The organism is Candidatus Methanoliparum sp. LAM-1, from assembly GCF_020885915.1.
Lineage (GTDB): Archaea > Halobacteriota > Methanoliparia > Methanoliparales > Methanoliparaceae > Methanoliparum > Methanoliparum thermophilum.
Genome location: NZ_AP025251.1, coordinates 57,672 through 112,530 on the forward strand (window position 1 = coordinate 57,672; position 54,859 = coordinate 112,530).

The 54,859-nt window shown below is 35.9% G+C and carries 71 protein-coding genes and 3 tRNA genes (2 of these 74 only partly in view); 61 read left to right on the plus strand and 13 right to left on the minus strand.

Features of this window, described 5'->3' with window-relative positions:
- The 3 genes in view from gatB to proS are tightly spaced (at most 10 nt apart) and all read right to left on the minus strand, a layout consistent with a single transcriptional unit that may run on beyond the window.
- Nucleotides 1-1,167, minus strand: the 5' portion of a protein-coding gene (gene gatB, locus LPC15_RS00290) for an Asp-tRNA(Asn)/Glu-tRNA(Gln) amidotransferase subunit GatB (protein ID WP_229234716.1). Its footprint begins 336 nt before the window's first position; 1,167 of the gene's 1,503 nt are visible here — the first part of the coding sequence; its start codon is at nt 1,165-1,167; its stop codon lies off the left edge, out of view.
- A complete protein-coding gene (gatA, locus tag LPC15_RS00295) occupies nt 1,167-2,624 on the minus strand; it encodes an Asp-tRNA(Asn)/Glu-tRNA(Gln) amidotransferase subunit GatA (protein ID WP_229234717.1) in 1,458 nt (485 codons plus the stop codon). The genes gatB and gatA overlap by 1 nt, the downstream gene beginning before the upstream one ends.
- A 10-nt stretch (nt 2,625-2,634) precedes the next feature.
- Nucleotides 2,635-4,050 (minus strand): proline--tRNA ligase, encoded by a 1,416-nt coding sequence (gene proS / locus LPC15_RS00300; protein ID WP_229234718.1) that lies wholly within the window; start codon nt 4,048-4,050, stop codon nt 2,635-2,637.
- Nucleotides 4,051-4,165: 115 nt separating this feature from the next.
- Here proS and LPC15_RS00305 point away from each other — a divergent pair, with 115 nt between their 5' ends.
- The 41 genes from LPC15_RS00305 to LPC15_RS00505 all read left to right on the plus strand — a co-directional run bounded on the left by LPC15_RS00305 (nt 4,166) and on the right by LPC15_RS00505 (nt 25,818).
- On the plus strand, nt 4,166-4,912 hold the full coding sequence (locus LPC15_RS00305) for a hypothetical protein (protein ID WP_229234719.1): 747 nt from the start codon (nt 4,166-4,168) through the stop codon (nt 4,910-4,912).
- A 262-nt stretch (nt 4,913-5,174) separates the two neighbouring features.
- On the plus strand, nt 5,175-6,179 hold the full coding sequence (locus LPC15_RS00310) for a 50S ribosomal protein L3 (protein ID WP_229234720.1): 1,005 nt from the start codon (nt 5,175-5,177) through the stop codon (nt 6,177-6,179).
- 9 nt (nt 6,180-6,188) lie between these two features.
- The gene (gene rpl4p, locus LPC15_RS00315; RefSeq protein WP_420709517.1) at nt 6,189-6,947 is read left to right on the plus strand and encodes a 50S ribosomal protein L4; all 759 of its coding nucleotides are present in this window, start codon (nt 6,189-6,191) and stop codon (nt 6,945-6,947) included.
- 2 nt (nt 6,948-6,949) lie between these two features.
- Entirely contained in the window at nt 6,950-7,198 is a 249-nt protein-coding gene (locus LPC15_RS00320; RefSeq protein ID WP_229234722.1) for a 50S ribosomal protein L23, read from the plus strand.
- Nucleotides 7,199-7,203: 5 nt separating this feature from the next.
- Nucleotides 7,204-7,914 (plus strand): 50S ribosomal protein L2, encoded by a 711-nt coding sequence (locus LPC15_RS00325; RefSeq protein ID WP_229234723.1) that lies wholly within the window; start codon nt 7,204-7,206, stop codon nt 7,912-7,914.
- Nucleotides 7,915-7,917: 3 nt separating this feature from the next.
- Nucleotides 7,918-8,325: a 30S ribosomal protein S19 gene (locus tag LPC15_RS00330; protein ID WP_229234724.1), complete on the plus strand. Its 408-nt coding sequence runs from the start codon at nt 7,918-7,920 to the stop codon at nt 8,323-8,325.
- A 10-nt stretch (nt 8,326-8,335) separates the two neighbouring features.
- A complete protein-coding gene (locus LPC15_RS00335; protein ID WP_229234725.1) occupies nt 8,336-8,809 on the plus strand; it encodes a 50S ribosomal protein L22 in 474 nt (157 codons plus the stop codon).
- Nucleotides 8,810-9,445 (plus strand): 30S ribosomal protein S3, encoded by a 636-nt coding sequence (locus tag LPC15_RS00340; RefSeq protein WP_229234726.1) that lies wholly within the window; start codon nt 8,810-8,812, stop codon nt 9,443-9,445.
- Entirely contained in the window at nt 9,432-9,668 is a 237-nt protein-coding gene (rpmC, locus tag LPC15_RS00345) for a 50S ribosomal protein L29 (RefSeq protein WP_229234727.1), read from the plus strand. The genes LPC15_RS00340 and rpmC overlap by 14 nt, the downstream gene beginning before the upstream one ends.
- 115 nt (nt 9,669-9,783) lie before the next feature.
- A complete protein-coding gene (gene rnp1 / locus LPC15_RS00350) occupies nt 9,784-10,104 on the plus strand; it encodes a ribonuclease P protein component 1 (RefSeq protein ID WP_229234728.1) in 321 nt (106 codons plus the stop codon).
- Nucleotides 10,085-10,399, plus strand: a complete 315-nt coding sequence (locus LPC15_RS00355) for a 30S ribosomal protein S17 (protein ID WP_229234729.1) — start codon at nt 10,085-10,087, stop codon at nt 10,397-10,399. The genes rnp1 and LPC15_RS00355 overlap by 20 nt, the downstream gene beginning before the upstream one ends.
- 30 nt (nt 10,400-10,429) lie before the next feature.
- Nucleotides 10,430-10,828, plus strand: a complete 399-nt coding sequence (locus tag LPC15_RS00360; protein ID WP_229234730.1) for a 50S ribosomal protein L14 — start codon at nt 10,430-10,432, stop codon at nt 10,826-10,828.
- Between the two features lie 11 nt (nt 10,829-10,839).
- Nucleotides 10,840-11,211, plus strand: a complete 372-nt coding sequence (gene rplX, locus LPC15_RS00365; RefSeq protein WP_229234731.1) for a 50S ribosomal protein L24 — start codon at nt 10,840-10,842, stop codon at nt 11,209-11,211.
- 1 nt (nt 11,212) lies between these two features.
- Nucleotides 11,213-11,911 (plus strand): 30S ribosomal protein S4e, encoded by a 699-nt coding sequence (locus LPC15_RS00370; protein WP_229234732.1) that lies wholly within the window; start codon nt 11,213-11,215, stop codon nt 11,909-11,911.
- Nucleotides 11,908-12,423 (plus strand): 50S ribosomal protein L5, encoded by a 516-nt coding sequence (locus LPC15_RS00375; protein WP_229234733.1) that lies wholly within the window; start codon nt 11,908-11,910, stop codon nt 12,421-12,423. Before LPC15_RS00370 ends, LPC15_RS00375 begins: the two co-directional genes overlap by 4 nt.
- Before the next feature lies 1 nt (nt 12,424).
- Nucleotides 12,425-12,589, plus strand: a complete 165-nt coding sequence (locus tag LPC15_RS00380; RefSeq protein WP_229234734.1) for a 30S ribosomal protein S14 — start codon at nt 12,425-12,427, stop codon at nt 12,587-12,589.
- A gap of 7 nt (nt 12,590-12,596) precedes the next feature.
- Nucleotides 12,597-12,986, plus strand: a complete 390-nt coding sequence (locus LPC15_RS00385; RefSeq protein ID WP_229234735.1) for a 30S ribosomal protein S8 — start codon at nt 12,597-12,599, stop codon at nt 12,984-12,986.
- A gap of 16 nt (nt 12,987-13,002) precedes the next feature.
- Nucleotides 13,003-13,530 carry a 50S ribosomal protein L6 gene (locus LPC15_RS00390; protein WP_229234736.1) on the plus strand — a complete coding sequence of 176 codons (528 nt, stop codon included), beginning with the start codon at nt 13,003-13,005 and terminating at the stop codon, nt 13,528-13,530.
- 5 nt (nt 13,531-13,535) lie between these two features.
- Nucleotides 13,536-13,934, plus strand: coding sequence for a 50S ribosomal protein L32e (locus LPC15_RS00395; RefSeq protein ID WP_229234737.1), 399 nt, complete (start codon nt 13,536-13,538; stop codon nt 13,932-13,934).
- Nucleotides 13,931-14,398 carry a 50S ribosomal protein L19e gene (locus LPC15_RS00400; RefSeq protein WP_229234738.1) on the plus strand — a complete coding sequence of 156 codons (468 nt, stop codon included), beginning with the start codon at nt 13,931-13,933 and terminating at the stop codon, nt 14,396-14,398. Before LPC15_RS00395 ends, LPC15_RS00400 begins: the two co-directional genes overlap by 4 nt.
- A gap of 3 nt (nt 14,399-14,401) precedes the next feature.
- Nucleotides 14,402-14,905: a 50S ribosomal protein L18 gene (locus LPC15_RS00405; protein WP_229234739.1), complete on the plus strand. Its 504-nt coding sequence runs from the start codon at nt 14,402-14,404 to the stop codon at nt 14,903-14,905.
- A gap of 176 nt (nt 14,906-15,081) precedes the next feature.
- Nucleotides 15,082-15,726, plus strand: a complete 645-nt coding sequence (locus LPC15_RS00410; RefSeq protein ID WP_229234740.1) for a 30S ribosomal protein S5 — start codon at nt 15,082-15,084, stop codon at nt 15,724-15,726.
- Nucleotides 15,727-15,753: 27 nt separating this feature from the next.
- On the plus strand, nt 15,754-16,206 hold the full coding sequence (locus tag LPC15_RS00415) for a 50S ribosomal protein L30 (protein WP_420709518.1): 453 nt from the start codon (nt 15,754-15,756) through the stop codon (nt 16,204-16,206).
- 10 nt (nt 16,207-16,216) lie between these two features.
- On the plus strand, nt 16,217-16,660 hold the full coding sequence (locus LPC15_RS00420) for an uL15m family ribosomal protein (RefSeq protein WP_229234742.1): 444 nt from the start codon (nt 16,217-16,219) through the stop codon (nt 16,658-16,660).
- A 108-nt stretch (nt 16,661-16,768) separates the two neighbouring features.
- Nucleotides 16,769-18,262: a preprotein translocase subunit SecY gene (gene secY / locus LPC15_RS00425; protein WP_229234743.1), complete on the plus strand. Its 1,494-nt coding sequence runs from the start codon at nt 16,769-16,771 to the stop codon at nt 18,260-18,262.
- A 6-nt stretch (nt 18,263-18,268) separates the two neighbouring features.
- Nucleotides 18,269-18,946 (plus strand): DUF106 domain-containing protein, encoded by a 678-nt coding sequence (locus LPC15_RS00430; RefSeq protein ID WP_229234744.1) that lies wholly within the window; start codon nt 18,269-18,271, stop codon nt 18,944-18,946.
- Between the two features lie 12 nt (nt 18,947-18,958).
- Nucleotides 18,959-19,525, plus strand: coding sequence for a (d)CMP kinase (gene cmk / locus LPC15_RS00435; protein WP_229234745.1), 567 nt, complete (start codon nt 18,959-18,961; stop codon nt 19,523-19,525).
- Entirely contained in the window at nt 19,479-20,402 is a 924-nt protein-coding gene (locus LPC15_RS00440; protein ID WP_229234746.1) for an RNA-guided pseudouridylation complex pseudouridine synthase subunit Cbf5, read from the plus strand. The genes cmk and LPC15_RS00440 overlap by 47 nt, the downstream gene beginning before the upstream one ends.
- Nucleotides 20,382-20,465: transfer RNA gene (locus LPC15_RS00445), tRNA-Ser, on the plus strand. Before LPC15_RS00440 ends, LPC15_RS00445 begins: the two co-directional genes overlap by 21 nt.
- Before the next feature lie 86 nt (nt 20,466-20,551).
- A complete protein-coding gene (locus tag LPC15_RS00450; RefSeq protein ID WP_229234747.1) occupies nt 20,552-21,004 on the plus strand; it encodes a 30S ribosomal protein S13 in 453 nt (150 codons plus the stop codon).
- 6 nt (nt 21,005-21,010) lie between these two features.
- Entirely contained in the window at nt 21,011-21,529 is a 519-nt protein-coding gene (locus LPC15_RS00455; RefSeq protein ID WP_229234748.1) for a 30S ribosomal protein S4, read from the plus strand.
- Between the two features lie 2 nt (nt 21,530-21,531).
- Nucleotides 21,532-21,921: a 30S ribosomal protein S11 gene (locus tag LPC15_RS00460; protein WP_229234749.1), complete on the plus strand. Its 390-nt coding sequence runs from the start codon at nt 21,532-21,534 to the stop codon at nt 21,919-21,921.
- Nucleotides 21,918-22,724 (plus strand): DNA-directed RNA polymerase subunit D, encoded by an 807-nt coding sequence (locus LPC15_RS00465; RefSeq protein ID WP_229234750.1) that lies wholly within the window; start codon nt 21,918-21,920, stop codon nt 22,722-22,724. Before LPC15_RS00460 ends, LPC15_RS00465 begins: the two co-directional genes overlap by 4 nt.
- Nucleotides 22,686-22,770, plus strand: a tRNA-Leu gene (locus tag LPC15_RS00470). The genes LPC15_RS00465 and LPC15_RS00470 overlap by 39 nt, the downstream gene beginning before the upstream one ends.
- Before the next feature lie 64 nt (nt 22,771-22,834).
- Nucleotides 22,835-23,197, plus strand: a complete 363-nt coding sequence (locus LPC15_RS00475; RefSeq protein WP_229234751.1) for a 50S ribosomal protein L18e — start codon at nt 22,835-22,837, stop codon at nt 23,195-23,197.
- A 9-nt stretch (nt 23,198-23,206) separates the two neighbouring features.
- The gene (locus LPC15_RS00480) at nt 23,207-23,620 is read left to right on the plus strand and encodes a 50S ribosomal protein L13 (RefSeq protein WP_229234752.1); all 414 of its coding nucleotides are present in this window, start codon (nt 23,207-23,209) and stop codon (nt 23,618-23,620) included.
- A 9-nt stretch (nt 23,621-23,629) separates the two neighbouring features.
- Nucleotides 23,630-24,031 carry a 30S ribosomal protein S9 gene (locus tag LPC15_RS00485; RefSeq protein WP_229234753.1) on the plus strand — a complete coding sequence of 134 codons (402 nt, stop codon included), beginning with the start codon at nt 23,630-23,632 and terminating at the stop codon, nt 24,029-24,031.
- Nucleotides 24,032-24,042: 11 nt separating this feature from the next.
- Nucleotides 24,043-24,228: a DNA-directed RNA polymerase subunit N gene (locus LPC15_RS00490; protein ID WP_229234754.1), complete on the plus strand. Its 186-nt coding sequence runs from the start codon at nt 24,043-24,045 to the stop codon at nt 24,226-24,228.
- A 46-nt stretch (nt 24,229-24,274) separates the two neighbouring features.
- Nucleotides 24,275-24,349: transfer RNA gene (locus LPC15_RS00495), tRNA-Pro, on the plus strand.
- A gap of 27 nt (nt 24,350-24,376) precedes the next feature.
- Complete coding sequence (gene rpsB, locus LPC15_RS00500) at nt 24,377-24,994, plus strand: 30S ribosomal protein S2 (protein WP_229234755.1); 618 nt, start codon at nt 24,377-24,379, stop codon at nt 24,992-24,994.
- On the plus strand, nt 24,991-25,818 hold the full coding sequence (locus LPC15_RS00505; protein WP_229234756.1) for an MEMO1 family protein: 828 nt from the start codon (nt 24,991-24,993) through the stop codon (nt 25,816-25,818). The genes rpsB and LPC15_RS00505 overlap by 4 nt, the downstream gene beginning before the upstream one ends.
- A gap of 38 nt (nt 25,819-25,856) precedes the next feature.
- On the opposite strand, the gene LPC15_RS00510 is transcribed toward LPC15_RS00505, so the two are convergent.
- Complete coding sequence (locus LPC15_RS00510; RefSeq protein ID WP_229234757.1) at nt 25,857-26,408, minus strand: NUDIX hydrolase; 552 nt, start codon at nt 26,406-26,408, stop codon at nt 25,857-25,859.
- A gap of 310 nt (nt 26,409-26,718) precedes the next feature.
- On the opposite strand from LPC15_RS00510, the gene LPC15_RS00515 reads away from it, so the two are divergent.
- Nucleotides 26,719-28,206, plus strand: a complete 1,488-nt coding sequence (locus LPC15_RS00515) for an HTH domain-containing protein (RefSeq protein ID WP_229234758.1) — start codon at nt 26,719-26,721, stop codon at nt 28,204-28,206.
- Nucleotides 28,207-28,822: 616 nt separating this feature from the next.
- Here LPC15_RS00515 and LPC15_RS00520 read toward each other — a convergent pair.
- The gene (locus tag LPC15_RS00520) at nt 28,823-29,179 is read right to left on the minus strand and encodes a hypothetical protein (RefSeq protein WP_229234759.1); all 357 of its coding nucleotides are present in this window, start codon (nt 29,177-29,179) and stop codon (nt 28,823-28,825) included.
- The gene (locus tag LPC15_RS00525) at nt 29,148-29,357 is read right to left on the minus strand and encodes a hypothetical protein (RefSeq protein ID WP_229234760.1); all 210 of its coding nucleotides are present in this window, start codon (nt 29,355-29,357) and stop codon (nt 29,148-29,150) included. The genes LPC15_RS00520 and LPC15_RS00525 overlap by 32 nt, the downstream gene beginning before the upstream one ends.
- Nucleotides 29,358-30,138: 781 nt before the next feature.
- Here LPC15_RS00525 and LPC15_RS00530 point away from each other — a divergent pair.
- The 4 genes from LPC15_RS00530 to LPC15_RS00545 are packed head-to-tail and all read left to right on the plus strand — an operon-like array spanning nt 30,139 to nt 37,701.
- Entirely contained in the window at nt 30,139-32,580 is a 2,442-nt protein-coding gene (locus LPC15_RS00530) for a type I restriction-modification system subunit M (protein WP_420709519.1), read from the plus strand.
- Nucleotides 32,573-33,886, plus strand: a complete 1,314-nt coding sequence (locus tag LPC15_RS00535) for a restriction endonuclease subunit S (RefSeq protein ID WP_229234762.1) — start codon at nt 32,573-32,575, stop codon at nt 33,884-33,886. The genes LPC15_RS00530 and LPC15_RS00535 overlap by 8 nt, the downstream gene beginning before the upstream one ends.
- Entirely contained in the window at nt 33,870-37,019 is a 3,150-nt protein-coding gene (locus tag LPC15_RS00540) for a type I restriction endonuclease subunit R (protein ID WP_229234763.1), read from the plus strand. Before LPC15_RS00535 ends, LPC15_RS00540 begins: the two co-directional genes overlap by 17 nt.
- A gap of 4 nt (nt 37,020-37,023) precedes the next feature.
- On the plus strand, nt 37,024-37,701 hold the full coding sequence (locus tag LPC15_RS00545) for a M48 family metallopeptidase (protein ID WP_229234764.1): 678 nt from the start codon (nt 37,024-37,026) through the stop codon (nt 37,699-37,701).
- 271 nt (nt 37,702-37,972) lie between these two features.
- On the opposite strand, the gene LPC15_RS00550 is transcribed toward LPC15_RS00545, so the two are convergent.
- From LPC15_RS00550 to cas6, 4 genes are all read right to left on the minus strand, one after another.
- Entirely contained in the window at nt 37,973-38,140 is a 168-nt protein-coding gene (locus LPC15_RS00550) for a hypothetical protein (RefSeq protein ID WP_229234765.1), read from the minus strand.
- A 2-nt stretch (nt 38,141-38,142) separates the two neighbouring features.
- The gene (locus tag LPC15_RS00555; RefSeq protein WP_229234766.1) at nt 38,143-38,643 is read right to left on the minus strand and encodes a type IV toxin-antitoxin system AbiEi family antitoxin domain-containing protein; all 501 of its coding nucleotides are present in this window, start codon (nt 38,641-38,643) and stop codon (nt 38,143-38,145) included.
- Nucleotides 38,633-38,803 carry a hypothetical protein gene (locus tag LPC15_RS00560; protein ID WP_229234767.1) on the minus strand — a complete coding sequence of 57 codons (171 nt, stop codon included), beginning with the start codon at nt 38,801-38,803 and terminating at the stop codon, nt 38,633-38,635. Before LPC15_RS00560 ends, LPC15_RS00555 begins: the two co-directional genes overlap by 11 nt.
- Nucleotides 38,804-39,363: 560 nt before the next feature.
- Nucleotides 39,364-40,086, minus strand: coding sequence for a CRISPR-associated endoribonuclease Cas6 (cas6, locus tag LPC15_RS00565; RefSeq protein WP_229234768.1), 723 nt, complete (start codon nt 40,084-40,086; stop codon nt 39,364-39,366).
- A 167-nt stretch (nt 40,087-40,253) separates the two neighbouring features.
- On the opposite strand from cas6, the gene LPC15_RS00570 reads away from it, so the two are divergent.
- From LPC15_RS00570 to LPC15_RS00600, 7 genes are all read left to right on the plus strand, one after another.
- Nucleotides 40,254-40,796 (plus strand): O-acetyl-ADP-ribose deacetylase, encoded by a 543-nt coding sequence (locus LPC15_RS00570; protein ID WP_229234769.1) that lies wholly within the window; start codon nt 40,254-40,256, stop codon nt 40,794-40,796.
- A gap of 67 nt (nt 40,797-40,863) precedes the next feature.
- On the plus strand, nt 40,864-41,751 hold the full coding sequence (locus LPC15_RS00575; protein WP_229234770.1) for an MBL fold metallo-hydrolase: 888 nt from the start codon (nt 40,864-40,866) through the stop codon (nt 41,749-41,751).
- Nucleotides 41,752-41,840: 89 nt separating this feature from the next.
- Nucleotides 41,841-42,638: a 2-amino-3,7-dideoxy-D-threo-hept-6-ulosonate synthase gene (locus LPC15_RS00580; RefSeq protein WP_229234771.1), complete on the plus strand. Its 798-nt coding sequence runs from the start codon at nt 41,841-41,843 to the stop codon at nt 42,636-42,638.
- Nucleotides 42,639-42,647: 9 nt separating this feature from the next.
- Nucleotides 42,648-43,766, plus strand: coding sequence for a 3-dehydroquinate synthase II (locus LPC15_RS00585; RefSeq protein ID WP_229234772.1), 1,119 nt, complete (start codon nt 42,648-42,650; stop codon nt 43,764-43,766).
- Between the two features lie 14 nt (nt 43,767-43,780).
- Nucleotides 43,781-44,476, plus strand: coding sequence for a type I 3-dehydroquinate dehydratase (gene aroD / locus LPC15_RS00590; RefSeq protein ID WP_229234773.1), 696 nt, complete (start codon nt 43,781-43,783; stop codon nt 44,474-44,476).
- 11 nt (nt 44,477-44,487) lie between these two features.
- Complete coding sequence (locus LPC15_RS00595; protein ID WP_229234774.1) at nt 44,488-45,237, plus strand: ABC transporter ATP-binding protein; 750 nt, start codon at nt 44,488-44,490, stop codon at nt 45,235-45,237.
- A gap of 138 nt (nt 45,238-45,375) precedes the next feature.
- Entirely contained in the window at nt 45,376-47,325 is a 1,950-nt protein-coding gene (locus LPC15_RS00600) for an AMP-binding protein (RefSeq protein WP_229234775.1), read from the plus strand.
- A 14-nt stretch (nt 47,326-47,339) separates the two neighbouring features.
- Here the strand turns inward: LPC15_RS00600 and LPC15_RS00605 are convergent, their stop codons facing one another.
- Complete coding sequence (locus LPC15_RS00605; RefSeq protein WP_229234776.1) at nt 47,340-47,615, minus strand: acylphosphatase; 276 nt, start codon at nt 47,613-47,615, stop codon at nt 47,340-47,342.
- A gap of 88 nt (nt 47,616-47,703) precedes the next feature.
- Here LPC15_RS00605 and LPC15_RS00610 point away from each other — a divergent pair, with 88 nt between their 5' ends.
- From LPC15_RS00610 to LPC15_RS00620, 3 genes are read left to right on the plus strand one after another with little or no spacing between them, the layout of a single operon-like run.
- On the plus strand, nt 47,704-48,273 hold the full coding sequence (locus tag LPC15_RS00610) for a rubrerythrin family protein (protein WP_229234777.1): 570 nt from the start codon (nt 47,704-47,706) through the stop codon (nt 48,271-48,273).
- A gap of 56 nt (nt 48,274-48,329) precedes the next feature.
- Complete coding sequence (locus tag LPC15_RS00615; protein WP_229234778.1) at nt 48,330-49,178, plus strand: hypothetical protein; 849 nt, start codon at nt 48,330-48,332, stop codon at nt 49,176-49,178.
- Nucleotides 49,179-49,224: 46 nt separating this feature from the next.
- Nucleotides 49,225-49,737 (plus strand): gamma carbonic anhydrase family protein, encoded by a 513-nt coding sequence (locus LPC15_RS00620; protein ID WP_229234779.1) that lies wholly within the window; start codon nt 49,225-49,227, stop codon nt 49,735-49,737.
- A 25-nt stretch (nt 49,738-49,762) separates the two neighbouring features.
- Here the strand turns inward: LPC15_RS00620 and LPC15_RS00625 are convergent, their stop codons facing one another.
- Together LPC15_RS00625 and LPC15_RS00630 are read right to left on the minus strand one after the other, a co-directional pair.
- Entirely contained in the window at nt 49,763-51,118 is a 1,356-nt protein-coding gene (locus tag LPC15_RS00625; protein ID WP_229234780.1) for a DUF92 domain-containing protein, read from the minus strand.
- Nucleotides 51,119-51,679: a TATA-box-binding protein gene (locus tag LPC15_RS00630; RefSeq protein ID WP_229234781.1), complete on the minus strand. Its 561-nt coding sequence runs from the start codon at nt 51,677-51,679 to the stop codon at nt 51,119-51,121.
- A gap of 400 nt (nt 51,680-52,079) precedes the next feature.
- Between LPC15_RS00630 and LPC15_RS00635 the strand changes: the two genes are divergently transcribed.
- The 5 genes from LPC15_RS00635 to mcrD form a co-directional block, all read left to right on the plus strand.
- Nucleotides 52,080-52,403 carry a hypothetical protein gene (locus LPC15_RS00635; protein WP_229234782.1) on the plus strand — a complete coding sequence of 108 codons (324 nt, stop codon included), beginning with the start codon at nt 52,080-52,082 and terminating at the stop codon, nt 52,401-52,403.
- Between the two features lie 30 nt (nt 52,404-52,433).
- Nucleotides 52,434-52,862 (plus strand): tyrosine-protein kinase family protein, encoded by a 429-nt coding sequence (locus tag LPC15_RS00640; RefSeq protein ID WP_267496983.1) that lies wholly within the window; start codon nt 52,434-52,436, stop codon nt 52,860-52,862.
- Between the two features lie 47 nt (nt 52,863-52,909).
- Entirely contained in the window at nt 52,910-53,155 is a 246-nt protein-coding gene (locus LPC15_RS00645) for a hypothetical protein (RefSeq protein ID WP_229234784.1), read from the plus strand.
- A gap of 150 nt (nt 53,156-53,305) precedes the next feature.
- Entirely contained in the window at nt 53,306-54,640 is a 1,335-nt protein-coding gene (gene mcrB / locus LPC15_RS00650; protein ID WP_229234785.1) for a coenzyme-B sulfoethylthiotransferase subunit beta, read from the plus strand.
- 32 nt (nt 54,641-54,672) lie between these two features.
- A protein-coding gene (gene mcrD, locus LPC15_RS00655) for a methyl-coenzyme M reductase operon protein D (RefSeq protein ID WP_229234786.1) crosses the window boundary here: on the plus strand, nt 54,673-54,859 show its 5' end (the start). Its footprint extends 263 nt past the window's final position; 187 of the gene's 450 nt are visible here — the first part of the coding sequence; it begins with the start codon at nt 54,673-54,675; its stop codon lies off the right edge, out of view.

Here is a 54,859-nt window from a genome sequence, read left to right on the forward strand (position 1 = left end):
TTTTATATTTATATCTCTATAGTTTAACTCACCTTTGACAACATCCGCTATCCAGCTAGCCGCAACGCTCGGATCTATCTCTTTGGATATGATCTCAAAATAATTTGCAATAGCTATATCAGACGTTAAAGATCTTGCATGCTCTTCTTTTATTCCATACTCCTTAATAAATCTCTGTCGTTTAGCATCAGGTAATTCTGGTATCTCATTACGGAGTCTTGTCTCCCACTCTTTAACATTCATCAAGGGAATATCCGGTTCCGGAAAATATCTATAATCTTCCTCCTCCTCTTTCGTTCTGAGCAGGATGGTTATACCCCTCTGTTCATCATAATGTCTTGTCTCTCGCTTTATATGAATATTTTTCATTCTAAGGTTTTTATGTCGTGTTTTTTCGTAGAGTAATGCTTTTTCTACACCTTTATGAGAAGATATATTTTTTACCTCGGTTCTGCCCCCGCCTTTTAAAGAGATATTCGCGTCAATTCGCATGGCACCTTCTAAGTTACCATCAAACACATCCAAATAATCTAGGATACTTCTCAATTTATCTAAAAATCTTCTTGCCTCTTTAGGGCTTCTTAAATCTGGTTCTGTAACAATCTCCAATAAAGGCATACCAGATCTATTATAATCTACCAACGTATATTTGGAATGTCCCATACCGCCTATATGCATTAATTTGGCAGGATCCTCTTCAATATGAACTCTATTGATCCTTATAACCTTCTCTCCGGCATCCGTCGTTATGGTGACCCTTCCATCTTTTGCAAGTGGAAAATCGTACTGTGATATCTGATAACCTTTTGGCAGATCCGGATAAAAATAGTTCTTACGATAAAATAAGGTCTGATCTAACAACTTACATTCCAAGGCTAAAGCCACTTTTATTCCAAACTCAACCGCTTTTTTGTTTAGTGCTGGTAAAGAACCAGGCAATCCCAAACAGACAGGACAAGTATGCGTGTTAGGTTCAGAATTATGATAAGATGTAGAACAACCGCAAAAAAGCTTGCTTTTAAGTTTGTTAAGTTGTACGTGAATTTCCAGTCCTATTATAACATCTGAATCTGGATTAATCTCATTTGGTTGCGGATTTTCATGCATTGGTAAATCTTCAATCTCTGGATAAGATTGAAAAACGCGTGGTTTTTCATCATTATGCATTAGAACAACTCCCATACTTTTTTCTGGTAATTTGTATTTAACTCATAAATCTTGGCTATATCTATTATATCAGGCTCACAAAAGGCTTTACCTATCAACTGCATTCCTATAGGCAATCCTTCTGAAAAACCACAGGTTATATTCAAAGATGGAAGACCTGCCAAATTTACTGGAACCGTAAATATATCTGATAAATACATAGATACCGGATCATCAATCTTTTCCCCCAACCTAAATGGCTTATAAGGCATAGTCGGTGTGACTATTGTGTCAAGTTTCTCTTTGTCAAAAATATTGTTAAAATCGTCTATTATCATACTCCTTATCTTGAGTGCTTTTAGATAGTATCGTCCATAATATCCTGCTGAAAGCGCAAACGTCCCCATAAGAACTCTCCTCTTAACCTCTCGTCCAAATCCTTTCTTTCTAATTTTAGAAAAAGTACTATCCCAATTCAGTTCTTCATCAAGGCTAAATCCATAATGAGTCCCATCAAATCTTGCTAAATTGGATGATGCTTCGCTCATTGATATTATATAATAAGAAGGTAGAGCGTACCTTATATTGGGCAAATCTATCTCTTTATATTCTATTCCAAGATCATCTAATTTATAGATAGCATTCCATACACTATTTAAAACATCTTTATCTATACTATTATCGTTAAAAAGAGTTGTTAATACTCCTATTCTTTTTTTTCTCTTACTTTTATCAGTCTTATGATTATTTATAATCTTTTCTCTATCTTCCAACGATATAGAAGTAGAATCTTTTGGATCTTTACCCGATATGATATTTAAAACAGTCTCTGCATCTTTTATCGATGTAGCCATACTTCCTATACATTCTATAGAACTTGCATAAGCTATCAATCCATATCTTGATACCAGACCATACGTAGGTTTTATTCCAATAATCCCGCAAAACGATGAAGGACATCTGACAGATCCACCTGTATCAGTACCTAAAGCCACCATGCATTCTCCTGCAGCAACAGCAGCAGCACTGCCACCAGATGACCCCCCGGGAACCCTATCATTCTTCCATGGATTTAACGTAGGGCCAAAAAAACTTGTCTCGGTAGTAGAGCCCATTGCAAACTCGTCCATATTGGTCTTACCAATTATGATACCCCCTTCTCTCTTTAATTTTTCAATAATCGTCGCATCGAACGGTGGAATATAGCCTTTTAACATCTTAGATGCACAGGTGGTCTCGATCCCTTTGGTAGATATATTATCTTTTACCGCGATAGGCACTCCTAGAAGTCTTCCTTTTCTCTCTACTTCCCCTTTATCAATCTTTTTAGCATCTTCTATCGCTTCTTTACGAATAGTTATAAACGCATTTAATCTGCTTTTATTTATCTTGTCTATTAACTTGGATATAGTCTCTTCCGTCTCTCCATTATTTACAATATCCTTAAAACCCTCGATTCCTCTCTTAAAACTTTTCATTGACACCCCACTAATACGTCTTTGCAAGATATACTTTTATCTTGCTATCATCTCCACACAAAACACATCTACCATCCTCTTTCTCACCTACGATCTCGCCTAATATTTTCAATCCTGTCATCCTCTCTATCTCCTCTCCGCAAGATTCTTTACCACACCAACTTACTTTATAAACGTATCTTTTCCTTGTTTCACCGGCAACAGCTAATTTTTCAATATTATTATATTCGACTATTCTACTAACCATCTCTCTCTCAGCTTTATTGTACAAATCATAGACCATCTTCTTGCTTTCTTTCTCTATCCATCCATTAATATCTTTTTCTTTGATCGATACCTTCTCGTTTGTATCTCTTCTGCTTATAATTACAGAATCCTTCTCTATATCTCTCAGTCCAATCTCTATTCTAAAAGGTACCCCTTTTAGTTCCCATTTATAATATTTAGCTCCAGGTCTTTCATCCGATTTATCAAGTTTTACTCTATATCGAGTTTTCAATCTATCATACACACTCTCACATTTTTTTATAATTTGTAATTCATGTTCTTTCTTAATAATCGGGATTATAACTATCTGAATAGGTGCAATCTCTGGCGGAATGACCAGTCCTTTATCATCACCATGTATCGAGATCATCGCTGCGATACACCGCTCAGATATGCCGTAACAAGTCTGGTTAACATAATTCTGTCTTCCGTTCTTGTCTTCGTATGTTATCCCAAACGTTCTGGCAAAGTTATCTTTAAGGTTATGTATAGTACCTATCTGAAGCGTCTTACCATCGGGCATTATTGTATCTATCGCAATAGTATAATCCGCACCGGCAAATTTGTCCCAATCAGGCCTTTTGTTTATCATTACAGGGATGCAAAGACGTTTAAAAAATGATTTATATATTTCAATGGCTTTTTTAACCTGTTTTTCGGCATCTTCGTAATTTTCATGAGCAGTATGCGCCTCTTTAAAAGATGATATCTCTCTGTTTCTTACGAGCGGTTTGGTTCCTTTTGTCTCGTAACGATAAGTATTTACTATCTGATATACCAATATAGGTAGATCTGCATGGCTTCTTATCCAGAGTTTGAATATAGGGTATATTGCGGTCTCTGATGTTGGTCTTAATGCCAACGGTACGTCGAGATCATCTAGACCACCTTTTGTTACCCAATATACCTCATTTTGAAAACCTTTTATATGCTCTGCCTCTTTCATAAATTCTTGTTCCGGTATCAATAACGGAAAATACGTCTCTTTATGACCAGTATTATCTAAAAGCTCTCTTAATATATCGTAAGTGTATTTTCGTATCTTAAACCCAAAAGGACACCAGACATACAACCCTTTTACCGGGTATCTAACATCGATTATTCTGGCTAATCTGAGAATATCGTTATACCACTCTGAAAAAGAACCTTTTTTATCCATGATCAATTTTTACACCATCTAATCTTTCTTTAAATATTTTCCTAATATCATAAATAAACTACTTCACCTATACAAAATTATATAATGCAGATAGGATACATAATAGGATTGCAAAATGGATACAGAAGATGTATTTATAAGGATGAAAAATGTTTTTACGGAATTTTCAACGATATTAGGAGATAATACAAAGGTAAATGTAATAGCTGCTCCTTTATCTGTAAAAGATGCAATAGGGACACCGGTTAAAAATGATTATCCGCTTCAACGGGGTGTTGAAAAACTCATGGAAGCTAATGTATTGGGTTCCAAAGGTCAGGCATACACCGATCATTATGGAAATTTCTATGGATCCTTGAGAGATGTCTTATCACTAAAACTCAAAGATAATTATGAGCGGGCGGTATTTATAGCGACGTTTAACGCTCTTTTAAGAGTTTTCAAAATTGTAAATAATACTATACATTGTAAAAATGAAGAGATGGAGTATTGTGGCAAAATAATCGCAAAAAGCATAAAAAAGAAGTATTGTACCGTTAAAAATATATGGCTCGTTGGGCCTCAGCCAAGAATATTAGAAAATTTGTCTAACAATTTTATCGTGAGGGTAACCGATAGAGATATCAACAAAATTGGAAAAAGGATCTTAGGAGGGAACAACAATATAATAATAGAAAATCCTGTTATCGGTCCTGAATTATCTGAATGGGCAGATTTAATAATTGCTACAGGTTCTATATTCGTTAATAACACGTTCGGTGATATTCTTGCTTGTGATAAACCGATCTTGCTCTATGGCACCACAGCTTCGGGTCCTGCTCATGCTCTAGGCATACCAAGATGTTGTCCTTGCAGTAGATAATAGAACTGATTCACGTTACAGTTAATCCATAGGTGGTGTATATCTTGGATGATTATTTGGGAAAGATGTTAAGGATGCAGGATGAATGATCTTATTTAAGATAGAAATAATCATCTGCATCTATTATATCAAATAAGGCAATATATTTATATAGAAGAATATTGTAAAGCTATCACTTAAATGGTCTTTCATGAAGCTCAATAAAATTCAAGAATACCAAATCTAAGTTTATTCGGATAAAATTTTAAAACAGGAGAAAAAAATGCCAAAGATACATCGTCCAAAACGTGGGTCACTTGCATTTAGTCCAAGAAAACGGGCTAAAAAAGAGAGAGTTGGTTTTAAAACCTGGCCAGAATCGAGTGAGACAAAATTATTAGGTTTTGCAGGATATAAAGCAGGAATGACATATATAGTATTTAATGATGAGCGAAAAAACAGTATAACCGCTGGTAGCAATGTATTTTGTCCTGTAACAATAATAGAGACACCAAATATTAGGGTAGCAGGTATAAGAGCATATACAAAGGCATATGATGGATTAAAACCATTAACCGAGGTATGTACAACAAACTTGGAAGAAGATGTTGGAAGGAGGATACCAATTCCAAAAAACAAAAATATAGAGGATTTTGCAAAAATAGAGGATAATATCGGTATAATATCAGAAATTCGGGCAATCATCTATACGAAACCCTTTTTAGTCAAAGGCGTCCCTAAAAAATCGCCTGATATTATGGAGATAAAGATTGGTGGAGATGACATTAACGATATTCTCGAATATTCTAAAAGGATCCTTGGAAAGGATTTAAATATAAGAGATATATTCTCTGAAGGAGAGTTTATTGATGTCTCTGCAGTAACAGTAGGAAAAGGGATACAAGGGGCAGTAAAACGATGGGGTATAATCCTTCAGAAGAGGAAACAAGGAAGAGGCGGTAAAAAAAGACATACTGGAAATTTAGGGCCATGGTTCCCGTCTAGAGTACGATGGACTGTTCCTATGGCTGGACAGATGGGATATCATAAACGGACGGAATATAACAAAGAAATTCTTAAGATAGGTGATAAAGGAAGCGAAATTACGCCTGCCGGTGGATTCGTTAATTATGGCATCGTTAACAATTCATACATCATGGTTAAAGGAAGTATTCCTGGACCAAAAAAGAGATTTATTGCGATGAGAAAAGGGATAAGGATTAATCCAAACAGACAAAGCCATTTAGGTTCTCCTATCGAATATATAAGTCTAGAATCACAGCAATGATGTTTTATGATTAATATAAATATATTAAGTATTGATGGAAGCATAAAAGAGACGGTTGATCTGCCTGATATATTCAATGAGCCGTATAGGCCCGATCTAATCAAAAAGGCAGTATTATCTCTTCAATCACGAAGATATCAACCGCATGGTGTAAAGCCTTATGCAGGATACGATACATCTGCAGAATCGTGGGGTGTTGGGCGGGGAGTTTCGAGAATACCTAGGATTAAAAATGGAAGAAGGGCAGCTAGATCGCCAGGTGCCGTAGGTGGTAGAAGAGCGCACCCTCCAAAAGTAGATAAAATCTTTGAAGAGAAGATGAATAAAAAAGAGATGAAAAAAGCGCTTAAATCTGCTATTGCAGCTACTGCTAATATAGACCTAGTCGTATCAAGAGGGCATCGTATAGGAGATTTAGCCCTTCCTCTTGTAATAGAGAGAAAAATAGAGGAGATCGACAAGACTAAGCATTTAGAAGATGTATTAAAGAAGATTGGAGTATATACCGATATAGAACGAGCTAAAGATATAAAAATACGGAGTGGTAGAGGGAAGATGCGAGGTAGAAGATATAAAGGCAAAAAAAGTATTCTCTTTGTTGTTAAAGAAGATAAAGGTCTTGGATACGCGGCGAGAAACTTGGTTGGTGCTGATTTTTCTACGGTAAATGGTTTAAATGTAGAGTTGCTTGCACCTGGGACAGATGCTGGAAGGTTAGTTGTATGGTCTGAGGCGGCAATATCATCATTAAAAGAGAGGAGCTGGTAGTCATGATTCTTAAAAGACCGATTATAACAGAAAAATCGATGTTGTACATGGAGAATAATAATACTATCTGTTTCATCGTCGATAACATGTCTAACAAGGAGCGTATTAAAAAAGAGTTTGAGGAGACATACGAGGTAAAAGTAGATAAAATAAATACTATGATGACCCCTAATGGTAAAAAAAAGGCTATAATAAAGATATCTGATGAATTTAATGCAGAAGATATTGCTATAAAACTTGGGTTTATGTGATCAAGATGGGTAAAAGAATAATATCTCAGAATAGAGGTAAGGGAACCTCGACTTATAGAGCTCCGCCTAAAAGACGTAAAGAGCCATTGATTCATCCGAAAGCAGAAGAGACTCTTTGTGGAGAGATTACAGAGTTGGTTCATGATCCTGCAAGACATTCTGTTTTTGCAAGAGTAGCCATTAATAATAAGATTGTTAAACCGATTTTGGCAGTAGAAGGTAATTATGTTGGCCAGAAAATTTTTTTTGGAGAGAATGTAGAGACAACCATTGGAAACACGCTCCCTTTATCTAAAATTCCTGATGGATCTTTGGTTTGTAATATTGAATCAAAACCGGGAGATGGTGGTAAATTTGTGAGAGCTACAGGTACATATGCCACAGTAATCTCTCATGAAGGTGATAAAACGTATTTAGAGCTTCCTAGTGGTGTAGTAAAAATAATAAATTCTAAATGTAGAGCCACTATTGGTATCGTAGCTGGTGGAGGAAGAAAAGAAAAACCTTTTGTAAAGGCAGGAAAAAGGTATCATTCTTTAAAGAGTAAAGCTGCCAAATATCCGAGAACGAGTGCAGTTAAGATGAATTCTGTAGATCATCCTTTTGGTGGTGGTGGGCATAAGCATATAGGGAGAGCTAAAACTGTATCAAGGAATACACCACCTGGTAGAAAAGTTGGTTCCATCAGTGCTAAAAAGACGGGTAAGAGGGGATAAACGATGGCAAAAAAAGATAGAAAGGTTCAAAGAGTAGAAAAGATATATAGTTATAGAGGATATACTTTAGAAGAGTTAAGAAAGATGGATATTATCACACTTTCATCAATCTTACCTTCAAGGATAAGAAGGAAGATTAATCGAGGATTTAGAAATAGTGAAAAAAAATTATTAAAAAGGATGAAAGAGAAGAATAACGTCAGGACACATTTAAGAGATATGATCATACTTCCATCGATGGTTGGAAGGACTGTTAAGATACACAATGGTAAAGAGTTTATATCCGTCGAGATTCAGCCTGATATGATAGGGCATTATCTGGGTGAGTTTGCATTGACGCGAAAAGAAGTAAAACATGGAAGTGCTGGTCTAGGCGCTACGAGATCGAGTAAGTTTATACCATTAAAATGAGGTGTTTTAGGTGCCTAGTAGACATAGATATGCAGTAAAAGAGATAGACCCGTTACATGATGTTGTATCCTATGGAAGAGAATTACCTATCTCTTTAAAACATTCTATAGAGATTTGTAGAGAGATAAAGGGTATGTCTTTAGAAGATGCTAAAAATTATTTAAATGATGTAATCCTTTTAAAAAGGGCGGTACCGTTCAAGAGATTTAATAAGAAGGTAGCACATAAACGTATAGAAGGATGGGATGCAGGCAGATATCCTAAAAAGGCGTCAATGGCAATATTACGATTGTTGAATAATCTGGAAAAGAATGCGGAATATAAAGGGCTTGATGTGGAGAACTTAGTGATCAAACATGCGAGTGCAAGTAAAGGACGTGTCATAATGCATTATTTTCCACGGGCAATGGGTAGAAGTACACCAAAAAGAAGAATTACTACAAATATAGAGTTATTGGCAAAAGAGGTAGGAAGTGAGGAATGAATGTCTATAGAACGTAAATTTATATCTGAATATATTGAGAGGGCTCGGCTGAGTGAATTTCTTGCTAAATCTCTGAGTAATGCTGGTTTTGGTGGTTCAGAAATCAATCGAACCCCATTAGGCACTCAGATTATCACTTATGTAGAAAAACCCGGTTTGGTCATTGGTAAGGGTGGAGAGAATATAAGAAGCATAACAGAAGAGGTTAAACGAAAATTTAAATTTGATAATCCCCAAATAGAGGTATTAGAGGCAAAAAAAACAAGATTGAACCCTTTGATTATGGCAAATAAACTTGCAACTCTGCTTGAGCGCGGATGGTATTTTAGAAGAGCAGGTCATTCTATATTGAATGAGATAATGGGTGAGGGCGCTTTAGGATGTGAGATAAAGATTTCAGGGAAGCTTACTGGTCCCAGGTCGAGAATGGAAAAATTCATTAAAGGTTACATAATCCATTCGGGAGAGCCCGTATATGATATCGTAGAGACAGGCTTTGCGATTGCCAAGAAAAAATTAGGGGTTATCGGTGTAAGTGTTCGTATAATACCGCCTGATGCAAAATTACCTGATAAATATAATATCTTAGATGCAGATGACAGAGGTGATAATGTTGACAGTGATGAAAGCGAGTGAGATACGTGAGATGGATAAAGATAAGAGAGAAAAAACTCTAAAAAACCTTCAATATAATCTTATCAAGAGAAGAGGGGAGATATCAAGCGGTGGCGCATTAAAAAATCCTGGTGAGATAAAAGAGATAAAAAGGGCTATAGCACGTATCAAGACTGTTGAGAATGAGCTTAGAAGAGAAGGAAGAAATCAAAGCAGAACCAAGATTCGTAGCACCTCCTGGTGAATGATAAAGCACAGTCAAGAGTGAAGAACATCACAAATCGAAGATTTGTGAGCTACGAAGCAAGGCTTCGTAACATTTGTTTTCATAATAAGATAAATATAAATAAATCTGTAAAATGAGATTAAAACCTAACAATATCCAATATCACGAATTGATTGGATTAGATGTCCAGATAAAAGATTCGGTCAATCCTTATCTGATCGGATTGAGTGGAAAAGTAATAGATGAGACGAAAAACTTGTTTATACTCCAAAAAGATGCGTCTATTAAAAAAATTCCGAAGATAGGGACAAAATTTGTATTTAAGAATCCTAAATGTAACGAATCTTGGAACGAGATCCTCATAGATGGGGCATTATTGTTAGGTAGACCTGAAGATCGAATTAAAAAAATGACATTAAAAAGGTGTAAATATTATGAGCGCGATTGGGTATAATGTTCCTATCCCGGAAGAAGAATGCAAAGATCAAAACTGTCCTTTTCATGGGATTTTGTCGATAAGAGGACAAGTTTTTGTGGGAAAGGCGGTAAGTCAGAGCGATAAAACTATTGTCGTAAAGAGGGAACGAAACCATTATGTAAAGAAGTATAAGAGGTATGAACGAAGAACATCCAAGATTCATGCACATAATCCGCCATGTATCAAGGTGAATAAAGGAGATACTGTAAGAATAGCCGAATGTAGACCTATCTCCAAGACGGTATCTTTTGTTGTGATCGAAAAATTATAATTTTATAAAATAATTTAAGATGAGATTAATATGAGGGCAATAAGATCAAATGTTTCAAAAGCTCTTCAAAAAAAGTCTAGATTGATTTGTGCGGACAATAGCGGAGCTACGTTATTAGAGATAATTGCAGTTAAAGGATACAGGGGTGTTAAACGGAGATATCCTAAAGCTGGTATAGGGGATGTTGTGGTAGTAAGCATAAAGAAAGGTGTCCCGGAGATGAGAAAGCAGGTATCAACCGCTGTGATAATAAGACAGAGAAAAGAATATAAAAGACCAGACGGTTCTACAATACAGTTTGAAGATAATGCTGCCGTTCTTATGGATGAATCAGGAGAAACTAAAGCATCGGAAATAAAGGGTCCTGCAGCTAAAGAGGCTGCTGAAAGATTTCCAAAGATTGCATCTTTAGCATCTATTATTATATAAGGTGTATAAAAATGGTTAAGAATACTAATGCAAGATCTAAACAGCCGAGAAAACAACGAAAGTTCCTCTATACTGCACCGCTTCATATCAGACAAAAATTTGTAGGTGCGCACCTTAGCAAGGAGTTAAGGGAAAAATATGGAAAAAGGTGTATCTCTTTAGTAAAAGGTGATAAAGTTCTCCTGGTACGAGGCGATGATAAAGGTAAGGAGGGAAAAGTCTTAAAGGTCGATCTTAAAAGAGTAAAAATATGGATAGAGGGTATTTCGTTGGCAAAAGCTGATGGAACAGAGGTTCCAAGAGCAATACATCCTTCTAACGTAATCATAACTAGATTAAATTTAGAAGACGAAGAAAGAAAGAAAATTTTGGAGAGGAGATAGATTGACAGCATATCAAAAGAGATTATCGGTACCTAATTTATATCCTATCAGCAAAAAAAGCAATAAATGGGTCGTAAAACCTAGTCCAGGTCCCCATTCTTATAAAAAGAGCCTTCCTTTATTGGTCTTTCTTAGAGATTTTTTGAAAAAGGTAGACACAAAAAAAGAGGCAAAATATGCACTAGAAAAAGGTTTGGTACTGGTAGATGGTAGGGTGCGTAAAGCATATCGATTTCCAGTTGGTTTATTCGATGTTATAACTCTTGTACCTGAAAGTTTGAGTTATAGGGTACTGCTGACCTCTAAAGGTAATTTGACTTTAAAACAAGTGGAAGACGCCAATGTAAAGTTATGCAGAATAAATACTAAACAAAAGGTGAAGGGTGGAGCGATTCAGATAGGGCTACATGATGGAACGACTCTGCATCTCAACGAGAGTTATAAAACTAAAGATTCTTTACTATTATCCATCCCTGATAAAAAGATTCTAAAGAATTTAAGGTATGAAGAAGAATCGCTAGTTATAGTTACTGGTGGTAAACATATAGGAACAATAGGAAAGATAAAAAAGATTGAGATGAAAGAGGGATCTAGTCCTAATATGGTTACAATTGAGTCACAAACAGGCATATTTGATACGATAGACGATTATGTATTTGTTATTGGAGAAGAAAAGCCAGAGTTGGATGGATTAATATGACTGAGGAGAACTTGATGAGGATACCTCGTGTGCATAAGGTTGTTGTACATATTGGCGTAGGAGAGAGCGGTACTAAGCTCACTAATGCAATGAAGGTTTTAGAGATGATAACCGGGCAAAAACCAACCAGAACGTTTGCTAAAAAGACCAGGCCTGCGTTTGGAATCAAAAAGGGTGAGCCTATTGGGTGTAAGGTTACTCTTCGTAAGAAGAGAGCGGATGAATTTTTGAAAAATGCGTTAGGTCTTATTAATTATACGTTATACGAAGATCAATTTGATGATACGGGTAATTTTTCATTTGGAATTGTAGAACATTTGGGATTTCCTAATATCAAGTACGATCCGGCTATTGGAATATTCGGAATGGATGTCATTGTATCAATCGAACGGCCTGGGATACGTGTGAAAGAAAGAAGAATAAAAAAAGGAACTATTCCAAGATCGCATAAAGTTAATAAAGATGAAGCAGTTAATTTTGCAAAAGATCAATTAGGGATTAAGGTGATCTGAATTGAAGAGTAGTAATAAACATTCTGGTAAGGTTTTTGGACGTGGTGCAAATAGATGTTATAGATGTGGAAGAAGACAGGGACTAATTCGTAGATATAACATGTATCTCTGCAGACAATGTTTTAGAGAGTTGGCGGGAGAATTGGGTTTTAAAAAATATTGGTGATTTTAAAATGTTACTCGATCCTTTAGCAAACGCGTTATCTGTAATCAAGAATGCAGAAAAGAGTGGTAAATCTGAATGTATCTTAAAGCCTGCATCAAAATTAATAGCTAATACTCTGCAGGTATTTTATAAAAAAGGATATATCGGTGGATTTGAGTTTATAGAAGACGGGCATGGGGGTAAATTTAAAGTAAAGCTTGTTGGAAAGATCAACAATTGCGGTGTTATAAAACCTAGATTTTCTGTTAAGATGAAGAAGTTTAATATATGGGAGGAAAAATATCTGCCTGCTAAGAACGTAGGTAGCATGATAGTATCTACTCCAAAAGGAATCATCTCACATCAGGAGGCAGAAGACCTGAATACAGGTGGCGTGCTTATAGCATTTGTATATTAAAAGGACTTTGATTACTATGAAAAGAGAGATAGATATACCAGATGGGGTTGATATTACTCTTAATGGAGATATAGTAAAGGTTAATGGACCAAGAGGATCTTTAGAACGAAGATTCTATTACCCAAATGTGAAAGTCTTTAGGGATGATAAAAAAATCGTTGTCGAATCCGATGAAAAATATACCAGAAAAGAGCAGAAAGCCATGTTGGGTACCTTTGCAAGTCATATTTCAAATATGATCATAGGGGTTACGAAAGGGTTTGAATACAATCTAAAAATGGTTTATTCGCACTTTCCAATCCAGTTAGAGGTTAAAAATAATAGTTTATATATTAACAATTTTCTTGGAGAGAAATCTCCACGAGTTGCACATTTTGTCGGAGATACAAAGGTAAAGATTGATAAAGATATTATAACTATCAGTGGAATAAACAAAGAAGATGTTGGCCAGACCGCTGCCAATATTGAGGCTGCAACCAAGATAAAAAGAAAGGATCCTAGGGTCTTCCAGGATGGCATCTATCTTATAAAAAAGGGTAAGTGATATTTATGGATGATTTAAATAGCGAAAAGGAGCGACTATTGAAAGTTCGTAAAAAACAGAAACTTAAAAAACCTGATTTTGAAAAATATGGGCACAAACATAAGAAGAGAGTAACGAGTGCTTGGAGAAAACCTAGAGGTTCACAGAGTAAACATAGAATTATGCGAAAAGGAAAACCTCCTCTTGTAAAATCAGGATATGGTTCGCCCTCTTTAGTAAGATATCTTCATCCATCAGGCTATGAAGAAATAATTGTGTTTAATGTTGGCGAGTTGGATTCTATCGATCCTAAAATGCAGATAGTAAGAATTGGTCGATCTGTTGGTAAAAAAAAGAGATTAGAGATAGAAGAGAAAGCAAAAAGTCTTGGTATACATATTATTAACACGGTGAAAGAGGTATGACAAATCTTTTAAAACAAAAAAAACTTGCAGCAAAGGTTATGGATGTAGGTGTAGGCAGAGTATATCTGGATCCAGAGCGTAGCGAGGATATCTCGGTAGCTATTACCAGAGAAGATATTAGAAACTTGATAAAAGAGGGAGCCATCAAGAAAAATCCGAAGAAAGGTATTAGCCGATCAAGAGCAAGAGAAAGAGATATGAAGAGAAGATATGGTCACAGAAAAGGGCATGGTCGAAGAAAAGGTGGACAAAATGCAAGATATTCAAGAAAATCGTATTGGATTAAGAATATACGTGCGCAAAGAAGATACTTGAGAAAGTTGAGAAATGAAGGATGTATTGAAAGATCTACTTATCGCTTGCTCTATAGAAAATCAAAAGGCGGCGAATTTAAGAACGTTAATTCTTTAAGTAGTTATATTAAAAGCAAGGAGCTTATTACAACGAATAAAGAGGAGGTATAAGAGATGTCCGGTGGATATAGATATAAGGTTCCTTTTAGGAGAAGAAGAGAGAATAAGACAAATTATCACAAGCGATTAAAGCTATTATCATCAAAAAAACCAAGAGTTGTAGTTAGAAAGACCAATAAGAAGATTATAATCCAATTAATTGAGTATAATCCGACGGGCGATATAGTTTTGGCATCAGCAATGAGTAGCGAGCTAAGTTTGTATGGATACAACCAAAATAAAAGAAATATACCTGCAGCATATCTAACAGGATTTTTGTTTGGTTTGAAAGTTAAAAAAATGGATATAGACGAAGCTATATTAGATATTGGTCTGAATACTTCCATAAAAGGTTCTAGAATCTATGCTGCACTTAAAGGAATAATCGATTCTGGTTTCTATGTAAAGCATAGTCCTGAGATTCTGCCTGATGATGATCTGATAAAGGGAAATCATATAGATAAGAGTTTTAGTAGTATTGTAGATAAAGTTAAAAAAGAGATTATAACTATAACATAAAAATATCATTTATTAAAGGTTTTTAAAGCTTTGCTCCTGTTTAAGAGATAGGACCTGGTTGAAAACTTACTGGTTTTTGGTTTATTCATAAAATTATTATAAAACCAAAAGTTTATGATGTAGCTTTATGCTATACAGGAGTGAAAAACATCATAAATCGAAGATGGAGGATGCTTATGATCAAACAATCTGGAAAAAAAGAGAAGAGACAGAAAAAAGTTGTTCAAGAAGAAGAATGGATACCTAAAACAAGACTTGGCCGATTGGTTGCAGATCAAGAGATAAAAGATATAGATGATGTCTTGTTGTCAGAATATCCTTTAAAAGAAGTAGAGGTAGTAGATTTATTGCTTCCCGATCTTGTAGAGGAAGTTCTCGATATTAATATGGTACAAAGAATGACAGACTCTGGAAGAAGGGTAAAATTTGATGCCACAGTCGTGGTCGGTAATAGGAGAGGTTATGTTGGTGTTGGTATCGGTAAGGATGTTGAGGTTGGTAATGCAATCAGAAAAGGTACAAAAGACGCAAAATTAAATATCATAAAAGTATTAAGAGGCTGTGGATCTTGGGAGTGTAAATGTGATACGGCACATTCTATTCCATACAGAATAGAAGGCAAATCCGGCAGTGTTAAGATTGTGATCATACCTGCACCGAAGGGTTTGGGATTGGTTGCAGGCGAGACGGCAAGAAAGGTATTAGAACTGTCTGGGGTGAAAGATATATGGACTCAGGCATACGGAGAGACTAGGACTAGTGTTAATTTTGCCAAAGCGACATACAACGCACTTAAACAAGTTTCTTTAATAAAACAATAAATATTGAAGACAGAGAGGAAAGATGAAATGTATGCAGCAATCCTGCTTCGTAGTCATGTTGGTGTTAAAAAACCGATAAAAGATACGTTAGAAATGTTAAGATTGTATAAGATAAACCACTGCGTCTTTTTAGAGGAGAACGAATATAACAAAGGAATGCTCCAGAAGGTTAAAGATTTCGTAGCATGGGGTGAGGTTGATAAGGAGACATTAAAGATTATATTAGAAGAAAGAGGAAGATTGGCCGATAATGCTAAATTAAAAGACTTGGAAGACACCCCGTTTGAATCGTTAGATATGTTTGTAGAGTCTTTATTATCTGGAAAGGTAAATTTTAAAGATATCCCTACATTAAAACCTGTTTTTAGATTGCATCCGCCAAGAAAAGGGCATAAAGGAATTAAAAAGAGTTTCAAAAATGGGGGAGAATTAGGATACCATGGAGATAAGATAAACGATCTCTTATTAAAGATGAGGTGATTTTATATCTATGTCAAAGAATAAAACGAGCAAGTATAGAGGATCAAGGACCTGTGGATGTGGTAATTCTAAACGAGGAAGAGGTGCAGGAAACAGGGGTGGTCATGGTAATGCAGGATCTTTCAAACATCATAAGGTAAGAGCCAAAAAAATGGGGTTAACATTTGGAAAATACGGATTTAAAAGACCGCCTTCCCAGGTAAGCCAAGAAAAAACCATTAATGTTGGCGATTTGGATTATTTAATACCTCAACTTTTATCTAAAGGGTTGATAAAAGACGAAGGAGATTACTTACATATAGATCTTTCTACTATTTCGGTAGATAAAATATTAGGGTCTGGACAGTTGAAATATTCTGAAAAGAAACTACGAGTGATAGCAAAAAATTTTTCAGAAAGAGCGGTCGAGAAGATTAAGAAGCTTGGCGGAGAAGTAATATTGGATGAAGGATGAGAGATCGTAGGTTTTTCAATCCGGTAAGATATAAAGCTGTACTACCGTTAAACGTAGTTTTTTCTGTGCAAATTTTTTAATTATTTAACATATTAAAAATGGATTGTCATGCCTGAAACGAGATTCAGATCTGCTGTTGATTCTCTCTTTAGAATAATACCCACGGTCAAGAAGCCTATTAAACACGTCCATTTTAGAGCAAAGCTTGGTTGGACTATCAGTATTCTTATTATTTATTTCGTTTTGATGGAGATTCCCATGATCGGGGTAAGTCCAGAAAGCATCGATTATTTTGGGTCGTTTAGAGCTATTATGGGAGGTTCTAACGGATCTATAATTCATCTTGGTATCGGACCTATAGTAATGGCGTCAATAATATTACAGTTGCTGGTTGGTGCTAAAATTATAAACCTTAATCTTGGCGATCCAAACGATCAACGATTTTATCAGGGATTGCAGAGAATCTTAGTTATTGTGATGATAGTCTTAGAGTCCCTTCCATTATTGATTGGTGGGGTCATTATGCCTGATCCGGATCTCGTTGCTATCTTAGGAAGACCTACCGTCTTATTATTGCTCTTCGTCCAATTGTTCATAGGCGGTATTTTGATACTATATATGGATGAGGTTGTATCCAAATGGGGCATCGGGTCGGGAATAAGTTTGTTTATATTAGCCGGTGTAGCTCAATCTTTGATTATTGGGCTATTTAATTGGCAAATAAGTGCGTTCACAGGATTTCCAGCTGGTTTTATCCCTCTTTGGATTGAATTGATCAAGACAGGTGCCATCACGAGTGTTAAAAATGTTATGATAGATGGCCAGGTTCTTGCATTGATAAGTACCATCTTGGTCTTCTGTATTGTGGTATATTTTGAGGGGATAAGGGTAGAAATACCGTTATCTCATCAGATGGTACGAGGTGCTCGTGGTAAGTATCCTATTAAGCTTATATATGCAAGTGTTCTTCCTATAATTCTTGTAAGTACGTTACAAGTAGTAATCCAGATGGTGGGAATGCAGTTATGGAACTCAGGCATTCCTCTTATAGGAAATAATGCATTAATAGGGATGTACTCTGAAGTCTCGCCTACAGAACCTATCGGTGGACTGATGTATTATCTAAATCCGATAAATTCCCCATACGATTGGGTTCCATCTCTTGTAGCAGAGAGATTTCAGATATTGGGAGCGATCCCTCCAGATGGATGGCAGATTGTGTTAAGATTCGTTATAAATGCTGCTTTCTTTATTATTGGGAGTATAATATTTGCCATATTCTGGGTAGAGGTGAGCAATATGAATTCTGAAGCTGTAGCTAACCAAATACATAGATCGGGACTACAAATTCCAGGATTCAGAAGAGATCCTCTCCTGTTAAAAAAACGATTAGATAATTATATACCTAAGATAACCGTATTGAGTGGTGCATTAATTGGTGGGCTTGCATTTTTCTCCAGCTTGTTTGGACTTATCGGAGGAGTAAGCGGAACTGGTATGCTATTGGCGGTAGGTATCGCATACAGATTATATGAAGAGATGGCATCTCAACAGATGATGGAAATGTATCCGTTTATGAGAGGATTTTTTGGTGAGGAGTGATTTAAAATGAATTGGAAGGATTTGATCGGTAAGATATTATTGGTTCTTGGTTTTGCATTGCTTTTTGGAGTAATGATCGGTGGGCAGGGTTTCAGAGATTTAGTAGCTATGCCAGTAGATCTTATTTTTAGACCATTAGCAAATGTTTTAACTGAAAATAACCTTCATATATTATTACTAATCTTATCTTTGGTTACGGGTTTAATTACAACAATTATTCAAAAATATACGATCGATTGGGGGAGTATGAAAGAGTCTCAAGAACGTATGAAGAAATTACAAAGCGAATTTAGGGCAGCTCAACTAGCAGGTGATAAAAAAAGGATAGAAAAGCTTAACGAGGAAAGCAGAAAACTTATGCAAGATAGTGCATCTATGCAGATGCAGCAGTTAAAACCGATGGGGTACATCTCGATAATAACTATTCCGATTATAATGTGGTTGTATATATATTTGAAGGATATTTACGGTGTTTTTGGTTTTGGTACTTTCACCGATGTTGTAAATGGGCCACTTTTTATATTTCCTTTTGTAGGAGAAAGAATGATGGTTGATCCACTCTTCTGGGGCCTTCAATGGTGGTTTCTATGGTATCTAGTATGTTCTATATTCCTTGGCCAAGTATTTAGCAAATTGTTAAATACAGGGATGAGTACCACTTCAGTATCTACTAACAAGGATTAAATCTTTTTTAAAATGAAGATAACAATAAGTGGTCATGCTGGAAGTGGGAAAACATCTGTTTCAAAAGAGTTGGCAAAAAATATTGGATTTAAGGTTATTTCTGTCGGTAGTATCTTTAGAGATTTAGCAAAAGAAGCTAATATGACGTTAGAGGAATTTAGCCTATTTGCAGAAAAAAATAGGAAGATCGATTCTTTGATAGATGAACAACAAGTAGAATTATCTAATAAATACAGAGATTGTATTATAGAAGGAAGGTTATCCGGCTGGATGATAGAAGCAGATATTAAAATATGGTTACGATCATCGATAGAGACAAGAATCAGAAGAATTATAGAAAGAGAGAATAGAGATTATGAAGATATCTTAAAAGAAACGATATCTCGTGAAAGAATAGAGAAAGAGAGATATAAAAAATTTTATAATATTGATATAGACGATCTTTCAATATATGACCTTGTTATTAATTCCGAAAGATGGGATGTAGTTGGTGTTAGTGAGATAATACTTAAGGGATTGGAGCGACTGAAGAATGGTAAGGATCGAAGAGTATTTAAAGAGGGGGGTAATAAACCTTGATAAGCCACCTGGACCTACCAGTCATGAAGTGAGTGCATGGATACGAAAAATTTTTAATTTAAACAAAGTAGGGCATGGTGGTACCCTTGATCCACAGGCTACAGGGGTCTTACCTATACTCTTGGAGGATGCAACGAAGATAACTCCTTTCTTGTTGTCATCCAATAAAGAATATGTCTGTTTGATGAAACTGCACAAAAAGGTATCTCAAAAAAAGCTTTTAAAAGCATTTTCCAGATTTGAAGGTATAATATACCAAAAACCACCACTTAAATCTGCGGTTAAAAGAATAACTAGGAAGAGGCGAATTTATAAGCTGGTTTTATTAGAAATAGAGGATAAAGACGTACTTTTCAAAGTTAAATGTGAATCTGGAGTCTATATACGAGTACTATGTCATGATATAGGAAAATTCTTGAATGTAGGTGCAAGTATGTATGAATTAAGAAGAACTTTGTCAGAACCGTTCGTAGAATCTGATAGCGTTACGATGCATGATCTTGTAGATTCGTATTTTTTGTGGAAGGAGTGTGATGAGGAAAAATATTTAAGAGAAAAGATATTACCTATCGAAGATGCACTCAAACATATACCAAAAATTTATATAAAAGATTCTACAGTTGATGCTATCTGTCATGGAGCAGACTTAGCCGCACCAGGGATTGTGGATGATGGTATCACTAACGATATCTCAGCAGGAGATCTTATAGTATTGTATACAAAAAAAGAAGAAGCGGTTGCTCTTGCTATATCAAAGCGAGATATAAAACGGGATGTTTCTTATACCAAAGGGATCATAGCGGATACAAAGCGGGTTATTATGCAACCAGATACTTATCCTAAATGTTGGAAAAAAGCCGGGGTGGCTGAGTGGTAAGGCGCAAGCCTGGAGAGCTTGTGTCTCTTTCGGGACGCAAGGGTTCGAATCCCTTCCCCGGCGTCTAAATATAAATAATAATGTAATATAAATAATAATGTAATATTAATATAAAAATTAAAATCATAAGATAGGTTTGAGGGAGATTAATGGAGAATGAGATAAAACATCTTGTAAGGATAGCAAATACCGATTTGAATGGTAATAAACAGGTATTCATTGCGTTATCTAGGATAAAAGGCATAGGTAGAAAAATGGCAAAAATAATAGCAACAAGGGTTAATATTGATCCTTATGCCCTGCTCGGCAGTTTATCCGATAATGATATAGATCTGTTGAAAAAAGAGGTTGAAAATTTTGGCAAAGATCCGGATATCCCTTCATGGCTTTTAAACAGGAGGAATGATTATTATAGCGGGGACGATCTACATCTTATTGGAACTGATCTAGATCTTACAATAAAAGACGATATAAATAGATTAAGGAAGATACGTAGTTATCGTGGAATTCGTCATGAAAAAGGATATAAAGTCAGAGGTCAAAGAACAAAATCTACTGGACGTACATCTACCGTAGTTGGAGTAAAGAAAAAGAGGGTATGATATTAGATGGGAGAGCCTAAAAGATTAAAAAAATTATATAAAAAACCGATTCATCCGTGGCAAAAATCCAGGCTTGTATCTGAGAGAGAGATAGTATGCACGTATGGTTTGCGAAACAAGAGAGAGCTATGGAGAGTAGAAGAAGAATTAAGGAAGTATCGAAGAGAGGCTCGGGCTATTTTGGCAGAACTTGCGTTAAATCCAGAGAACGAGATTGTAAATAAGAGAAAAAATGATATTGTGAATAAATTGGTACGATATGGCATTTTAAAAGGAGGAATTGATCCTCTTGATGAGATCCTTTCTTTAGATGTGAAAAAATTCCTTGAAAGAAGGCTTCAGACTATTGTCTATACAAAAGGTTTAGCATCTACGCCAAAAGGTGCAAGACAGCTGATCGTCCATGGTCATATTGCGGTTAATGGTAGAAGGATATCCTCACCTAGTTACTTGGTAGGAAAAGATGAGGAAGATACGATCTCTTTTGCAGAAAATTCTCCTTTTAAACATAGAGAGGTTGGATAAAAATGCCTAAAGAGAAATGGGGTATAGCTCATATATATGCATCACTCAATAATACAATCGTAACTATTACGGATATAACTGGAGCAGAGACACTTGCACGAGTATCTGGTGGTATGGTAGTAAAAGCAAGCAGGAATGAAGGATCTCCTTATGCTGCAATGCAGTTAGCGTTAAAGGCGGCTGAAATAGTAAAAGAGAAAGGTATTGTTGGTTTAGATATAGAAGTTAGAGCGCCTGGCGGCAATAAATCTAAAAGTCCTGGTGCTGGTGCTCAGTCTGCAATAAGAGCACTTGCAAGATCCGGATTAAAGATAGGTAGGATAGAGGATGTAACACCGATCCCACATGATGGATGTAAAGCTAAAGGAGGCAGAAGAGGAAAAAGAATATGATCCATGTAGAGATATTGGATTATATAGATACAAACGGTAAATTCTTGATAAAAGGTGTTTCGACAGCGTTTATAAACGCTATTCGTAGGGTTGCCATGTCTGAAATTCCAAAATTGGCCGTTGATTTTATAAGAATTTATGACAATTCTTCATCCTTATACAACGAGATGTTGGCATCAAGAATCGGTTTAATACCCTTAAAGACGGATGATTTGGAATTTTTTAAGATGCCTAATGAGTGTGAGTGCAACGGAGAAGGTTGTAGCTCGTGTCAGACGATCCTGTCTTTGAGTGCAGAAGGTCCGAAAATGGTTTATTCGTCTGATTTAGTCTCAACCGATTCATCGGTCAATCCTGCATATCAGGATATTCCTATTGTTAAGCTTTATGAGGGACAAAGAGTAATCTGTGAGGCTATTGCTAAATTAGGTATCGGAAAAAACCATGCTAAATGGCAGGCTACTACGATCTGTGCTTATAGAAACGTGGCAAAGATTGATATCATAAATTGTGATCTTTGTGGAGATTGTATAAAAGAGTGCCCTAAAGGTTTATTATATATAGACAAAGAATTGAGAGTAAAAAATATACTAGATTGTAATCTATGTAGGTTATGTGAACGTACCTGTTCGATAGATGCGATACGAGTAAGTTTGGACGAATACCAATTTATATTTAATATAGAGTCGGATGGAAGCATTAACGTTAAGGATATTGTAAATACTGCGGTAGATGTGATCGAGAATAAACTGATAAACCTTAAAGCGGGGGTTGCCGAGATTGGTCAAAGGCGCAGGACTTAAGATCCTGTTTCAGAGGAATTCGGGGGTTCAAATCCCCTCCCCCGCATTTATCCGTGTTATAATTTTGCAGAAAATAATATTTAGTTAATAGATAGTAGGTGAAAGAGATTATGAAAATTAGAAAAAAAAGCAACCCTTTGATCATTGATCAGATCAACAAGTTGTTAACCAAATCGAGAGAAGAAAATGCAAAGATTTGGAAAGATGTCGCACAAAGATTAAACAGTCCAACAAGATCAATGATAGCTGTAAATATCGGTAAGATAAACAGATATGCTGATAAGGATAAAATAGTCCTTGTTCCAGGTAAAGTGCTTGGTTCTGGAACTATTGATCATCCTGTAACTGTATCATCTATAAATTTTAGTAAGACAGCATACAAAAAGATTATAGATTCCGGTGGTAGATGCTTAACTATAGATGAACTTGTTAAAGAACGTCCAAAAGGATCAAATGTTGTTATAATACAATGAGGTATATAAATGACTGTGATAGATGCATCTAATTTAATAATGGGTAGATTGGCAAGCGAGGTGGCAAAAAAGTTATTGAATGGAGAGGAAATAATCATTGTTAATAGTGAAAAATGTGTTATTACCGGATCTAAGAGATTTTTAACCTCGTTGTATAAGACTAAACAAACTCGCGGAAGTCCAGAAAAAGGGCCTTATTTTCCAAAAAGACCTGATAAGATATTGAGAAGGACTATAAGAGGCATGTTACCGTTCAAAAAAGCACGAGGTAAAGAGGCATATAGACGTTTAAAGGTATATGTTGGTGTACCTAACGGTATAAATGATTATGAGACTATGCCTGCTATATCTTTGTCAAACCTTAGTACGATCAAATATGTTCATTTAGAGGATATATCAAGAAGATTAGGATCAAGATTTTGAGGTGTTATAATGGATAAAATTGTCAATACTAGCGGTAAAAGAAAAACTGCGATAGCTAAAGCGACTATCCGAGCAGGAACAGGCAGAATTAGAGTAAATAAAAAACCGATAGAGATTATAGAGCCGGTCATTGTGAGAGATAAAATATTGGAGCCGCTATTAGTTGCAAAAAACTTTATAGATGGAGTAGATATCGATGTAGTTGTCTCTGGTGGGGGAATTATAGGACAGGCGGATGCAGTTAGAACAGCGATAGCAAGAGGATTAGTAGAATGGACCGAAGATAATACTCTTAAAGAGTATCTCTACAAGTATGATCGTTCTCTCTTGGTTAACGACTCTAGGCAAAAGGAGACGAAGAAGTTTGGTGGACGTGGTGCAAGAGCCAAGAGGCAAAAGTCGTATAGATAAATGGTTGAATCATGTTTCCAGTCAGATGTTTTACGTGTGGAAGCTTAATCTCTCGGCATTGGGAAGAATATAAAGATAGAGTAGCTAAAGGTGAGAAACCTAAAGATGTTTTGGACGATCTTGGCATAAAGAGATATTGTTGTAGAAGGATTTTTCTTTCTCATGTAGAGACGATAGATCTTTTATCTAAATATTGACAGATAAAACAGAATGATAAAATTCCGTGTATAATGTATAATGATTGGGGTCGTAGGGTAGCCTGGTCGATCCTTCGGCGTTCGGGACGCCGTGACCTGAGTTCAAATCTCAGCGGCCCCATGTAAGATAAACAAGGGTGAGATAAAAATGAGTTCAAGTAATGGTATGGTGGAAGAGGAGCTTCTCGTTCCTATAGAGGAATATTTTAACTCGGCTGTGAATATTGGTACGCAGCAAAAGACCAAACAGATGGTTAAATATGTTTATAAGGTCAGAACGGATGGTTTATACCTGATCGATGTCCATTATACCGATAAAAAGATAAAGGATGCTGCAAAGTTACTGGCACGATACGACCCGTCAAAAATATTGGCGGTATCTATGAGAGTATATGGACAAAGACCTGTTGCGATGTTTGCAAGAGCTACAAATGCAAAAGCTATTACAGGACGGTTTGTTCCAGGAACGCTTACCAACTTCTCTATGTCTGATTATATCGAACCGGATATTTTAATAGTAACCGATCCTTTTTCCGACCAGAATGCGGTTAAAGAAGCGAAGAAGATAGGTATTCCTATTATTGCATTATGTGACACAAATAATGACTTATCAAATATCGATTTGGTAATTCCTACTAATAACAAAGGAAAATCTGCTCTTGCATTGGTGTATTATCTACTATCCAAAAATCTCTTGAAGGAGAGAGGCATAGACAAATTTGATTACAAACTTTCCGACTTCGAATACGAAGATGCTGTGATATGAGAGCTCCAGCAGTAGCGGATCAATTCTATCCTGCTAATAAGGATGAGTTGGCAGATATGATATCTACTTTTTTATCAAACGTAGATTCTAAAATTATTGATGCCAAATTAGACGGGGTAGATAAGCTTTATGGTGGTGTTGCTCCTCATGCCGGATATATATATTCAGGCCAGACGGCTGCGTATACTTATTCTGCGCTAGAGCGGTTAAATAAAGATACCGATACTTTTATCTTGTTTGGTCCTAACCATACTGGGTTGGGTTCACCGGTCTCTGTGAGCTCTGATAAATGGAGGACACCGTTTGGAGTAGTAGAGCCAGATTTAGATATAATAAAGAAAATACCACCGCTTATTATTGATAGATCAGAGGTTGCTCATATTTATGAGCATTCTATCGAGGTACAGTTACCTTTTTTACAGTATATATTCGGAAATTTTAAGATAGTGCCGATAATATTAGGAATGCAAGACCAAGAAACAGTGTTAGAGGTAGCGGATAGTATTTTAAACGCTATTTCTGGACTAAACAAAAATATTACGTTTATTGCATCGAGCGATTTCTCTCATTATGTGCCTGAACAAGTGGCTTATCAAAAAGATAAAAAATTGATAGATAAAATAGAAAATCTTGATGTACCTGGATTATATAAGGTTTTATATGAAGAAAACGTCTCTGCATGTGGATACGGTTGTATTTCTACTGTAATGGATATATCTAAAAGATTTGGTGCAAAAGTAGGACGATTTCTAAAATATTCTACCAGTGGAGATGTTTCAGGCGACAGATTGCAGGTCGTTGGTTATGCTAGTATAGTTATATGATACTTTAGCAAAGGTAGGGTAAAGGCGGCATATCATCTCTAAATTAATTTTTTCTTCTCCAAAATCCAGATTATACCCGGAACCCTAAGATCGAGTTCAGTATTTTTTGGGAGATTTATCAGAAAATCATCTATCTTATTAACTGAGACTTTCAAAACCTCGATCACCTCAGCAGTATCCTTCTTACTTATTCCTACAAACTCTACTCTTGGAGCAAAAAAATAGGTGGCTCTGGTAGGAGTTAGAGCTGGAGATAGTGGTGTCGAGATAATATTGATAAGTTCCTCTGCTCGATAGCCTGTCTCCTCTAAAAGCTCTCTACGGGCAGTATCTTCCTCACTTTCACCTTCGATATCAGTAAGACCTGCAGGAAATTGGATAACAAAATTTTCTAAAGGAGCTCTCCAATTTTTTTCTAAAATTAGCTCTCTTTCTTTAGTTAAAGCAACGATTACTACTGCACCGCTATTGTAAATATTTTTTCTCTCCACTGTCTCCCATACATATTCTTTTCCCAAATGTTTAAAATATTTCTTCAAAAGCCTTAAATGTTTTCCTTCAAAGACGATCTCCCGTTTTGTAATCTTCATCTTGATCACTTTCTAATTGGATAAAATGCAAAAACTGTTTAATATATATTTTCTTTGCCATTTTCAAGCTCCTCATTATAGTATTATCTCGTTAGTTTTTAAATTCTTTGTTAATTCGCCGAGCGAATTTCATATAACGTCCTTAGCATAAAAGAAGTTGGCGAAGACAATTTTGGCGAAGCCTTTTATCCGCTGTTATATGTCCCGAAGGGCAAGGTTGCGGAGCAACCGTAGAATCGTGGGCGAACGGCTTATTAAACGCATAGGGGACACAAATAATATTAACCCTTAAGAGATAGAGGTATATAGTATGAAATTCAAAGAAGCTGCATATCATGTGTTAGGAAAAAAGAAAAGACCGCTTTCAGCAAGAGAGATTACCAAAATTGCATTAAAGGAAAGGTTAATTACAAGTGACGGCAAGACTCCAGATGCAACAATGGGTGCAGTAATTTATACCGATATAAAGCAAAAAGGAGAAAAATCCTTATTTGTGAAAGTGAAACGAGGATTGTTTGGATTGAGAGAATGGGGTGAAGAAACTCATGAAGAAAAAGACGAAACGATAAAAATTTCTATGGGAGCAAATTTGATTATTAAATACCTAAAAGAAAGACAATCTAAGAGTGACTCTCCAACAGATTTTGAAAAGGCAATAAAAGACGCTTTTAATTTTTTGGGGTTTGAAGCTGAACTTATTGGAGGTAAAGGAGATACAGATGTTCTTCTTACAGCAAATATTGGCCAAGAGTCATTCAAAGTTAATGTTGATGGTAAAACAAGTAAATCAGGTAAAATTATAGATCGATATATAGATTGGATTTCTTTAAGAGACCATAAAAAGAAAAACAAAGCTGATTTTGTAGTTGTAGTAGGTCCGAGTTTTTCTGGGGGAAATTTGGAGGAACGAGCAAACGAGTATGATGTTTCCCTGCTAAAAACAGAAGATTTAATAAAACTTGTAGAGGCACATTCTAAATTTCCTTTTACTTTAACAGAATTAAAAGATTTGTTTGCTGGTAAAGGTGACAAAAGCTCCCAACTGGAGGATTTACTAACTCAAAATCTTTCCAGAAGAAATTTATTAGAACAATTCGGAGTAATTATTGAAGAAATGCAATCTTTACAAGATAGATTGGGCTATTTTACTTTTGATAGTTTAGCAGGAAGAGAAAAGATAGAAGAACTTGAAATAGAGCCTGAGGATATTGAATATATCATTAGCCTATTAAAGCTCCCGTTTATAAATGGAGTTAAAGAGATTTCTGAAAATAGGTATATCCTAACAATCAAAACAAAAGATATAGCAAACATCTTCCAACAAATTTCTAATCTTCTTGTTAGACTTGGAGAAAAAGAAGAGGTGCCACCTACCCCCACTATAGAGATTGAAGAGAAGCCCACACCAGAAAAGGAACTTGGTTCAAAATATTTCAAATGGTATATAAAAGGGCATTCCATTGTTGCCATAGCAAGAAAAGATAATCCTTATGAACACTATTGCCCTATAAATCACTTTCAAACTATTTTAGAAAAGATAATTGAAGGGTTCAAAAGTCAAAATCTGATCAATACCGATCTAATTTTCTCTATGCTTGAAGGGCAAAACTTATCACTTGACAGGACTTTTAAGGGAAAACCAGAAGAATACAAAATCAGAATGACTTTAGGGATATTAGAAATAGAAGGATTAATTAAGTGGACTGGTTCAAAGAGACCCATCGAATATAAACTAAATGTTCCAATAGAAAAAATAGATGAATGGATTAAAAAGAATATAGGGAAAGAAGGTTGTTGAGCAATGGGGAAGTACAATCATCTAAAAATCTTAAAGAAAACAAAGCTAGGTCCCAGCATATTTGCTACAACTGTGGTAAGGAAATATTGCCTGGTGAGACCTACTATCGAGAACATATTGAAGATAAATTCCTTCATAGCTTGCATGCCAAGATATATTGCTCATCTTGTTATGAAAAACATGGAAAGGATTTATTATTGTCAAAGGAATGATAATCAAAATGCTATTCGCCCACGATTTCATATAACGTTCTGCGGATAAAAGAAGTTAACGAGGCAATTTGAGGAAATCTTTGATTTCCCTTTTATCCGCTGTTATATAATCCGAATGGCAAGGTTGCGAGCAATCGCAGATGCCCGACGCCATAAAATCTTTTGTTAATTATACTATCATTTCTAACATCTTTTCAATATTATCAAACCAATATTGTCTATACCCATTAAGAGTTTTTGAAACATCTTCTGGTCTTAGTAGCAATTTTATTCTGACTTTAAATCCATTGTAATTAAAAACCTTTTCCTTTCCGTTTTCTTCAAATAATTGTGCATATCCATCAATTTTTCGGTATGCGCTTGTATGCTCAGTTCCCTTTGGATCAACAAAAACAATAAAGTAATTATTCCCCCCTCTTTAACCAAAAAATAAAATCTGGATAGAAATGGCTAAATTTGTTCGCATTGGGATTATAGTAGGGGATATAAACTTCATCTAAACTTTCATCCAATTTGCTGAACAGCCACCAATCAAATTCCTTGAACTTGTTATCAGCCTTGGTTAAATGATCTTCCAAATCATTGATGAATCTTTCCTCGCTTTGAGTTTTAATTATGTGCTTGATATAACCTACCTTTTCATCAGGGGATAAGATAAGTGGAATGTAATAATGATTGGCAATATACTTGATTTTGATTTCCTTATGCCCGCTTTCAAAATATTGCTCGCTACTTAAATTTTTCGCCCTCTTGGTAATCAACAAAGCCCTCAAAATACTTCCACAAAACCTTTATAGCGTTTTTCAAAGCATCTTTTTGATAATCCCAAAGTCTCTTACTCTTTGAAAAATTATCCAAATCAAACGAATTCCAGTTAGCAGGTAAATCTTCGAACTTAATATCTTCAACTATTGATTCTAGGATTGGTCTGACTATCATATTACATCATCCAAAGATTTCATCATCAATCAACTTTAGGTATTTGTTTGTGTAAAAAATATCAGGATCATGCTTAATTGGTCTAACTCTAATTTCAAATTTAGGATTGTTTGGATCATTTACGTCGAATAAAACTAATCCTATCCCAAAAATTAAGCATAATGAATCTAATCTTGAAATGTCTGTTTCAGGACTTTGTTTAAGATTATTTTGTGGTTAGTAGAACCAATTATAGATGGAAGAACGACATCAAATATAATGTCTGGCATAAATGCTGCCTCATCAAATATAATCATATGAGAAGTAATACCTCTAATGGTTCTGCCATCAACACCAGAAGGATTTCAATCCCTTATAGGTATTCTAAACACTAAAAATCTCATACAAGAACACAACCAAATAGAATGCGGTTCTATTATTTCCTCTATAATGTATTTTTTATCTTTTTTACTGCTTTCAACATCATAAAAATTATATATAACCGCTCAATGATGAACGAAAAAGAGCTGGGGATATATTGAAAGACTTAGAAGAAATGAAATGTATTAAAGGTATGGAGGGGAATGGATGGTGGTTACGGGAATGGGTAAAAACAACCTACAAATGAGTGAAATAAGCGGACGGCGTATAACACAGCATAAAAGGTTCGTGTTTTACGGCACTCACTCAAATTTTTGCTTCGCAAAAACTTCTTTTAAGCTCCGGACGTTATATGAAATACCTAAACATGTCTTGGAAATACTTAAAAATGAGGAATACAATATTATTGAAGGATGATGCTATGAATAATGGTAAGATAACCCTAAGACAGCTTGAGACTCATCTTTTTAAAGCTGCAGATATTCTCAGGGGGAAGATGGATGCCTCTGAGTATAAGGAATATATTTTTGGTATGCTCTTTTTAAAGCGTGCTTCGGATGTTTTTGAAGCAAAAAGAGCAGAATTAAGAGATGGATTAAAAGCTCAGGGGTTTTCTGATAAACAGATTAATGAGCTTTTGGAAGATCCTAATTTATATGGAGATACCTTCTTTGTTCCAGAGAGAGCAAGATGGCAAAATATTCTTAACCTGAAGGAAAACGTGGGCAATCACTTAAATAAAGCATTAGCTGCAGTAGAGGAAAAGAGTTCAGAGCTTGATGGTGTTTTAAAGCATATTGATTTTAATGCCATAAAAGGAAAAACTCGTCTTAAAGACCAGCAACTCATTGACCTGATTCACCACTTTAATAAATACAGACTCACAAACGATGACTTTGAGTTTCCAGATTTGCTTGGCGCTGCCTACGAGTATCTTCTTAAAGAATTTGCTGACTCGGCAGGTAAAAAGGGCGGTGAATTTTACACTCCTACGCATGTAAAGAAACTAATGGTCAGACTTGTTAAACCACAAGAAGGCATGACAATCTATGATCCTACAGTTGGCTCGGGAGGGTTCCTTATAGAATCAAGACATTATATTGAAGAGCAGGGGCAGAATACCAGAAATATAGCTCTTTATGGGCAGGAGCTTAACGGATTGACATGGTCAATATGTAAGATGAATATGATCCTCCACGGTATTCCAGATGCACATATAGAAAATGAAGATACTTTAACAACCCCTATGTTTGTAGAAAATGGATACATAAAGCATTTTGACAGGGTTCTAGCCAATCCTCCATTTTCTCAGAATTATACCCGTACAAACATGCAATTTCCTGAGAGATTTAAATACGGTTTTACTCCCGAAACAGGTAAAAAAGCGGATTTAATGTTTTTGCAACATATGATTGCCAGCTTAAAAAATGATGGCATTATGGCAACTGTTATGCCTCATGGTATATTGTTCAGAGGTGGGCAGGAAAAGATTATTAGAGAAGGGATAGTTAGAGATGATTTAATTGAGGCTATTATTGGTTTACCCTCCAAACTCTTTTACAACGTAAGTATTCCAGCCTGCGTGGTTGTTATCAACAAAAATAAGCCAGAACATATGAAAGACAAGATTTTATTCATCAATGCAGACAGGGAATATGGAGAGGGACGGAATCAGAATTATCTAAGACCAGAAGACATCGAGAAGATTGTAACGGTATTTACCGAGAAAAAGGAGATACCAAAATACTCGAGGCTCGTAGATATTAGGGAAATTGAAGATAATGATTTTAATCTGAACATCAGGAGGTATGTGGACAACTCTCCAGACCCTGAGATTGAGGATGTTCATGCTCATCTTGTCGGTGGTGTTCCAAAGAGGGAGGTTGACCTTTATAAAGAACAATTCCAGAGGTTTAATCTTTCACTTAACCATCTCCTGAAAGAAAAAGATAAGAATTATTTGGAGTTTAATGATAATATTGAGGAAAGAAGCATGCTAGGAGAAATTATTGAGAGCGATAATAATGTAAAAGCCACAATCTCAAAGCACAGAGAAAAACTAAGGAAATGGTGGGATGAGGTAAAGCCTGAGATTGAGGGATTTCACGGCAACAACGATCTCTGGGACTTCAGAAACAGGGCTATGAAACAGTTAAAGGAGAGATTTCTACCTCTTAACTTGCTTGATGAGTTTAAGATCTCTGGCATATTTGTGAACTGGTGGGAAGAGCTTAGATATGATTTTAAAACCATAGTTTCTACCGGCTGGAGTAAAAACCTGATTGAGGATGAGAGGATAAAAGAGAGGTTTTTCAGGGCAGAATTGGAAGAAATTGAAAAGCTGGAAAGCAAAGTAGCAGAGATTGAAGGAGAACTAAACGAGTTTTTAGAAGAGGTTGAAGACTGGGATGAGGAGGAACAGGGTAATAAAACGGCAAATAAGGTAAGGAAGCACTTAAAAGAGATTGTTAAGGATTTAAGAGCAAGCTGGAGTGAGTCAGCATTACAAGAAGCCGCAAAATGGGAGAATTTAGTCTCAAGGATTGAAAAGAAAGAAAAAGAATTGAAGAAGTTCAAGAAGGCATTGAGAGATATAAAAAATGAGCTTGAGAGAAAGATACAGTATAAAAGAAAATCGCTAAGTGAGGAAGAAGTAAAGGAGTTGCTTCTTGAGAAATTTTATGGAATCATTGATGAACAACTCAATAAATATCTGAATGCAGAGAAAAAAGATCTCATAAAGATTTTTGAAAACCTGTGGGATAAGTATAAAGTTTCCTTAGAGGAATTGACGCAGGAAAGGGATGAGGAAGTCAAAAAGTTGGATGGATTTTTGAAAGAATTGGGATATTACTATGTCTGAAGCTAAAGAAGTGGGAGAACTTCCAAAGGGATGGAAAAAGGCAAGGTTGGGGGAGGTTATAAAAGAATTAGGTGATGGTGGCACTCCTTCAAGAAATGATGCTGACAATTTCAATGGAGGTATTCCTTGGGTCGTTATTGATGATATTAGACCCTACATCGAAAAAACCAAGGAAACACTCAGTAGGAAGGGTTTGAAAAAATCTAGTGCAAAACTATGGCCTCGAGGTTCAGTGATAGTCTCTACAGGAGCAACAATAGGTGAAGTAGGAATTACAAGGATTCCTGCCGCAACTAAACAAGGCATTACAGGTATTGTATTGGACGAGCATAAGGTTTTCAACACCTTTTTTAGGTACTTCCTTCTACATAATAAGAATCTACTTATTAGATTTTCCCAAGGAACAAGTTTTAGCGAAATTAGACCACCAGCTTTGGTCAAGTTGGCTATTTTAATTCCTCCCTTCTCCGAGCAGCGCAAAATCGTCGAAATCCTTGAAACAGTTGACAGCGCTATAGAAAAGACTGACAAAATCATAGAGAAATACAAACGCATAAAGCAGGGCTTGATGCAGGATTTGCTCACAAAAGGCATTGATGAGAACGGGCAGATAAGGAGTGAAGAGACGCACAGGTTCAAGGATTCGCCACTTGGGAGGATACCGGAAGAGTGGGAGGTGGTGAGGCTGGGAGATGTGGCAGAATTAAAAGGAAGAATAGGGTGGAGAGGCTATACTTTTGAAGATTTGACAGATGAAGGGCCAATCACTTTAGGAGCTACTAATATTTCAGACGAAAACAAAATTGATCTATCAAATACTACTCATATAACATATAAAAAATTTAATGAATCTCCTGAAATTAAAGTTTGTGTTTTTGATATCATATTAGTCCAAAGAGGAAGCATTGGAAAAGTAACAATAATTGATAGAAATATTGGAGATGCCACCATTAATCCAAGTATAATCTTAATAAAAAAGATTAAAATTAGTCCACAATTTTTGTATAACGTTCTAACGAGTCATAAAGTTCAATCACAAATAGAATCGATTTTATCTCAAACAGGTGTACCAATGATAAGCCAATCACAAGCAAGGCGATTAATGTTACTAATCCCAAAATCCAAACCCGAGCAACACCGCATCGCATCCATCCTCTCTCAGATAGACGAGACCATAGAAAAAGAGCAAAGATACAAAGAAAAACTTGAACGGATAAAGCAAGGGTTGATGGATGATTTATTGACCGGTAAAGTAAGGGTTAATCATTTAATAAAAGAAGGTGTTGAAAATGTATCGCAAGCTTGACGAAGAATATTATGTTGAAAATCCATTCCTTGCTCAACTCCAGCGGCTGGGCTGGAAGGTTTATAGACAGAATAAAGGCAATCCCGAAGATATTAAAGAGATTGTTTCTTTCAATTCATCATTTGAACCTGCTTATGGTGAAAGCATAAATTGGCGTGAAAGTTTCAGAGAGGTAATTCTTGAAGATGTTTTAAAACAGTCAATCAAAAGAATAAACCCCTGGATAGAAGAAGACCAAATAAATGAAGTTGTCCGAAGAATAACAACACCAACAGCCAATTCTCTTTTAGAGGCAAACCGAGAAATCCACGATTTGCTCCTTGAAAATACTTCTGTGTCAGAGAATAGGAAGACAGGAGAGAAAAGCCCAACAGTCAGGTTTATAGACTTTAGAAATCCAGAGAATAACTCATTTATTGCAGTCTCCCAGTTTAAGGTAAATATTCCGGGGACAGAAAAGCACATAATACCTGATATTGTCCTCTTTGTGAATGGATTACCTTTGGTGGTCATAGAATGTAAATCCCCAGCTATTGCAGACCCCATAGGAGAGGCAATAACCCAGCTTATGAGATACTCCAACAGAAGAGGGATAAGGGAAGGGAATGAAAAACTCTTTTGGTACAACCTTTTTATGATCGCCACTTCCAACCAGACCGCAAAGTATGGCACTATTACCGCAGAGTATGAGCACTTTGTTGAGTGGAAAGATCCTTATCCTTACACTCTTTCAGATATAAGTGCTGAGGGAAATGTAACGAGCCAGCAGGTTTTATGTCAGGGAACGCTTACGAAGGATAATCTTCTTGATATTCTCCATACGTTTACCATTTTTAAAGAGGATCCTAAGAGCGGTGTTATCAAAGTTGTATCAAGATACCAACAGTTCAGGGCGGTTAAGAAAATAATAAAGAGGCTAAAAGAAGGAAAAACTCCGGAAGAACGAGGAGGAATCGTCTGGCATACCCAAGGGTCTGGCAAATCATTAACCATGATGTTTACCGTGAGGGAAATGTACCATAATTCTGAGTTTGGTAACTTCAAAATTGTCTTTATAACAGACAGGAAAGACTTGGAAAAACAATTAAATGAAACATCAAAGAGTGTAGGTTTTACTGTCCATCTAGCAGGAAGTATAAGAGAGCTTCAAGACCTTTTAAGGACTGATACTCCAGACCTTGTTATGGGCATGATCCACAAGTTTCAGGAAAGAGATCTTAAAAAGGAATTTCCTCTGTTAAATCCATCTCCGAACATCCTTATCATGGTTGACGAGGCACACAGGACACAGTATAAACTCTTAGGTGCAAACTTAAGAAAAGCTCTGCCCAACGCTGTAAAGATAGCCTATACAGGGACACCTATTGAAAAAACTGAGACAACTTTTGGTGAATACATAGACAAATACAGCATAAGGCAGTCGGTTGATGATGGCGTAACTGTCGAAATTGTTTATGAAGGCAGAGTCCACAGTGCAGAACTTTCTGATGAAGAAGCAGCAAACGCAAGGTTTGAGGATGTCTTCTCAGTGCTTGATGCCGGCGAAAAGGCAAAGATTATGGGGAGATATACATGGCGGGCGTATCTTGAAGATGAAAATGTGATAAGGGATAAGGCAAAGGATATGATAGACCACTATATTGCCCACGTCTTTCCAAATGGATTTAAGGCTCAAGTCGTGACTGTCTCAAGGCTTGCTACAATAAGATATAAAGAAGCCTTTGAAAATGCATTGAAGGAGAAAATAAAGGAACTGAGAAAAAACAATCGAAGCAGAATAGATATAAATCAGCTTGAAAGATTAAAAGTTGGCGTGGTTATATCAGGACTGCCTAATGACCCTCCTGAGTATCATCCTTACACCGATCCAAATAAGCATGAAAAGATAATAAAGAGCTTCAAACTTCCCTTTGATAAAACAGATGACACAGGTATTTCTGGGGATGTTGGTATTTTAGTTGTTCAGAGTATGCTCATTACGGGCTTTGATGCCCCAATTGAGCAAGTTATGTATTTAGATAACGTGATAAAAGAACACAATCTATTACAGGCAATCGCAAGAGTGAACAGAGTTTACAAAAACAAGAGCTGTGGTTTTGTTGTGGATTATGTCGGAGTTTTAAAGCATTTGAGAGAGTCTCTCGCCATTTATGCCGATGAAGATATAAAGGAAATTACACAGGTTGTTGAGGATAAAGCCAAAAGCGTTGATGATTTAAAATTTACCCATAACCTTATCGAAGATTTCTTTAAAAAACACGAAATTGAAAACTGGAGAGATAACATAGATGAATGCATTGACCTTCTTGTTGATGAAGAGGTAAGAAACGAATTTATAATGCTTGTAAGAAGATTTAACAGGGCAATGGATGCTGTGCTCCCTGATCCGGAAGCCCTAAAATATGTTACGGATTTAAAAATTCTCTCTTTTATAAAAGAGTCCGCGAGAAACAGATATAGGGATGACAAACTAAGTGTAAAGGATGCAAGCAGAAAGATAAGAGAGATTGTTGAAGAGTACCTCATATCAAAAGGTGTTGAGCCGAAAATACCCCCAACTCCTCTTCTTGACGATAAATTCATCAACAAATTAAAGAAGGAAAAATCAAGCAAAGCGAGAGCTGAAGAACTTAGATATGCCATCATAGAACATATTGAAAAACATTATGAAGAAGACCCTGAGTTTTATGAAAGGTTTTCTGATAGATTAAAAAGGATCCTTGAGGAATACAGAGATAACTGGGATATTCTTGCCATCGAGCTTGAAAAAATTAGAGAAGCGATAAAACGAGGAAGAGAATCCGAGAATACCTTCGATTTTGAGCCAAAAAAAGAGATGCCATTTTTCGGGCTGCTAAAACAAGAGATATACGGTAAAAATCCTATTAAAACGCCGAGCGATGAAGATGTTGACTTTCTGATTGATTTAACTAGGGATGTGATCGAGATCATCAGGAGAGAGATTCAAGTGGTGGACTTTTGGGAGAACTACACAAAGCAAAAGGAATTAAAATCAGACATTATTTTACAAATTCTGCTTCCTAAGTTAGGGAGTGAAAAAATTTTATTCAGAAAAATAAATGAAATAGCCCAGAAGTTGATGGAGCTTGCTTATCACATTTATGGGAAGTGATTTTATGGATATTGATATTGATATTGAAAAAATAATACGTACAAAAAGAAAAACCATTGCTTTACACATAACAGACGATGCTACACTAATTGTAAGAGCTCCCTTTGAGGCTAGTGATAAAACGATAATGGGGGTTGTTCTTAAACATAAAAAATGGATCGAAGAAAAAAAAAGAGAAATAGAAGCGAAAGATCCGAAATTTTCCCCAAAAGAGTTTGTTAATGGTGAAGGCTTTTTATACTTGGGGAGATGTTACAGATTAAGAATAGTGGATACTCAAGAAGTGCCATTGAAATTTGAGAATGGATTTTATCTTTCAAGAAATGCATTACCACAGGCGAGAGATGTGCTTATTGAATGGTACAAAAATATGGCTTATGAGAAAATTTCAGAAAGAGTTAGGTGGTATGCACAACAAAGAGGCTTCAAATACAGTAAAGTCAACATTACCAATGCACAAAAAAGGTGGGGTTCCTCTTCTTCTAACGGAAACTTAAATTTCCCATGGCGGCTTATTATGGCTCCTTTACCTGTGATAGATTACGTTGTTATCCATGAACTTGTTCATATAGAAGAGAGAAATCATACAAAAGCATTCTGGAACAAGGTTAAGATGTTAATGCCCAACTATGAAAGATATAAAGATTGGCTAAGGAAGAACGGCTATTTTTTGAGGCTATAACATAAGAGGACCATGCAAAACCTGTTGTGAGTTTATTACCCACAAGCATAAATAGGCGTAAAAACGAAGTAGATCAAGAGTAAAACTTGGTTTTGAAAGAAAAAATAGAAGGATTTAACTCAAAACAATGAAAAAAACAGGAAACAACAAAATGGTAAAAATCAAAGTTATTCAAAATCCTCAATAGTACATGTATTACACCGTTTGGTAATACCTATACCCTCTGCATTGCACCTAGCTGGGCATTTTGTGATACAGAAATAATGCACTTTTAGGGTGTTTTAGACTTGGCTGGCACGCCTATTTTCACTAGCTGGGATCCGGCTATGTCCCAGCTCCCTCCCGATTGCATTATGAACTCTGCGAGAGCGATCTTTAACTCATAAAGCACATCACTCATCCTGCAAACTTTTTCTATAACCCTCTCACCAAAACCCATTTTTAGCGAGAGTGGTCACGCAGCAGTTCTAAAATAAAACCTGTTTTTCTGTAAAGAAAATCCGAATCAAATTTATGCAGTAGTCTGTAAATTTTCTGTCCATTAACACCGCTTAACCCTTCTAAACTTTTCAGACACTCTTCCCACCTGCCTGCATATTTCGGCTTATTAACACAGTCCAAAAATGTCCTCTCACGCGATGAAACATAGATTCTTTGACCCAAATACTTCTTTGCTTCAACGCCACTCGCAATATCTTTCGTGAATACAGGCACAAAACGCTGGTTTGCGCACTCAAAAGAATCCAATCTATCCTGTTTATCGATACAGACATACATTTCGTTATACGCTGAATATGCACAGCCGTAAAATTCTAGGGCTGTATAATACCCTAAATAATATCTCTTCCTGATCTTTGATCCGACCAAGATTTTGTCCATACTGAATGAGGTAGGCGTTTCTAATGGATCTAAAATCAGATACAGTCCGTGTCTAATGCGCACTAACTTTTTTTTGGCTCTCTAATTTACGGATGTACTCATTATCTACATAGGCTCTGCGCAAAGTTGTTTTTAGAACTTTCTCTGCCGCTGCGACCACTTCATCTGTACTAACAACTTTCTTTCTAAGTAGTACCTTGTAGATTTGTTCTGTTTTTGTCATCCAGCAATAATAGTTTTGATATTTATTTAAAGTTTTCATTGCTTTTTGCATAGATATCTTTAAATTTATATCAAATTCTAACTAGTTTTGGCACTCTTAAGGTAGGTTGTTGAGGGTGTCGCCACATCCCCTTTTGAAAACACTGAAGTGTAACCTTTCAGGACTCACTTAACACTTCTCAACAGGTTTTCCAACCTTAAATGGAATTTTTATGTTGGCTTGCATAAAGGATAGTATGCATTCATTGCATACATGTTTTGTTGCACATATGTTTTAGTGCATATTTTCTGGTTCACAACCATCTGATGAAAACATAATTCATCTATTCTATGAACTGTTGTCCCATCCTTATTGTTTTAATCATCTCGGGCTCTATTGGTCTTTCATTGATATCATGAGCACAGAAGCTATGCTTCTTCTCAAGACATCTGTATGTGTTTCGTGAATCTATAGGGAGTATACTCTTGCTCACATAGAGTTGACGCAGCTGAAGAAGTATAAAGGATCTCTGGTAAGTTTTTCTCCGATTGTATATACTATACCAGAATAGATCAATTATATCATGCAGGATCAAACATCCCGAAGCCCTGGGAGTTCTTTGAGCCTAAACCACAGTCGTATGCAAGCTCTAGAAGCTTTTTATTCCCATCTATGATGAACTTTCCTGTATAACCCTTTATCACATTATCCCTGTACTTTAAGACCCTCTCATTGAACACTATAGGTTTTATAGATGTCTTTCTTGCCCGCGGTTTTTTGCCGTAAAATGCTTCATGCTTTTTCCTCAAGTTTCTGTCTATCAGCTCCGCAAACTCAGGTTCCAGAGGATTATAGTAATACGTTTTTTTCCTGCCTTCTGGTGTTATAAGCGTACTGTAGGCAACAAGAGGAGTCATCATCCTTATCTCCATCCTGCTCTTTATCTCTGGCTTTCCAAGAACCTCCATCTCTTCAACGTATATATCTTCCCCAAACAACTTAAGCTTGCTGGTCAGCATTGTATTGGCAAGCTCGCTCACAAAGCGGTCCAGAGGGCTTGAGATTATAAATTTCACAGGTAGTATGAATGTTATCGTACCATTCTTTATCTCATACCTGCCTATAAGCTTGGAAAAGGTAAACATCTTAAAGCTCCTTTTTTCATATTCAAAACCCTTATCGTGGAGAAAAGAGGCAAGCTCGGGTGAGATGTTAGCATAGAGAAAGCTCTGTAGGTAGTAGTTATAGTAAAGGGGCAAAACGATTCTATCCTTCTTTGACAAGATCTTAAGTTTTATGCGCATGAATCTTATTACGGATTTGTTACATATAACTTACCTTCAGCATACGTTTGTAGCTGAGTTCGATAGCAGAAAATTAGATAAGAGTTACAGCTGAATACTACTTGGTTTAATTTATCTATAAGGTAAAAAATAAATCGGATTGTATATAAAGTTTAAAGGAGGTTAAAATGGAGAAAAAAATTGGAAAAGGTATAATAAGACTAAAAAAAGGAGATATAACGAATGAGAAGGTAGATGCTATTGTAAACGCTGCAAACTCAAGTTTAATGGGTGGTGGTGGAGTAGATGGAGCAATACACAGAAGAGGCGGAAGAAAAATTTTAGAAGAGTGTAAAGAGATTGTAAAAAATCTACCTGGACGATTTTTGCCATCGGGTAAAGCAGTTATAACGTCCGGTGGGGATTTAGATGCAAGATATGTTATACATACCGTTGGTCCTATATGGAGAGGTGGCAAGGATAGAGAAGCAGAGACTTTAAGAAAGTGTTACATAAGCAGCCTTGAACTTGGTAAAAATAAAGGACTGAAGGAGCTATCTTTCCCATCTATAAGTACGGGTGCTTTTGGGTATCCTATAGACTTGGCAGCTGAGGTTGCAATAAACGCCGTTGCAGATTTTTTAAAAGATAATGAAATGATCGTAAATTTTGTCTTATTCGATGATAGAACGTTTAATGCTTACAAAGAGAAATTAAATAGAGTATCTTAGATAGTATGTCATCAAAATCATAGAAAAATAAGTATAGGTATAAAAGAGTATAATAAAGATAAGAATTATGAGCGGCAGCGATGCTTATGAAATGGTAAAAATGAAGATTATAACATTGAGTGAGAACACAGTAAGTGAAAATAGCAATCCAATAATAAAACATAGTGGATTGGGTGAATGGGGTTTGAGCATACTAATTGAAGCGGATGATCATAAGATTCTATTTGATACCGGGGCAAGTATCTCGACAGTTCATAATGCGGATTTGATCGGAATAGATTTATCTAAGATTGATAATATTGTGCTTAGCCATGGACATTACGATCATGCAGGAGGATTGAGAGATGTGTTAAAAAGAATGAGAAAAAATGTGGAAATAATTGCACATCCTGACGTATGGGCTTCTAAATATAGTATGGTACCGAAGAAAGATCCCATATATATAGGAATTCCATTTCAGAGAGACGAGCTAGAAAGTTTAGGAGCATCATTCAATTTGACTAGAGAACCGGTATGGATCACTGAGAATATTGTAACAAGTGGTGAGATCCCTATGGCTAATGAATATGAGAAGATCGATCAGACTCTTTATATCAAAGATAAAGAGAAGAATGAGTATCATCCTGATTCGCTTTGGGATGATCAAGCAATTTTTATTAAAGACAAAAGAGGTTTAATAATTATTTTAGGCTGTGCTCATCGGGGAATAATCAATACAGTAGACTATGCCAAGAAGCTTACAGGCATAGAAAAAATTTATGCAATAGTAGGTGGTACGCATCTTATGGCATCTTCTGATGATCGTTTAAATTTTACGATTGATAATCTTAAAGCATCTGGTATTGAAAAGCTAGGTGTCTCTCATTGTACAGGAATGAAAACTGCTGTTAAGTTAGCTCAAGCGTTTGGTGATAAATTTTTCTTTAACAACGTAGGAGTGATCACGAAGATATAATCTAAAAAAATTTAAATACCAGTTGTGTTATTATTGGTTTGTTATGTGCTAACATATAGCAAAGTATCTAAAATACAAGGTGTAAATACATGACAGATATTGGAAAATTAATAAGGATGGATAGGATTAGAGACAGGAATACAAAGAGAACCATAATAGTACCATTAGATCACGGAGTATCTATGGGACCGGTTAAAGGTCTTACAAAACTATCTGAAACTATAAACATGGTTGCAGAAGGCGGGGCAAACGCTGTTTTGATGCATAAAGGGATGATTAGCAAGGGTCACAGAGGTTACGGTAAAGATATAGGTTTGATAGTGCATATGAGCGCTTCTACGTCTATTGGATTAGATCCGGACGATAAAGTAATAGTCTGTGATGTAGTAGAGGCGCTAAGATTGGGTGCGGATATGGTGAGCATCCATATAAATATAGGATCCAAGACAGAAGCGGATCAACTCAAAGAATTCGGAAGAATAAGTAAAGAATGTGATGAGTGGAGCATGCCTCTCCTTGCTATGATGTACCCGAGGGGAGAGAGAATACCAGACCAGTTCGATTCGAGAGTGGTATCCCATGTGGCAAGGGTCGGGGCTGAACTCGGTGCGGATATCATAAAGACAAATTATACTGGTGATCAAGATTCTTTTTCTAGGGTTATAGAGGGTTGTTCTGTACCGGTTGTAATTGCAGGAGGTCCTAAGATAGATTCCGATATAAAGTTGTTAGAGATGGTAAAAGGAGCTATAGATGCTGGTGCGATAGGCGTATCGATTGGAAGAAATCTATTTCAACATGATAATCCAACTGCTATCACATTAGCAATAAAAGATATAGTTCATAAAGGCTTAAGTGTCAAAGAGGCGTTAGAACGGCTCGGTTGAGGTTAAAGCATGCAGAGGAAGGAGTTATGGGTAGAGATAGATCAAAAAAATAAAAAAGATTTGATCGTTGATTGCTTGGAATTGGGTGTAGATACGATACTGACCGATGATATAGAACTAGCAAAGACGATAGGTAATATTCGGATTGCAAACTATAACGATGGGGATATAGTGATAGTAGGAAGAGGTAGTGAAGGGGATGGGACTAAACCTTTACCTAAAGACTTATCAGATTCGATGGATCTTAAAAAGATAGAAGATATAAAAAAGAAGGATAAGATTATTGCATATTATATATGCATATTAAACAAAGAGTATGAGGAACGTGCTGTAGAGTTGGGAAGGTTATGTGATTATCTGATCGTTATAGGAAGAGATTGGAAGATAGTACCTACAGAGAACATAATAACCGGATTGCAGAATGCTAAGACGAAGATTATAATGGGTGTCGAGACGGTAGAGGATGCAAAGGTAGCATTTGAGACGATGGAGAAGGGTGTAGATGGGGTCTTATTGTCGCTTAAAGATAAAACAGATAGGAATATGATAAAAAGTGTCTCTGATCTGAGAGAGAGATCTTTTTCTATCAAATTAGAACCTGTCAAGGTGGTAAAGGTCAGCAAGGTCGGGATGGGGGATCGAGTATGCATCGATACCTGTTCTATCATGAACGAAGGGGAAGGTATGTTGATCGGCTCGTTTTCATCTGGATTTTTTTTAGTTCAAGCTGAGGTAAACGAGTCAGAATATGTCTCATCTAGACCATTCAGGGTAAATGCTGGTGCTATTCATTCTTATGTAATGAATGGAGAGAGGACGAACTATCTTTCTGAATTAAAAGGAGGGGACGAAGTCTTAATAGTTAGCAGTAATGGGAGTATCAAAAAAGCAGTGATTGGACGGGTCAAGATAGAAAAAAGGCCTCTAATCTTGATATCTGCCGAGAAAGACGGTAACGGTAAGATAGAAGTGATATTACAGAATGCCGAGACGGTGAATCTTGTTAAATCAGATGGAAAACCTATATCTGTATCACAGATCAAGGAAGAGGACGAAGTTCTTGCCTATCTTACAAAGAAAGGTAGACATTTTGGGTCAGAGATTGAGGAATTTATCATAGAAAGATAGATAGTATATAGAAAATGAACGATCTCTATGTAACATATCATGGATCTTTAGATAGAAAGTTCTATATAGTTACGACCGTTAAAAATATAGAAGAAGCGATTGTTGCAGATAATGCCGGGACAGATATAGTAGAGTTGCGGTTGGATCTAGTTGAGCAAAAAAACAGGAGTTTCTTTAAATCCTTCTCCGATTTTGCAGAAAGATCAAAAAAACCGATTATTGCTACGTGTAGATCGGATAAAGAGGGTGGGTTTTGTAAGGAGGAGGATCAAGCCGATCTATTTGAAAAAGTGTTGCATTTCTCAGATTATCTTGATATAGAGTTAAGATCTAAGAATTTAGATAAGATCAAAGATTTCTGCAAAGATTTTAACAAAAAACTGATAGTTTCTTACCATGATTTTAAAAAGACACCTCAAAAAAGATTGATAAAGGATATCATTGAAGAATGTGCTAGTATCGGTGATATCCCAAAAGTTGCGTTCATGGCAACGGATATATATGATGTCTTTTTATTAGAAGAATTGACCATAGAGTATTCAAAAAAGATACCCATCGTAAGTATATCTATGGGTGAGATAGGCAGGATATCAAGAATCTCTCTGCCATTTTATGGATCGATCTTTGCTTATACATATGTTTGTGAGGCGAAGGCTCCTGGTCAGATATCGATTCAAGATTTAAAAAGTATATTAAGAATTCTTTCATAAAGTGATTTATCATGATTGAAGAGGCAATACGAACAATTAACCTGACTAAAAAGTTTGGTGATTTTGTAGCGGTTGATAATCTCAATTTAATCATCAATAAAGGCGAAATATTTGGTCTTTTAGGACCTAACGGTGCAGGAAAAAGTACAACAATTAAAATGATTATTGGGCTTCTTAAACCGACTTATGGGGAGATATTTGTGCTTGGCGAGAATGATGTAAATAATTACAAACAATACACAGGATATTTACCAGAAGACCCAAGTCTTTACGAGTATCTAACCATTGAGGAGTTTCTAACCTTTATTGGTAGTCTCAAAAGAGTAAAAAAAGATACGTTAGAAAGACGGATAATAGATTATGGTGAGATATTTGATTTAAAAGATAAATTAAAAAGTTATATAGGATCGTTATCCCATGGTATGAGGCAGAAAGTGGCGATAATGGCGACATTAATAAATGATCCAAAGGTATTGCTATTGGACGAGCCGTTAAACGGGCTGGACCCGATGAGCCAGAAGAATTTTAAAGATATTATTCGTGAAAAAGCAGAAGGTGGTTGTACAATATTGTTATCCACCCATATACTAGACGTGGCAGAAAGGCTCTGTACAACTGTTGGAGTATTCAACAAAGGCAATTTAATAACGACAGGAACCCTTAAAGAACTTAGAGATATGTATAGAAGCCCGCCAACATCAACATTGGAGGATATCTTCTTAAAGATAACGAAAGAGCCATTACAAGTCAAAGACTTGTAACATTATCCTAGTTATACGTTTAGATTTTAGACTAATAAATTTTTTAAGATTATAGCATCAAAAATATTTATATATCATCCTTTCGTATTTTATAATATAGATTATTTACAATTATCTTATAACAAAGAGGAGTATATAATGAAGATAAAATATTTGAAAAAGCCTTGGTTAAGACTATATGATTTCATGTCGCTTCCTGAAACATTCGAGCCTTATCCGATAAAGACATATACCGAGTATCATCTCGACGAGCCAGCTGAAAAATGGCCTAATAATATGGCATTGGCTCAATTCGATTACGAGATAACGTTTAAAGAGTTGAAAGATCATGTGGATAGGCTTGCCACAGCATTAGCAGATTTAGGTATTAAAAAAGGAGACGTAGTAGCTACTGTTCTTCCTACTTCTATCCAATACGTTATATCAGATTTTGCAATCACCAAAATCGGTGCGATACATCTACCGGCTAGCGTAATAGATTCGGTAGATGGTTTGGCTAACAAGTTCAAGATGACTGAATGCCAGAATGTAATTTGTTGTTATACAAACGTGAACGAAGGAGACTTAATAACTAAAATTAAAAAAGTGGCAGAATTAACACGAATAAATAATATAATCCTTACAAAAAAAGAAGACTACTCTTTAAATAAACCAGATCATCTTGAAAAAGATGTATTATGGCTCACAGACTTGATCGATAAATATCCTCCTAACCCACCTAAAGTAGATATCGATCCAAAGAGGGATATCGCTATTATATCATATACAGGTGGCGCTACAGGTATTCCAAAAGGTGTAATGCTCTCTCATTATGGATTGGTTGCACATACGGTAAGTTTTTTTGGATCGATACTACCTGAACCGATCATTAATCTATGTGACGGGTTGTTACGGATACTGATGCCTTTACCCCAATATCATACCTATGGGCATGGAATGACGATTATAGGCTTAAGGCACGGATATGGCGTCTTATTAATAACCGATCCGAGAGATACGAAAGAGTTTGTCAAATTAGCTCGGAAGTATAATCCAGTGATCTGTTTTGGTGCTCCTGTTCAATACATGAAGGTTTTAAAAGAGGATGATGTGGAGGATCTTGGACTTATTGCCGTATCAGGTTCTATGCCTCTTTCACCAATGATTCATATGCAATTCGAAGAAAAGACTAGAAGTATCATGATGGAGGCATATGGCTTGGCAGAATTTGCTCCTGTAACACATGTTCCATCGTTAATATCAGTTCTTACTCCGATTTTTGGTAGTGAAGAACGGACAGGTGAGGTATTCCAACTTTTAAACAATTTTTTTAAGACGATCGAGATATATCAGCAGATAAAGAGTATATTAAACCTATTATCTCCTAAGGATCTTGGATTGCTGATAAATAGGATTATAATATTCATATCTAGAAATACATTAACCACTCTGGACGGGAGAAAAAAAGAGATAATGGGTACGATAGGAGTTCCTGCAGTAGATACAGATGTAAAAATCAGGGATATTTTTACCGAAGAAGAGATACCTATCGATGTAGTAGTGAAAGAAGAGATGTTTGGTGAGATGTGCTTAAGAGCACCGTGGCAGATGCTCGGCTATTGGCCTGATATCGGTTCAGGCATTGATGAAGACGGATTCATTCATACGGGTGATGTAGTAAAGATAGATGAATGGGGACGAATGTTTATAGTAGATAAGGTCAAAGATATGATAAACGTATCCGGTTATAAGGTATATCCAAGAGAGATCGATGATATGTTATACGGATATCCTGGTGTAGAAGAGGTGGCAACCATAGGCTATCCAGATCCTTCCAGGCCAGGGAGTGATCTGATAAAGGTTATAATAGTCCCAGGAAAAGGATACGAAGATAAACTTAGAGAAGAAGATATTTTAGATTATTTGAGAAAGAAACTTCCGCCGTATGCTGTTCCTAAACAGATAGAATTTAGAGACTCGCTGCCTAAAACTGCCACAGGTAAAATTTTGAAAAAACAGCTAAGAGAGGAGGAGATAAAAAAGATGGGACCATATTATGCACATTACTCATACTATTTTGGGAAAAAGCGAAGAGAAGATAAAGAGTAGATAGATGTATTTTATCAGTATTTGATGGTAAAATCCTTAAATTCGGACTTATACTCTTCCCAACATATCTCAACATTATCTACTTTAGAGAGAGGAGGTCCTTCCCATAGTTTTTTTATCAGTTCTTCTATACTCTCTTTATCTCCCTCACAGATAATCTCCACATCTCCGTTGGGAAGATTCCTCGTCCAACCTTTTAATCCTAATTTTAATGCATTCTTTTGGGTAAATACCCTGTAGAATACCCCTTGTACCTTTCCTTGAACGATAATCTTTGCCCGCGCAAACATATTCGTTCTTTATAATTTTTCGGATTATTTAAATCTAACCTTAATGATACAGATGTATTTATATTAAATAGTGATAACTTTTATACTTATGGATGAAAAAGATATTGCTGAGTATCTGCTGTCCAAAGAATGTTTTATTGGTGGTAGAGGTATATCAGATTTGGAAGAAGGAATGAGGTATGCATTAGGACGGGAAAGCTTGGAAAGAACGGTTTACTTAGCATTTGCACGATCGGCAGAAGATAACGGGTTATCAAATCTGGCAAAGTTTTTTAGGGCGGTAGCAGAGTCAGAAACGATCCATTCTATGAATATTATAGACGGCTTAGGTGAGATAGGAGATATCACAAAGGCTATTAAAAAGAGAATAGATGAGGAAGATTGTGATATTAATGACGTATATCCTGCATTAGCTAAAAAAGCAATAGAATATGGGAAAAGTGAGGCTGGAATAGCATTTAATTGGATCATTAAAGTTGAAAAAGGACATAAAAGCTTACTAGAACAATTTTTGCCAATTATAGAGGAAAATAAGGATATAGATGAGGAAAAATATTTTATCTGCGAAAATTGTGGGTTTATAAGCATCGGAGAAGCGCCTCCTAAAACCTGTCCTGTTTGTGGTGCACCTGTTTCCGAATTCAAGGAGATAAAATAATAACCAAGAATATCTTTTATGGAAATTATTTATAAAAGCAAAAGAGAAGTAAAACCATGCCAAACCTTATGATCGTAGGATTTAGAGATGAGGTATCTGGAAAAACGACAATATCTCGTGCTTTTTTAAGATATTTTTTAGAGAACGGCATCAACGCAACCGGATTTAAACCATTATCTGGAAATAATATATGGAGACATTACGACCAGGTATGTGATACTTTGGAAGAAGGAAGATTATACTCAAACGATGCAAAATTATTAAAAAAAGAATTGGACGGTAAGATTGATAAACCGATAAAGGAGGAATTAATAAATCCTGTTCATCGTCTCTGGAATGAACCAGCGTTGATAGATCCTTTGACAAGAATACCTAATTTTTTGGTGGACAGGATCACGTTCCTGGACGATAATCATCTAAAAACTATCCTATTGAATAATAAAATAGCATCTTTTGAATCTCTCGATAAAGAAAAATTTTTGAAGAATCTGAAAGACAATGCGGATGATATATACGATATAGAGGATATAGAAACGTTCAATACGTTAGTAAGATACTACTATGATAAGGCGATATACTCGATATATAGTAAGATAAGGAAAGATTTTGATTTAGTGATCATAGAAAGCTATGGAGATATAGCTTTGCCATGGAACTCCTTTTTTAAAGAGTTAGATCTGGTTATAGGTGTCGAGCCATGGAACATATATGTATATGAGCCTGAAAAGTATCTTGATGCGGTTGAGATTACTACAGTATCCTACCTTAAAGAGATCTCCACTAATCAGATAAAAGACCTTATCAAACCTATGAAAAAAGTGAGATATAGACCTGCCAGATCGAGCGAGAGAATAGAAAAGGTCAAAAAAATTGCATCAGATCTATTCAAAGATTTTGATTTTTAACATACATATATATAGATAAAAATAATAACAAATATATCGATTGGATATGATACGGACTTTTGATGGGAAGATACCCAAAATTGCAGATTCTGCATATATCAACGAGTTTTCTTATATAGTTGGTGATGTGGAGATAGGAGAAGATTCTAGTGTCTGGCCTGGCGCTGTTTTAAGAGCAGATTTTGGCAGGATTAATGTAGGAAAGAATGTTCATATAGAGGATAACGTCGTGATACATGGTACTGGTGGTGTCGAGATAGGAGATAACGTAATAATAGGACATTCTGCAGTATTTCATGGTAAGAAGATTGGAAATAATGTTCTAATAGGTATGAATGCTACTGTCTTACACGATGTTGAGATAAATGACAGATGCGTAATCGCAGGTGGATCTGTCGTCCTTGAAGGTATGAAGATCCCTGACGAATCATTTATAGCAGGAGTACCAGCTAAAATTAAGGGCAAAATCTCGGATGATCTGGAGATATGGATAGATAGCGAGATGATGAGAAATTCTTACGGTGAATTATCAAAAAAATACAAAAAACTGGGTTTATAATGAGATTTATCATAATATTTTGATATTACCTGATCATCACATAAATTAGAACAGTAGACAATCCACCCATAGATGTGGCAATGAGATTTACAAGGCTATTATTGAGGTACTTATCCTCTATAGTAGCACCTAAAATGCTATCTATATTTACTCCAATGAAACTACCAAATATGATTGCAACCAGACTATCTAAGTTATTTATAGGTAGATTTGATATTAAAGCAACCGAATAGATTATAAAAGCTCCAATTAAAGCAGATAATTCTCCCAATTTTGATATTCCACCGTTAGTTCCTGCAGGTACAGGCTTTAAATTTATGATCGATACAGTCTTACCTTTGTAAGTCTCTCCTATCTCACTTGCCATGGTGTCTCCTGTTGCTGTTGCAATAGATCCAATAAAAGCCAATAATAAGAGAAACGATCCTGTCAATGTACTTATACTGTGTGATATACCATAGCTTATAGCGCAGATCGTACCTGCAAGTCCATTACCAAAGACGTTGGCGTAGCCTCTCTCTCCTTTTTTCCCTTCTACTATCCCTAGCGAATATTTATAATCATATTTGTATCTCGTAGATATGCATCCAACGATATAGAAGGATAATAGAATGAAAAACCATCTTAAGCCTCCAAAAATCATAACGGTCAAGCCAAGCAGAGTGCTGCTATGCACGCCTGATATGTCTAAAAGATTTGTCTTAACCGATATATATCCTATCGCTATCATCAAGGCAAGAACGAAGACTACGTAACGTTTTGGTGGAGGTATATATGAACAGATCCACGCAAAAGAATAAAATACCCACATCATAAATATCGACATAGAAGGGATTACCCAACCATACCTTTCATAATCTGTGAGTGTAGAGAAGAGTATTGCTAAGATTATCCCCAATATGGATATTAAAAATACCAGGTTGGTCTGTATCATTGATAGCCCGATTTGTTCGTAGAATAGAGTGAATAAAAATATCAAAACAATAGAGAAGAATATTATAAAAACATCACAAACCAAAGGTTTGTGAGCCGCAAATCTTCGATTTGCAACATCTCGTATTATTAGAAAATCCTCATCTTTATCGTCTTTATATATCTTTTTTATCCAATATATTAATAAGAAGATTATTATAGCATAACTTATAAAAAATTCGGGTAAACCGATAATGGTCAGACATGAAAAGATAATCAACGACTCAAACAGATGATAATAAACTATTTTTACCTTTATATATAAAAAAAATCCAAGAGATAGAGCTAAAATTAATATTATTACTTTTTTATCGAGTAATGGTATAAAAAAAGATAGGATAGCAAGAAATACAGAGATGAATACTTCTTTTTTGCTATTTAAATTTGATATTATATTACCATTACCCATTTAAGATTTTAGGATTCCTAACGATAAAAGTTTATCACGAACTTTTTTAGCTGCAATATAGACGCTCTCTGTATCCCTTGCTCCTGTGATGACCAATCTTCCAGAACCAAAAATTAAAACGACTATATTCATATCTCTCAGCCTATAGACCATTCCTGGAAACTGTTCAGGCTCGTACTCTATATCATCCGTCAATGCAGATGCAATCTCGTTAAGATTAACCTCTGATTTAAGATTTGCAGAGGCAACTACGTTCTGTATTATAATCTCTGGTTTTATTGGTTTATATCCTATCAATTCAAGATCTTTTACTAGTATTTTACATGATTTCTCTACATCTTCTATACTTCTTGATCCAGTACAGTTAATTTTACCAGACGAAAATATAAGAAATGCTGCTTTTGGGTCTTTAACCCTGTAAACCAACCCAGGAAATTTATTTTTATTGTATTCTGTATCCGGGATCTCTTCTTTGATCTTATTTAAATCAAATGATTCAGCAATGCCCTCTATACTCGCAACAATATTCTCTATTTTGACATCAAGATCATTCTCATTCATATACTATCATCCATTTATGTATTTTAAATATATTATCCAAGACTTTATATAATTTATTAGGCTATAGTAACTAATATAAATAGTTAGTAAAAAAAATACTATATTATAGCTAGATAGATCTATCAGAGATGTTAAATATTACCATTTAATTGATTATAATTCAAATATTAATAATTATTTATATAGTATAAGATATAACATAAGATTTCTTAAAATTTTGCTTTTTATCTTCTTTAAAAAATTATATATAAAGAGACGTAGTAATTATAACTGTTAATATTTTACATAAATTAGTTAAATTTATATATTGTCAATATAAGAATTCATATTATAACAATTTAACAATGTGAGGGTATTTAAATAAGATGCCATATAAAGATAGCGATCCAGTAAATAAAATATGCCAAAAGATGAGACAACTTTGTTAAAAGAGCTGAACGACAAGATTGATAATATTTTAAACGTTCTGTATTATATTCTTTTCATTATTGAAGAAAATAAACGCGAATATAAACCATTAGATGTATTCGAATTATTGAAACTGCCTGATCATATTAGAAAGACCGCTATGGCAATTAATAAACTTAAAGAGGCTACTGCAGAAGATGTTTCTTTAGAAACTGGTAGAGAGCGATCAATAGAGAGCGCTTATCTCAACCAGTTAGTCAGGTATGGATATCTCCAAAAGAGAAGGGAGGGAAGAAAAGTTATTTTTTATTTTTAGGGAGGTATATTAAAAATAAAGACCGTAACAATACATTCATATAGAGGCGAAACAGGTAAGACAAGCATTATAATTAATTTGGCAGAATATCTGGCAAGTATGGGTAAAAAAATCTGTTTAGTCGATTTTGATTTGAGATCTCCTTCGCTGTTGTCTCATTTTAGTGTTAGACCGAGGTGCTATATAAACGATTTCTTGGAAGAACGATGCAGAGATATAAACGATGTTTTAGTAGATATAGATGGATTTAGTGATAACCTGTGTCTGGCATTCGCTTCTTCTGATATCAAAGATATAAAAGAATCGATGATGACGGATAGAATCCACCAGATAAGGATACTCAACAGACTGCTCAACGGAAGAGACTCTTTAAAGGATAAGATGGATTATCTGTTGCTCGATACAGTCCAGGAATTAGATATTCTTCAACAAATGCGATCATCATCTCAGATTTTGTAATAATAGTCTTAACTACGGATAACTCAGATGTTTATGGAACTAAAAAAATGATAAACGAGATTCACGAGATTATATCTATGCCTAGGTATCTGATACTAAACAAGGTTTTTAAAGGAGATAACGAGGAAGATATAGTTAAAGAGATAGAGAGTGTGACAGGCCAGCAGATTATATCAACCATTTCATGCGATTGCGAAATAATGAAATTACGCGAGTCTCAAACATTATTCAAAAAATCCGTCACATCCTTTTTAAAAGCAGTTAAAAAGGTGGCAAACGAACTATTTTTGTGATACTTACGGATAAAAGATATGACGAAAGTTATATATACAGGCAATGATTAAGTAAGAAGCAACCCAATAAATTATTCTATTAAAGCATAGGATGAAGAAAATTTTTAAAAACAAAGATTTTCTGACTGTGTTATAAACGGGGGTAAATAAATGGCAAAATATAAAGACAAAATAGATTTATACAGTGATAGGGGAAAACTAATAGAGTCTGATGTCCCGATAGAGGCAGTAAGTCCTCTTTTAAATCCGACGATTCGGAAGATTATAAACACAACGAAACGAACGGTTGCAATAAACCTTGGCGGAATAGAGAAATCTCTTGCAAGCGGAAAACTCGGTGGTAAAGAAAAAAAAATACGAAGCAGAGCGATGAAGTACGACATCGTTGGTAATGCTGATAATATTGCTGCCAAGATAAAAGAATTAGTGCAGATAAGAGAAGACGACGATACTAATATGGAAGTTTTAAGCAATGGTAATCTATTGTTGTTACAGGTACCTTCCGTCAGGATTGAGGTAGGAGGAGAGTTTGTTGCAGGTATAACCAGTGCTGCAGCAGCTACAACACAGGCTCTCATCGAATTTTTCAATGTTGATATGTTCGATGCACCCTATGTAAAAGCAGCTGTATGGGGTTCATACCCACACACGATGACTCTTGATGGAGCTAACGTCAGTTCTATGTTAAATATTCCGCAGAACGATGAGGGTCTTGGTTATGCATTGAGAAACATAGGTGTAAACCATTATGTTGCAATTACGAAGAAAAATGCTATTAATGCTGCCGCTCTTGCCTCTCTGTTTGAACAGACTGCAATGTTCGAGATGGGTAATGCTATAGGTCCTTTTGAAAGATTCCATCTGTTAGGATTTGCATATCAAGGGTTGAATGCCAATAACCTTGTATACGATCTAGTAAAAGAGAATGGTAAAGATGGAACGACCGGCTCGGTTGTTCAGAGTGTCGTTGCCAGGGCGGTTGAAGATGGAGTAATTAAACCAGATACAAAATTACCGAGCGGATTCGTCTTCTACACAACAGATGATGTCCCATTATGGAACGCATATGCTGCAGCAGGTTTACTGGCATCTACTATGGTCAATCAAGGTGCCATGAGGGCTGCACAAGGTGTATCTTCCAACTTGATCTACTTCAACGATCTCTTAGAGAGGGCGACAGGCTTGCCTGCTTGTGATTTTGGTAGGGTAGAAGGTACAGGTGTAAGTATGAGTTTCTTCAGTCACTCGATATATGGTGGTGGTGGTCCTGGTATATTCAATGGTAACCATATAGTTACTAGACATTCTGCAGGTTTTGCAATTCCTATAGTGGCTGCAGCAATGGCTTTAGATGCAGGTACTCAGATGTTCTCTCCAGAATCAACGTCTAAGGTGATTGGTGATATATACGGAAGAATTCCTGAATTTGTTGAACCGATAAAATTCGTTGCTGAAGGGGCTAAAGAGATAAAAAAGGATATTTAAAAGGATAAATAATTACTTAATCTTGTCCAGCCATGTCAATAACTGATTTACCCAGTATTCAGATCGAAATTATTCCTCAGAGGCTTTTGGGTGCTAGTTCAGCGGAAAAAGTTCTTAACACGTTAGCCGAGTTAAAAGGGGTTAAGAGAATTGCTATTCAGGGTCCAAGACTTCCAGGAGAAGTATCATATCAGGGTGTTTCGACGGATAGAAGGGAGA

Excerpts from the sequence above, each read along its gene's own strand:
- gatA (WP_229234717.1), bottom strand. The coding sequence starts at position 2,624 with ATGAAAAGTTTTAAGAGAGGAATCGAGGGTTTTAAGGATATTGTAAAT.
- proS (WP_229234718.1), bottom strand. The coding sequence starts at position 4,050 with ATGGATAAAAAAGGTTCTTTTTCAGAGTGGTATAACGATATTCTCAGA.
- LPC15_RS00305 (WP_229234719.1), top strand. The coding sequence starts at position 4,166 with ATGGATACAGAAGATGTATTTATAAGGATGAAAAATGTTTTTACGGAA.
- LPC15_RS00310 (WP_229234720.1), top strand. The coding sequence starts at position 5,175 with ATGCCAAAGATACATCGTCCAAAACGTGGGTCACTTGCATTTAGTCCA.
- LPC15_RS00320 (WP_229234722.1), top strand. The coding sequence starts at position 6,950 with ATGATTCTTAAAAGACCGATTATAACAGAAAAATCGATGTTGTACATG.
- LPC15_RS00325 (WP_229234723.1), top strand. The coding sequence starts at position 7,204 with ATGGGTAAAAGAATAATATCTCAGAATAGAGGTAAGGGAACCTCGACT.
- LPC15_RS00330 (WP_229234724.1), top strand. The coding sequence starts at position 7,918 with ATGGCAAAAAAAGATAGAAAGGTTCAAAGAGTAGAAAAGATATATAGT.
- LPC15_RS00340 (WP_229234726.1), top strand. The coding sequence starts at position 8,810 with ATGTCTATAGAACGTAAATTTATATCTGAATATATTGAGAGGGCTCGG.
- rpmC (WP_229234727.1), top strand. The coding sequence starts at position 9,432 with ATGAAAGCGAGTGAGATACGTGAGATGGATAAAGATAAGAGAGAAAAA.
- rnp1 (WP_229234728.1), top strand. The coding sequence starts at position 9,784 with ATGAGATTAAAACCTAACAATATCCAATATCACGAATTGATTGGATTA.
- LPC15_RS00355 (WP_229234729.1), top strand. The coding sequence starts at position 10,085 with ATGAGCGCGATTGGGTATAATGTTCCTATCCCGGAAGAAGAATGCAAA.
- LPC15_RS00360 (WP_229234730.1), top strand. The coding sequence starts at position 10,430 with ATGAGGGCAATAAGATCAAATGTTTCAAAAGCTCTTCAAAAAAAGTCT.
- rplX (WP_229234731.1), top strand. The coding sequence starts at position 10,840 with ATGGTTAAGAATACTAATGCAAGATCTAAACAGCCGAGAAAACAACGA.
- LPC15_RS00375 (WP_229234733.1), top strand. The coding sequence starts at position 11,908 with ATGACTGAGGAGAACTTGATGAGGATACCTCGTGTGCATAAGGTTGTT.
- LPC15_RS00385 (WP_229234735.1), top strand. The coding sequence starts at position 12,597 with ATGTTACTCGATCCTTTAGCAAACGCGTTATCTGTAATCAAGAATGCA.
- LPC15_RS00390 (WP_229234736.1), top strand. The coding sequence starts at position 13,003 with ATGAAAAGAGAGATAGATATACCAGATGGGGTTGATATTACTCTTAAT.
- LPC15_RS00395 (WP_229234737.1), top strand. The coding sequence starts at position 13,536 with ATGGATGATTTAAATAGCGAAAAGGAGCGACTATTGAAAGTTCGTAAA.
- LPC15_RS00400 (WP_229234738.1), top strand. The coding sequence starts at position 13,931 with ATGACAAATCTTTTAAAACAAAAAAAACTTGCAGCAAAGGTTATGGAT.
- LPC15_RS00405 (WP_229234739.1), top strand. The coding sequence starts at position 14,402 with ATGTCCGGTGGATATAGATATAAGGTTCCTTTTAGGAGAAGAAGAGAG.
- LPC15_RS00410 (WP_229234740.1), top strand. The coding sequence starts at position 15,082 with ATGATCAAACAATCTGGAAAAAAAGAGAAGAGACAGAAAAAAGTTGTT.
- LPC15_RS00415 (WP_420709518.1), top strand. The coding sequence starts at position 15,754 with ATGTATGCAGCAATCCTGCTTCGTAGTCATGTTGGTGTTAAAAAACCG.
- LPC15_RS00420 (WP_229234742.1), top strand. The coding sequence starts at position 16,217 with ATGTCAAAGAATAAAACGAGCAAGTATAGAGGATCAAGGACCTGTGGA.
- secY (WP_229234743.1), top strand. The coding sequence starts at position 16,769 with ATGCCTGAAACGAGATTCAGATCTGCTGTTGATTCTCTCTTTAGAATA.
- LPC15_RS00430 (WP_229234744.1), top strand. The coding sequence starts at position 18,269 with ATGAATTGGAAGGATTTGATCGGTAAGATATTATTGGTTCTTGGTTTT.
- cmk (WP_229234745.1), top strand. The coding sequence starts at position 18,959 with ATGAAGATAACAATAAGTGGTCATGCTGGAAGTGGGAAAACATCTGTT.
- LPC15_RS00440 (WP_229234746.1), top strand. The coding sequence starts at position 19,479 with ATGGTAAGGATCGAAGAGTATTTAAAGAGGGGGGTAATAAACCTTGAT.
- LPC15_RS00450 (WP_229234747.1), top strand. The coding sequence starts at position 20,552 with ATGGAGAATGAGATAAAACATCTTGTAAGGATAGCAAATACCGATTTG.
- LPC15_RS00455 (WP_229234748.1), top strand. The coding sequence starts at position 21,011 with ATGGGAGAGCCTAAAAGATTAAAAAAATTATATAAAAAACCGATTCAT.
- LPC15_RS00460 (WP_229234749.1), top strand. The coding sequence starts at position 21,532 with ATGCCTAAAGAGAAATGGGGTATAGCTCATATATATGCATCACTCAAT.
- LPC15_RS00465 (WP_229234750.1), top strand. The coding sequence starts at position 21,918 with ATGATCCATGTAGAGATATTGGATTATATAGATACAAACGGTAAATTC.
- LPC15_RS00475 (WP_229234751.1), top strand. The coding sequence starts at position 22,835 with ATGAAAATTAGAAAAAAAAGCAACCCTTTGATCATTGATCAGATCAAC.
- LPC15_RS00480 (WP_229234752.1), top strand. The coding sequence starts at position 23,207 with ATGACTGTGATAGATGCATCTAATTTAATAATGGGTAGATTGGCAAGC.
- LPC15_RS00485 (WP_229234753.1), top strand. The coding sequence starts at position 23,630 with ATGGATAAAATTGTCAATACTAGCGGTAAAAGAAAAACTGCGATAGCT.
- LPC15_RS00490 (WP_229234754.1), top strand. The coding sequence starts at position 24,043 with ATGTTTCCAGTCAGATGTTTTACGTGTGGAAGCTTAATCTCTCGGCAT.
- rpsB (WP_229234755.1), top strand. The coding sequence starts at position 24,377 with ATGAGTTCAAGTAATGGTATGGTGGAAGAGGAGCTTCTCGTTCCTATA.
- LPC15_RS00505 (WP_229234756.1), top strand. The coding sequence starts at position 24,991 with ATGAGAGCTCCAGCAGTAGCGGATCAATTCTATCCTGCTAATAAGGAT.
- LPC15_RS00510 (WP_229234757.1), bottom strand. The coding sequence starts at position 26,408 with ATGAAGATTACAAAACGGGAGATCGTCTTTGAAGGAAAACATTTAAGG.
- LPC15_RS00515 (WP_229234758.1), top strand. The coding sequence starts at position 26,719 with ATGAAATTCAAAGAAGCTGCATATCATGTGTTAGGAAAAAAGAAAAGA.
- LPC15_RS00525 (WP_229234760.1), bottom strand. The coding sequence starts at position 29,357 with ATGATAGTCAGACCAATCCTAGAATCAATAGTTGAAGATATTAAGTTC.
- LPC15_RS00530 (WP_420709519.1), top strand. The coding sequence starts at position 30,139 with ATGAATAATGGTAAGATAACCCTAAGACAGCTTGAGACTCATCTTTTT.
- LPC15_RS00535 (WP_229234762.1), top strand. The coding sequence starts at position 32,573 with ATGTCTGAAGCTAAAGAAGTGGGAGAACTTCCAAAGGGATGGAAAAAG.
- LPC15_RS00540 (WP_229234763.1), top strand. The coding sequence starts at position 33,870 with ATGTATCGCAAGCTTGACGAAGAATATTATGTTGAAAATCCATTCCTT.
- LPC15_RS00545 (WP_229234764.1), top strand. The coding sequence starts at position 37,024 with ATGGATATTGATATTGATATTGAAAAAATAATACGTACAAAAAGAAAA.
- LPC15_RS00550 (WP_229234765.1), bottom strand. The coding sequence starts at position 38,140 with ATGGGTTTTGGTGAGAGGGTTATAGAAAAAGTTTGCAGGATGAGTGAT.
- LPC15_RS00560 (WP_229234767.1), bottom strand. The coding sequence starts at position 38,803 with ATGACAAAAACAGAACAAATCTACAAGGTACTACTTAGAAAGAAAGTT.
- cas6 (WP_229234768.1), bottom strand. The coding sequence starts at position 40,086 with ATGCGCATAAAACTTAAGATCTTGTCAAAGAAGGATAGAATCGTTTTG.
- LPC15_RS00570 (WP_229234769.1), top strand. The coding sequence starts at position 40,254 with ATGGAGAAAAAAATTGGAAAAGGTATAATAAGACTAAAAAAAGGAGAT.
- LPC15_RS00575 (WP_229234770.1), top strand. The coding sequence starts at position 40,864 with ATGAGCGGCAGCGATGCTTATGAAATGGTAAAAATGAAGATTATAACA.
- LPC15_RS00580 (WP_229234771.1), top strand. The coding sequence starts at position 41,841 with ATGACAGATATTGGAAAATTAATAAGGATGGATAGGATTAGAGACAGG.
- LPC15_RS00585 (WP_229234772.1), top strand. The coding sequence starts at position 42,648 with ATGCAGAGGAAGGAGTTATGGGTAGAGATAGATCAAAAAAATAAAAAA.
- aroD (WP_229234773.1), top strand. The coding sequence starts at position 43,781 with ATGAACGATCTCTATGTAACATATCATGGATCTTTAGATAGAAAGTTC.
- LPC15_RS00595 (WP_229234774.1), top strand. The coding sequence starts at position 44,488 with ATGATTGAAGAGGCAATACGAACAATTAACCTGACTAAAAAGTTTGGT.
- LPC15_RS00600 (WP_229234775.1), top strand. The coding sequence starts at position 45,376 with ATGAAGATAAAATATTTGAAAAAGCCTTGGTTAAGACTATATGATTTC.
- LPC15_RS00605 (WP_229234776.1), bottom strand. The coding sequence starts at position 47,615 with ATGTTTGCGCGGGCAAAGATTATCGTTCAAGGAAAGGTACAAGGGGTA.
- LPC15_RS00610 (WP_229234777.1), top strand. The coding sequence starts at position 47,704 with ATGGATGAAAAAGATATTGCTGAGTATCTGCTGTCCAAAGAATGTTTT.
- LPC15_RS00615 (WP_229234778.1), top strand. The coding sequence starts at position 48,330 with ATGCCAAACCTTATGATCGTAGGATTTAGAGATGAGGTATCTGGAAAA.
- LPC15_RS00620 (WP_229234779.1), top strand. The coding sequence starts at position 49,225 with ATGATACGGACTTTTGATGGGAAGATACCCAAAATTGCAGATTCTGCA.
- LPC15_RS00625 (WP_229234780.1), bottom strand. The coding sequence starts at position 51,118 with ATGGGTAATGGTAATATAATATCAAATTTAAATAGCAAAAAAGAAGTA.
- LPC15_RS00630 (WP_229234781.1), bottom strand. The coding sequence starts at position 51,679 with ATGAATGAGAATGATCTTGATGTCAAAATAGAGAATATTGTTGCGAGT.
- LPC15_RS00635 (WP_229234782.1), top strand. The coding sequence starts at position 52,080 with ATGCCAAAAGATGAGACAACTTTGTTAAAAGAGCTGAACGACAAGATT.
- LPC15_RS00645 (WP_229234784.1), top strand. The coding sequence starts at position 52,910 with ATGATAAACGAGATTCACGAGATTATATCTATGCCTAGGTATCTGATA.
- mcrB (WP_229234785.1), top strand. The coding sequence starts at position 53,306 with ATGGCAAAATATAAAGACAAAATAGATTTATACAGTGATAGGGGAAAA.